The organism is Arthrobacter sp. B055-34 (assembly GCF_059090425.1).
This window is the reverse complement of record NZ_JBNHFQ010000003.1, coordinates 56,138-109,975: the sequence shown is the minus strand read 5'-3', so window position 1 is coordinate 109,975 and position 53,838 is coordinate 56,138. Positions and strand designations below refer to the sequence as shown.

Here is a 53,838-nt window from a genome sequence, read left to right as displayed (position 1 = left end):
GGCGAGGGGCACGTTCCAATGAACCATTCGCCGTTCTTTGCCCCGGTCATGGAGCCCACACTCTCCACGGGCGTCAAGGCCGCTGTGGCAGCTTTGCAGTCGCGGCTGGGCCGCTAATGCCGGATTCTAAATAACGACGACGAGGGGCAGGCTTCTGCGGAAGCCCGCCCCTCCGGCGGCTCCAGGCCATCAGCAGCGCGGTCAGCACGGCGGCAGCCAGATGGAAGTGGAGCATCAGCATGACGTATTCGCCGTGAGGTCCCGCATGCTCGGTCGCGTCTCTGGCCATGGCCGCCAGCTGAGCAGCATCCACTTCTGCGTGGTGGGAGTGGGACACGCCTGCCGAAGAGCCTGCGGACTCGCCTGCCGCTGCCGGCCGTGCGGCAAAGGCCTCGAAGGCCAGATGCAGCACCTGCTGTGCGACGCCGGCGGCAAGGATCAGCGTCCAGGCCGGGGCGTTGACGTTGGACAGCACCGTGGCGGCGAGGGTGGTCAGGGCGGTGATGGCGATGAGGACCGGAAAGCCCGGCATAGTCCCGCCAGAAGCGAGATGGGCGACCAGCGCCAGCACCATCGTCAGCCCCGCCGCCGCCAGGACGGGTACCAGCCGCACCTGGTCGTTCCGCATTTCGGAAGGTCTCGTGGAAGCCCTGGCCATCTATGCCCTCCGTGCCGTTGCTCGTGTTTCGCGTGGAGGTAGTTCGGAGCTACCGGCACAACGGATTGTATTCTCAGCAGGAAAAATCCGTGAACGGGCTACTTCTCACCGAAGCCGGTGCGGGCGTCGCTTGGGATCAGCGGCTTTGCGGCCCGGACTTTCAGCTCCTGCACAGCCCACGTGTTGCCGTCCGGGTCGCTGAACCCGAAGAAGGTCCCGCCGTCGCGTTTGTCGAAAACGGTGATTTCGCTGGCCTCCACACCACGGGAGAGGAGCTCCTCGCGGGCGGCTTTGGCATCGGAAACCACCAACTGGAGGCCGCGCAGGGAACCGGGCTCCATTTCGCTTTGGGCAGGCAGGTTGCCGACGACGATCGAGCAGCCCGACCCCCGCGGCGTCAGTTGGGCCACATTCATGTGCTCATTGACGGTGTGGTGGTCCAGGGCAAAGCCGACCTTGTCACGGTAGAACTCAATGGCGCGGTCAATGTCGGCGACCGGCAACAGCACTACTTCCAGCGTCCAATCCATGGCGTATCTCCTTGTTGGCGAGTACTTCCTCGAGCCGATCGTAACCTTCGGAGATCCCCCTTTCCATGCCATCGGTCAGATAGCGGTCGCGCGAAGCCAGATCGGGGAAGACGGAGCGCCCGGTCAAGCGGGACCGTCCGCCGGGCAGATCCTCGAACGTTGTGTATTCCAAGGTCACGACGTCGGGATAACCTTCGTACTCGAAAGTATTCAGGATGAACTCGTTGTCGCGGAGACTGTGGAAGATGCCGCGGAAGGCGTGTTCAATGCCGTCGCCGCGGTGCTGGACGAAGCGGAAAGATCCGCCGCTGCGGTAGTCGTGCTCCTCGATCCGGGTGGTCAGGCCGCGCGGGCCGATCCACTGCCGGTACAGCTCCGGATCGGCATGGGCACAGAAGACCTCGGCCGCCGGGTAATCGAATTCGCGCTCGTACTCGCTGTAGGGCAGGCCTTCCGGATTGTTGAGCTTCAGTACGTTAGCCATCATGTACTCCCAGCATCTGGTGAGGTGCCCGCTCAAGGCGGGCACCGCCGTCGTACTTTGTTTGTGTAGGTGGAATCCGCGGTGGAGCTATGCGGTCCGCGCGCCGGTGAGCAGTTCGTCCAGCCGCTCGTAGCCCTCGGTCATGCCGCCTTCCATGCCGGATTGGGCCATGCCATCGCGGGCCTCCTGGCTCGGGTAGACGGAGTGGCCGATGAGCTTGCAGCGGCCGCCGCCGAGGTCCTCGAAGGTCATGAACTCAATACTGACGACGTCCGGGTAGCCGCCGAACTCGAAGGTCTGGACGGCGAACTCGTTCTCGCGGACCGTGTGGAAGACGCCGGAGAAGGAGTAGGCGACGCCGTCCGGGCCGGTGTGCAGGTAGCTGTAGCTGCCGCCGGTGCGGAAATCGTAGTGGTCGATGTCCATTTTCAGGCCGCGCGGGCCGAGCCACTGCTTGATCAACTCGGGGTCCTTGTGGGCGCGGAAGACGTCCGCTACGGGGAAGTCGAATTCGCGCTCGTAATCGATGAACGGCACGCCTTCGGGGACGGAAAGTTTCAGTGCGTTGCTCATGATGGTTCCTTGGTGATGTTGGTTTTTGCCTGGGATTGGAGCACGGCGTCGAGGCTGCGGAACTGCCCTTCGCGGACCAGCCGGTACTGGTCGATCCACGCGGTGAGCGCTTCCAGCCGTGCGGGATTCAGATGGACGGGCCTGCGTTGGGCATCGCGGGTGCGCGTGACCAGTTGCGCCTGCTCGAGGACCTGGATGTGCTTCGAAACCGCCTGCTTGGTGATTTCGAAGGGTTCCGCCAGTTCGTTGACGGTAGCCGGACCGCGGCTGAGCCGGGCGATGATGCGGCGGCGGGCCGGGTCGGCGAGGGCCAGAAAGGCCTTGTCGAGTAGGCTGTCGTCGCTGCGGTCCATGGCGTAATCAACTTCTTTGTTTATCAACCTGTTGGTTGTAAACAACCTACGCCCGCGTTGGGGGCCGGTCAAGAGGTTCGGGGCGTGTAATTTACCTGAGGCATGGTGATAGACAGCCTGCTTATTACCTGTCTACTGTTGCAAGCAGCAGGTGCACGATTTGTTCTTGCAAGGAGGCATGGCGATGTCCAGTTCCAATCCGGATCCGGCCGAAGATCACATCACGGGGCTTGAACCCGGGGGCGGCGTCCCGCCCGGGGAAACACCGCCGGCAGAGGCGCAGACAAACCTGACCCAAGGGCACGCAGAAGGCGGGCCGAAGAGATGGGTGCCGTGGCTTTGGCTCGGCATTATTGGCCTATCGGCCCTCATGATGGCCCTGCTGTTTTTGGTCTATGCGGGCGTGCTGGCCTTCTCCTAACAGGTGAACCTTGAAGCACGACCGCGGACCCCGGTCGTTGATCTACTCGCTGCCGTCCACGGCCGATTCGGGGAGAACCGGAACGTCGGGGATCGCGGCGGGATCGGTTTTCTCCGGGGCCGGTGGCTTCGGCTCCGCCGGCAGGGGCAGTTTGTCTTCGCCGGGCTGGTCGCCGAGGTTCTTCGGCAGGACCTTGTCGCCGGACAGCTCGGGAACCGGCAGATCCGGCTGGGCGCCGTCCTGGTTCGGCCTGCCGTCAAGCGACGGAATACCTTCGCTGCGAGTGGCGCCGTCCTGCTTTCCTGAAGGGGCCGGATCGGGCCGGGAGGTGCCGGGAGCACCAGTTCCGGATTTGCCGGACTCGGGTGACTCACCGGAGTTGGAGTCGGCGGAACCGGTGTCGCGGTCCTCGGCGGGCGTCCGCCGTTCTTTGCCGGTGTCCTCGTTCGTGCCCTTGCTATCGTCCTGGCCCTGGTCAACAACGGTGGTTTGCTGCACGGCCGAGCCGCCGTCGTCATTGTTGAAGAAGGAGGCGACCTGCTGCACCGTCTGGTCCGCGGCGCTGCGGAACTCTGGGCTTGCGGCCGCGACGCCGGTAACGCCGAGTCCGGTGGCGGCGGCAACGGCGACGCCGATCATGGCACCCTTGGCACCACGGGCTGCCCGGCGCCGCGGACGCAGGGGAGTGACCTTCGGCGACAGAAAGGCGGCCAGCTCGGCGGACGGAGGGGCGGCCTGGGCCGAGCCGGCGGCGCGCAGTTCCAGCAGCGAGTCGTGCAGCGTGTCCGAGGAGGGCACATCCGATTCGTCGAGCAGCTGCCGGAGGAATTCTTCGTCGGTGGACGCATCGGTCTTCATACCAGTGCCTCCTTCCTTTCAACCAGTGTCTTGAGTTTCAGCAGGCCGCGGCGTTGCAGCTGCTTGATGGAGCCGGTGGATTTGCCCATGATTTCGGCGACCTGCTCGAGGGAGAGGTCAGCCACGATCCGCAGGAGCAGGACTTCGCGCTGGTCCGGGGGCAATTCCCGCAGCTTGTCCTCGACGGTGCTGCCGCCCAGAGCTTCCAGTGCCGCGGTTTCGGCCGAGTCCGAGGTGCGGGCGTCGGTTTCCGGGTCGTATTCGGAAACATAGGGCTGGCGGGCGCGCTTACGGACTTCGTCGACGTAACGCGCGTGCGCTACTGAAAAGGCAAAGGTGCGCAGGCCCTGGTAGCCGCCGCGCACCGTGCCGATGCGGGAGAAAACGGTGAGGAAGACCTCCTGCGCCGATCCTTCCGCATCCTCCATGCCCCGGGCTTTCAGATAGCCGGATACGCCGGGTGCAAGCGTGTAATAGATCTGGCTGAAGGCTTCCGCGTCGCCGGACTGTGCAGCTGACAGAACGTCATCTGGGAGCGCTTGGGGCAAGGGGTGTCCTTCGATCCTGGGCAGGGGTGCGGCGCCACCAGTGTAGCCGCCGCACCCCTGACGCCCGGAATCTACTTTCCGGTGTCAGCCTGGCCGGAGACAGCGATGCCGGCTTCAGCACCTGCATCAACGCCCTTTTCGGACGCATCGGCGGAAGCCTCGCCGCGGGCATCGATGTGAGCCTGCGCCTGGCCGTTGGTGGCCGGGACCTCCGGCGTGGCCGGAACAGCGGGCACGGCGGGAACATCTACGCCATCGACGCCGGGAACCGCGGGAGTTGCAGGAGTTGCGGGGCTAACGACGGCGCCGTTGTCGGCTTCCGCGTTCACGTTCGCCTTTGCGTCGGCCTCCACATCGGCGTCAATGTCGGCGTCGAAGTTTGCGTCCGCCCGGCCTTCATCGTTGATGCCGGCGTCGGCGTCAACAGCGGCGTCAGCGTCTGCTTCAACATTGGCTTCGGCCTCTGCCTCGACGTCACCGGTGGCGGGCACAGCGGGAGTTGCCGGAACAGCCGGAACAGCACCTTCGACGTCGTCCGTCGGAACTGCGGGAGTGGCGGGCACAGCCGGAGTGGTGACTGCAGTTGTGTCGGCAGCAGCGGTCAGGGCCGGAGCTGCAACGGCTGCACCCGCACCGCCGACGGCGATGATGGCGGCCAGTGCGGCGCCCTTGGCGGGAAGGCTCAGGGTGCGGAAGCGGTTGGTCATGAATCTCCTCATACTCGTCTAGAAGGCGCCGGCGCTGCGGAAAGAAATGCTGCGGCGGTGCCCGTACACCCAACTAATCGAATGCCTGGGCCGAAAGGTTACGCCTGCCCTGAAATTCTTTCGGCCGGTCTAACAATGCGCGGCAAAGAGCGGCTGACCAAGGCCCGCGGACAAGCCAAGGGGACGCCCGCGTCCGGACATCCCCTTGGTGAGGCCTCAATTAGCTTTTAGTTATCTCGGGAAGCTGGCGTTCAGGACCGCCGGCCTGCCGCTAGTCGTAGCGACCAGTAGCCGCGCCTGGCTAGCACCTGACCTGCAACGTCCTGCTCGAGTTCCAGTCGTCCTTGTAACTGTAGGAGTGCGCCTGATATGTCTTGCCGCACGGCAGCTTCTTGCCGGACCACTCGAAGTTGCCGTTGTGGGTGGGCAAGTGCTTATGCGCGACTACGTAGTTCTTACCGTTGTTATTGATCCTGACGACCTTCACGTAGACCTTCTTGGCCTTGTAACCCTCGCCCTTGACTACGAACTTTCCGTTGTACCTGAGGTCCAGATCCGCCGCGTACCTGGCGTTCGAAGCGGCAGAGACCGAACTCGGTGCTGCAGCGGTTGCCGGGGCCGAGAGACCTAGACCGGCGAGCAAGCCGAGAAGGGTTCCGGCGACTAGGACAAGCAGTTGCCAAGTGCGTGGTTTTTTCATGATGACTTCGTTCTTTCGCGAATACCGGTAGTACTGCGAGTTGGACTCCAGCCTTCTTTGGCTGAACCTCCGCCGAGGGTAAGGCAAACAATAAGCTGCCTTATGGGGCGGGGACAGCCCAGAATTGGGGGTTGCGAGATTCCAAAATTTGGGTCTTGCCCGCGGGTACGACTTTGGCAGGCAGAGTGTGGCGGCCGGGTGGCGGACGCCGAGATGCGGATTATGCGGCCAATGCCAGGCTCGACGGCGTTTGTTCCGGAGCTGCCGAAGCGCTGACACTCAGCCGGCATTCCGACTGGCCGGGGTCAATTCTGGTAGGCAATTGGCGCGCCTCGGCATACTGCAAGAGCTGGTCCATGACTTCCGGCAGGACGGTTGCCCGCTTCAGGTCGAGGACAATGTCCAGACCGGGCATGATGGCGTTGGTTCGTTTGGCCACGACGTAAAGTGCCTGGACGTTTCGGGCGTCCACCGAGCCTCTGATTTCGATGCGCGCATGCGAGCATTCCAGGTCCATCTGGACGAGGGCCTTCAATCTGCCGCTCACCGGGCACCTGCCTCTGCCATCTCGCGCTGCGTCGAAGGCCGAACAAGCAGCTGTTCTTCCACTGGCTTGCGGAAGCTCTCGCGGTCAGCCTCGGGCACCAAATTGAAGTAGACGGGATGGGCGAAAATTTGCTTGCGGACTTCATGGCAGAACGGCAGGACCTCAAGCCGGCGGCGGTGCGCATCGGCCAGGGCCTTCCGGATCAGGCCGGTTCCCAGGCCCTGGCCACGGTGGGTATCGTCCACGGCGGTATGGAGGAGCCACAGCTGATCACCCTGCATCTGATAGTGCAACGATCCCGCTACCGCTCCGTCAATGTAGGCATCGAACTGGGACGCTCCAAAGTTATTGTGAATCACGTGCATGCTTCTCTCCTCACTTTTCACTCCGGACAACGGTGGGGCGAGCTGTGCCGCTTGTAGTGCTGCACTGGCTTCGCCCGGTCCGGATGTGGCAGCCTCAAGGCTGACGCCCATAGACTGCAATCGGATTGGCTTACGACGTAAGCTAAGCATGCTTAGTTATTTCCGGCAAAACGGCGTCGGCCGGACGACTTGCATCGGGGACTATTTCTGGAGGGCCTCGAGCCGATCGAGCAGGCTCTCCAGGGCCTCCTCGAATTCCTGTTCTGAACGATCTTCCGAGAGCAGTTCCTGCAGGCTCTGCAAGAGGGGATGGTCGTTCAGGTCCGTGCTCTTCGGCGGCCGGGGCTCGGCTTCATCCACCGGTCCCACGTCGGCACCCATGGCAGCGACTTCCAGGAGCAGGTGGCCCAGCAGGAAACTGCTGAAGGCGCGGTAGGCATCAACGGCGGCCTGATCGGAAAAACCGGCTGACGTCAGCGCCTTGAGGAAGGATTCGACCCAGCGGAGGCTGCGAAGGGGCGGGCGCACCCAGGGCGCCTCCGTTGGCCGTGTGGCTATCAGGGGGAACACTTGGGGGTGCGCCAAAGCCAGTCGGCGCAGCCCGTGGGCCAACCGCAGGAGGTAATCCTGCCAGCCGTGACGCGGCTCGGGGTAGACCTCCGGGTCCTTATAGAGTTCGTCGATGACGACCTCGACGATGCCGTCAAGCAGGTTTTCCCGGGACGGAATGTAGCGGTAAAGGGACATCGCTTCGACGCCCAGTTCGGTTCCGAGCCGACGCATCGTTAAGTGGCGCGGACCGAACTGTTCAATAAATTCAGCGCCGGCCTCGAGAATGCGCTGGCGGTCCAGCCGAGGTTTCTCTGCCGTGGCTTTCCCCTTGCCCCCGCTATCGCGCCTTTCGGGTTCGGACATCGATCGCTCCCTCCATGCGTTGTCCCCACCCTACGCCGCGGGAAACAGCTTCGTCACGTGGTGAATGTACCGAGGGGTCTTCGTGCGGGAGTTCCGCGCGCACCGGGAGAGTTCGCGTGCGGCTGAAAGGGTTACCCTCCGAAAGGGCTTACATTGTAAGCTGGGCGGAGGCGGCGTCCGCCGGCGGTCGTCCGGCATGCCTGGACGGATCCCTAGCCGACGCCTGCCCGGACCGACTGATTGGATGAGTAAATGATGGACGATGAGTTGAAGCAGGTATGGGCCGCCTCTGCGGCGCTGGAAACACTTCAGGTTGAAATGGACCAGGCTCAGGTTTCCCTGGAGGAAGCCATCGACGAGGCAGCCAAGGCCGGAGCAGATCCCGAAGCGATTGACGAGGCTGCGCAGTTGACCTCGGTGGAGCTCATCGAGCCCGTGGAGCTGGCCGAGTCCGCTGAGCTGACGAAGCCTGCGGAGCCGAGCCACACCGAGCTGGAACTCAACTAGCTCTTTGGTTCTCATCGCCTGTTAAGCGCGGCACGGCCGTTGCAACTCCCAACGCATTGAGTGTTGCAACGACCGTCTGGGCCGAAGCCCCTAAGGTGAGCCCCGCCGTCGTGCTTTAGTTGACCGGTTTATGGCCGGAGCGCGCCCTACTTGGCGGCGAGCTGCTCGTCGTCCTGAGTGAGCGCTGTCAGCGCGCCGGTGTCCACGTCCTGGGACGGGCCGTTGAGGTAGCGCTGCAAGCTGTCGTCCATGGCGTTGATCCAGCGGGTATGGTGACGGGCAGCCATGGTGCCGGTGATAACCGAGCGGTGGATGTTGTCGCGGTAGCCGAGGATGTCGTCTTCCTTGTCCTTCATCCACTGCTTGAACAGGGCGGAGACGGTGTCCAGATCGAATGCCGGGTAGTCCGTCAGCGCGATCAGTTCGCGCAGGTAGTCCGTCTGGTAGTCGGCCTCGGCGTCGTGGTCGGGCAGCGCGTCCTGGCGCTCCAGCCACGCCTGGATATCGGCGTTGCGTTCCGCGGCGGCGGGCAGCTCGATCCGGCCGAGCATCACGTCGCGGGCGAACCAGGCCTGCGCGTCGAACATGTTGAACGTGTAGTACTGATCCTGGGCGCCGAGGTAGAACAGGTTGGTGTTGTCCTGCCAAACCACGCCCTTGTAGAGGTTGCCCGGGTAGAGCACGTTCTTGGATCTCAGCGACAGTTCGGCCGGCAGGAACGGATACTTGTGCTGGTAGCCGGTGCAAAGCACGACGGCGTCAAACTCGCCGGTGGTGCCGTCGCTGAAGTGCGCAGTGCGGCCTTCGAAGCGTGCGACCAGAGGGCGCTCGACGGCGGATTCCGGCCAGTCGAAGCCCATGGGGCCGCTGCGGTAGCTGAACGTGACGGACTTGGCGCCCATCTTGTGCGACTGCATGCCGATGTCCTCGGCGGAGTAGCTGCTGCCGATCAGCAGGAGATCCTTCCCCGCGAAACGCTCGGCGCCGCGGAAGTCATGGGCGTGCAGGACTTCGCCGGGGAAGCTGTTGATGCCGTCGAACTGCGGCACGTGGGGGACCGAGAAGTGGCCCACGGAAATGACCAGCTTGTCGAAGACGTGGGTTTCGGTCTTCTGGGCGGCCAGGTCCTCGACCGTGACCGTGAATTCCTGCGTCTGCTCGTTGTAGGAGACCCAGCGGGCGGTGGTGTTGAAGCGGACGTACTTGCGCACATCGGACTTCTCCACGCGGCCCTTGATGTAGTCGAAGAGGACCTCTCGCGGCGGGTAGGAAGAGATCGGGCGGCCGAAGTGCTCGTCGAAGGTGTAGTCCGCGAACTCAAGGCATTCCTTGGGACCGTTGGACCACAGGTGGCGGTACATGCTGCTGTGCACGGGCTCGCCCGAGGCGTCCAGGCCGGTGCGCCAGCTGCTGTTCCACTGACCGCCCCAGTCGGACTGCTTTTCAAAGCAGACGATTTCCGGTATTTCGGCGCCAAGCTGCCGCGCCGATTCGAACGCCCGCAGCTGTGCCATTCCGCTGGGGCCTGCACCAATGATTCCGACTCGCAATTTCATGCATCTCCTCATCCATTGGATCTTGTTTCGTCAGATGCGACGCCCGGAAATGCCGCGGAACCAGGCGGCCAGGCTGCGCAGAGACGCTTATGCCCGGCGCAACGTAGGTTGCGGCGGCAATAACAGTAACAGCGCACTACGCGCTTGGCCCGGTTCATCAATCCCGGTGACGGGAGACGGTCAATCAATCCCGGTGACGGGAGATCGGGGCACTGCAGGTCGGAGATCCAAGCGGTCAGGCCTGAACCAACGATTCCGAGCGGTTCACTGAAGATCCAATAACCACAGCAAACCTACTCCCCAGTACAACATTGCAGGAATCCTAAGTCAAAAGGAGCCGAGGATAAGCGCTGCTTGAGCTTGGCTCTTCCTGCTGGAAATTACTTGGCCAAGACCCGGCCGTTGTCGACTTCCCAACGGGTATCCAGCCGGACGTTTTCGAGCAACCGGCGGTCGTGGGAAACCAGCAGCAGAGCGCCGTCGTAACTTTCGAGTGCTTCCTCAAGTTGTTCGATGGCAGGCAGGTCCAGATGGTTCGTGGGTTCGTCGAGCACCAGCAGGTTAACCCCGCGTGCCTGCAGCAAAGCGAGGGCGGCACGCGTGCGTTCGCCGGGGGAGAGGGCGCCGACCGGACTGCTCACTTGATCGGCCTTCAAGCCAAACTTAGCCAGCAGGGTGCGGACTTCGGCCTGGTTCAGCTGGGGCACCAGCGACTCGAAGGCTTCGCCCAGCGGCTTCGTGTCCGCCAGCTGGCCGCGGGCCTGGTCGATCTCGCCGACGGCAACGCTGGAACCCAGACTCGCGGCGCCGTCGTCGGGGGCAAGATGGCCGAGCAGCAGCTTCAACAAGGTGGACTTGCCTGCACCGTTGGGACCGGTAATGCCGATCCGTTCACCCGCGTTGACCTGCAGGGAAACGGGGCCGAGGGTAAAGCTGTCGCGACGCACGGTGGCCTGGTTCAGGGTGGCCACCACGGAGCTGGAACGCGGAGCTGCGCCGATGCTGAACTGCAGCTGCCACTCCTTGCGTGGCTCTTCGACCTCGTCAAGGCGCGCGATGCGCGATTCCATCTGCCGGACCTTCTGTGCCTGCTTCTCCGAGGATTCCATGCTGGCGCGGCGGCGGATCTTGTCATTGTCAGGGCTCTTCTTCATCGCGTTGCGCACGCCCTGTGAACTCCACTCGCGCTGCGTCCGTGCCCGCGAGACCAGGTCCGCCTTCTTATCGGCAAACTCCTCGTACGCCTCGCGCGCATGGCGCTTGGCCACGGCCCGCTCCTCCAGGAAGGCGTCGTAGCCGCCGTCGTACACCGCTACTTTGTTCTGCGCGAGATCGAGCTCAACTACCTTGGTGATGCAGCGGGCCAGGAATTCACGGTCATGCGAAACAAGAACGACGCCGCCGCGCAGCCCGCGGACAAAGTTTTCCAGCCGTGCCAGTCCGGCAAGGTCCAGATCGTTGGTGGGCTCGTCGAGGAGTACGACGTCGAAGCGGCTCAGCAAAAGGGCGGCGAGGGCCACGCGCGCGGCCTGCCCACCGGACAGGCCGGTCATGTGGGCCTCGGGCCCGGCTTCCAGGTCAAGCTCGGCCAGCACAGCCGGAATGCGGTCCTCCAGATCTGCCGCGCCGGAGGCCATCCAGCGGTCCAGTGCGACGGCGTAGGCATCTTCGGCCTGCTTGGTTCCCGATCCGAGGGCCTCGGCAGCGGCTTCCATTTCAGCGGTTGCGGCGGCGGAGCCGGTGCGGCGGTTGATGTAATCGGCGATGGTCTCGCCGGGAATGCGCTCGTGCTCCTGCGGCAGCCAGCCGATAAACGCGTCCGGGGGAGCGGCGCTAACCGTGCCGACCATCGGCGCGTCCACCCCTGCCAGGAGGCGCAGCAGCGTTGATTTTCCTGCTCCGTTGGCACCAACGACGCCGACAACGTCTCCCGGGGCGACGGTCAGGTTCAGATTGGCAAACAGGGTGCGGTGGCCGTGGCCGCCCGAAAGGTCTTTCGCCACGAGAGTTGCAGTCATTAGTCCATCTTAGAGACGGAACCGCAGACCCACGGCCCCCGGTCCTGCCCGAAGCAGAAGGCGGCAGGCCACGTAGGTGACCTGCCGCCGTCGTTCCAGAAAAAGCCAAAGAGTTGGCCGTTTCCTCCACTGTGGGCTGATTCACGTTCAGAGCTTCCGCTGGTAGGCCCGCCGGTCCAAACTGTGGAAGAAACGATCAGCATTACGTATAGGAGCAGATAGAGCATGACCGAGATATTGGATCTGAGTGCGGCGAAGCTGGTGGAGGGTATCCGCCGCCGTGACTTTTCCGCCCGTGAGGCCGTGGCCGCCCATCTGGCGCGGATCGACGAAGTGAATCCGGCGATTAACGCCGTCGTCACCCTGGATCCTGAGACTGCGATCGCCGCCGCCGACGCAGCCGACCGATTGACCATCAGCAGGGCGGAGCTACCACCGCTGCACGGGCTGCCGATGACGCACAAGGACACACATCAGACCAAGGGGATGCGCACCACACAGGGTTCACTCGTCTTCAAAGAAAACGTTCCCGCCGAGGACGATCTGATCGTGGCTCGGCTGCGAGCGGCGGGTGTGGTGGCTACGGGGAAGACGAACGTCCCGGAGTTCGGCGCCGGATCACACACCTTTAACGAGGTCTTCGGCACCACCACCAACCCCTATGCTCCCTCATTAAGTGCAGGCGGTTCGTCAGGAGGCGTCGCTGCGGCGATTGCGGCGGGAATCCAGCCCCTGGGTGAAGGCTCGGATATGGGCGGTTCGCTGAGGATTCCGGCCTCCTTCTGCAATGTAGTGGGATTCCGGCCCTCGTACGGCGTCATCCCGATGCCCGCGCCGAACAATGCCTGGGCCTGGCTGTGCCGGACCGGTCCCATGGCCAGGGAGATTTCGGATATCGCGCTGTTTATGTCCGCAGTGGCCGGACCGTCGCCGAAACTGCCGACGCCGGCACCGCTGGACGGCAGTGCCTTCGCGGGTGTTTTCGACGGCGACCTCCGCGGTGTCCGCATCGGCTGGAGCCCGGATTTCGGCATCGGCATCCCGGTGGAACCGGCAGTACTGGAGGTGCTTCAGCGCCAACTGCGGGTTTTCGAAGAGTCCGGTGCGATCGTGGAAGAGGCTGCACCGGACTTTTCCGAAGCGGACCAGGTTTTCCAAGCCACCAGGGCGACGGACTTTGCTGCCGGACTGGGACCGCTGGTTCGCAGACACCGGGATCTGATCAAGCCGGAAGTGATCTGGAATGTTGAGCTCGGCTGGTCACTCAGCGCTGAGGACCTGATTGAAGCAACAGCGGCGCGGACGCGACTTGAGGCCTCTGTACAAGACTTCTTCGGGCGGTACGACTACTTCCTGAGCCCTGCGGCCCAGGTTCTGCCGTTTGACGCGGAATTGCGTTACCCGGGTGAAGTTGCCGGTGTGAAGTCACGGACCTATCTGGATTGGATGCGCTCGGCATGCGTCCTATCGGCTACCGGCCTGCCCGTGCTGGCCGTACCAGCCGGCTTCACGAATGGAGGTCTCCCCGTCGGGTTCCAGTTGGCCGCCAACCACTACCAGGACATGGCACTGCTGCGCCATGCCAAGGTATTTGAGGACCGGACACGCTGCGTGGACCGGCGGCCGGAGCAGCCTCACGCGGTGGCTTCCCCGGTAGCGGGATAACCACGGCCAAGGCTGTGGCCGGCTCCCGACCTTCCCCGAGTCAGGGGGAGGGCAGGAGCCGGCCGCCTCGTTTACGGGCCTGTAGGAGCATGGTCGTCTCGATTCTGTCCGCCTCGGCGGCCCAGGCCGAATCCGTAATGAAACGGTACAAGGCCTCCTGATCGGTCACCGTGACATCCGCCACCAGTTGGCGGTCACCGGCGACGGCGGCCGCATACCGGACTGCAGATTCCTTGCCCAGCGCGCGACCGATCGCATCGACTTTGCCGGGCGCAGCTTTGATCCAGAGAAATGCTTCGAGGGGCAATCCCAGGGAAGCGGGCTCCACGATGGCACGGATGCTGACGAAGTTGTTGCGCAGCAGCCACTCGCTGCGGCGCCGTGCAGTCGTTTCCGAGACGCCGGTGCGGCGAGCCAGGGACTCCAAGCTGGAGCGGCCGTCTTCGACCAGCGCGTCCAGCAGCCGCAGATCCTGCGCAGAGAGCGGACCGGCCGCCGCCGACTGCAACGGTCCCAGGGCGAAGTTGGCCGTGAAGTCTGCGGTGAGGTCGGATCGCAGCGCCGCGGCCTCGGCGTCGGTCAGCAGGCCGGAGTTCCACCCTCGGATGGACCGAAAATAGCGCAGCACAGGGTAGCTTGCTGCCCGTAGCAAGCCCACGGTGGACGGGACCTCGGTGGCCAGAATGCTGCTGACTTCCTGCGGATCCATCAAGAGTTCGGCCACACAGTCCGCACCGCCAGTCATGAGATAACTGAAGGTGGAGTCACGGCGCTGTGCTAGAGCCTCTGCCGCAGCCCTGCTGGTGCCGGGCACGCATTCAAGCCGCAGCAAAGCCGCCGACTGCCGGGTCCGCAGCCCAACGACGGCGACCTCACCGGCAGCGAGCAGATCGGTTCCGCGGCGCGCGACGGAGCGTTCCGGTTCGCGCAACACGGCAGCGATCTTCCGCCAAGGCGCGCGGCCGTCAACCATAAGGGCGGCGGCAATGCGCTGCTCAAGTTCATCTAGTACGCGCGGCATCAGACCGGAATCTCCTTGCTGCTGGGGGATGCTGCCCCGATCCTATGTGGGGAAACGGGCATCGGCGTTGTGGCAAGTTGCTAGCGCCCGAGCTGCCGGAACTTATCCCAGCGACGCTCCACGCGCTCAGCCGCGGGAATGCTTGCGGCGGCAGACAACTCGTATTCAATCGCGCGGGCCATTCGGCGGCAAAATTCCTTCGGTTCGACGGCAGCATCGGGACGTTCGTCCACGATATGGTCCACCAGGCCATTGCCGTACAGGGAAGTGACATTAACGCCTTGCTGGATGGAGATCGACGGCGCGAACGCGGTGGTGCGGTGCAGGATGGCGCTGGCTCCTTCGGGCGGTAGCGGTGACAGCCAGGCATGCTGGGCGGCAATGATCCGGTCCGCGGGCAACAATGCGAGAGCGCCGCCGCCGGCACCCTGGCCGAGCAGCACGGACACGCTGGGGGATTGCAGCCCGACCAGATCCTGCAGCGAGCGGGCGATTTCTCCTGCCAGTCCGCCTTCCTCTGCTTCCTTGGACAGTGCGGCGCCTGCGGTATCGATCACGGTCAGCAGGGGCAGGCCGAGCTCTTCGGCCAGCTTCATTCCCCGGCGTGCCTCGCGCAGCGATCCCGGTCCCATGGCCGGAGCGTCCGGATCCCGCGGTCGTTCGTGGCCGAGCACGACGCATGACTGTCCGCCAAAGCGCGCCAGTGCGAGCAACAGTCCGGGGTCGTTCTCGCCCTGTCCCGTCCCATTGAGAGGTAATGCATCGTCAGCACCTGCGGCCAACAACCAGCGCAGGTCCGGGCGGCGGGAGTTCCGGGAGATCTGGATCGATGTCCAGGCGTCTGCCCCGGCGGGCCTGGTTTCCACGGTTTCCGGTTCCGGAACCGGATCGGCCGCTCCTGGCAGCAGGATGTTCAGCGCCCGGTCCAGAATCTCCGCCAGTTCCTGCGGCGGAGCGACCGCGTCGATGAGTCCCTTGTGGAAGAGGTTTTCGGAAACCTGCACGCCTGCCGGGAACGGTTCGCCGTTCAGCGCCTCGAATACCCGGGGGCCGAGGAACCCGAGCAGCGCACCCGGCTCGGCGACAGTCACATGGCCCAGTGAGCCCCAGGACGCCATCACCCCTCCAGTGGTGGGGTGGCGGAGATAGACCAGGTAGGGCAAGCCTTCCTGCCGGTGGCGGTGCACTGCCGCAGTGATCTTGACCATTGCTAGGAAAGCGAGTGTTCCTTCCTGCATGCGCGTTCCTCCGGAGGCAGGGCCGGCGAGCAGCGGGAGTCGTTCAGCTGTGGCCCGCTCCACAGCGGCGGCAATCCGCTCCGCGGCGGCTTGCCCGATCGACCCGGCCAGGAAGGTGAACTCCGAGACGATCACGGCGACCCGCCGTCCGCGGATCAGCCCCTCCCCGGTCAGGATGGATTCGTCCTTTCCACTCTTGCGGGCGGCGGCATCCAGTTCCTGTCGGTATTTCCTGTCCGCAACGGGCTGTGCCGGCGGTGTGTCCCAGGAACTGAAGGAGCCCGGATCCAAAACGGCGTCGATGAGTTCGACGGCGTTCAGATGGCGTGCCTTCTGCAAAGTGTCCATCTCAATCTGCCTCTTCTGCGCCGGCGAGCCAAGCCCGGATGGTTTTACCGTCTGCATCCAGCATCGGTGGGGCCTGATGGGTTCTGCGGGTGGTTTCCTCGGCGCTGGCCGGGCTGAAGAACCGCAGCGGCGGTCCCGGAAGCGTCACCTTGCCCAGGACCTGGTGCTCGACGTCGACGAGCAGGCCCTGGGACTTGACCTGGTCCCAGGCATAGACCTCGTCCAGGCTGCGCACCTTGCCCGCCGGAATGCCGGCATCGTCCAGTTTCTTCAGCAACGTTTCCGCGCCATAGGTGGCGAAAGCCCGTTCCACCTCCTGGATGAGGAGGGACCTGTTGTTGACCCGGTCCGCGTTCGTGGCGAATTCCGGGCGCGAGCCGTCGATACCGAAGGCATTGCTGAAAGCGGCCCACAGTTTTTCGCTGCCGACACTGATCTGGACCTTGCCGCCGCGGCAGCTGAACAATCCGTAGGGTGCGATGGAGGGGTGGTGGTTGCCCTGTGCTTGGGGCACTTCTCCGGCCACTGTGGCCCGGGTGCCCTGGAAAGCGTGGACTCCAACCATGGCCGCGAGCAAGGAAGTGCGGACCACCTGTCCGCGCCCGGTACGTTCGCGTTCCATCAGAGCGGCCAGCGCGCCATAGGCACCATACATACCGGAGAGCAGATCCGCGATCGGTACGCCCACGCGCTGCGGGTCGTTGGGTCCGGAGCCGGTCAGGGACATCAGGCCAGCTTCGCCCTGCAGGATCTGGTCGTAGCCGCTGCGGTGCGATTCGGGGCCGTCGTGCCCGAACCCGGTAATCGAGAGGATCACCAGCCCGGGGTTGAGTTCGTGCAGCCGGGCGGCGTCGAAACCCAGCCGGTCGAGTACGCCTGGGCGGAAGTTTTCGATCAGCACGTCCGCGCGCCGGATGAGTCCTGTGAGGACCTCTTTGCCGTCGTCGCTCTTCAGATCCAGTGCAATGGATTCCTTGTTCCGGTTACAGGACAGAAAGTACGTGGCCTGTGGATTATCCTCCGGGCCCACGAAGGGCGGGCCCCAGCCGCGGGTGTCATCCCCGTGGCCCGGGTTCTCCACTTTGATGACACGGGCGCCCAGATCGGCCATCATCATGCCGGCATGCGGGCCGGCCAGCGCACGGCTGAGGTCAACGACGGTAAATCCAGTCAACGGCCCCGCCGCTTCGGTTGTGTCCGAAGATGTTTCGGTGTGGTGGTCGGTTGTAATGGTCATATCGACTCCTTGGTGTGGGTCAGCAATTGGAGGAACGGCCGGTCACAGCCAGCCGGGCAGCACGAGGGTCAGCCAGGCCAGGACGGGCCCGGCCACCACGACGATGCCGCCGTAGCCCAGGATCTGCTTGTAGAAGCGGTCTTTGTCGGTGCCCTCCGGTGCGTTCGCCAGCACCAGGGCTCCGTTGGTTGAGAACGGTGAGACATCCACAATCGTGGAGGCGACTGCCAGGGCGCAGACAACGCCGACGGCGCTGATCTCGCCGGAATCAAGGAACGGGATCGCCAGCGGGATCAGTGCGGCCAGAATGGCAGTGGAGGAGGCGAAAGCGGAGACGACGGCGCCGATGTAGCAGATCAGCAATGCGGCCAGCAACGGGACACCCAGGTTGGCGACGCCATCCGACACGTAGTCGATCGTGCCGGCCTCTTGCAGCACGCCGACGAAGGTCAGCATGCCGCAGATCAGCAGTACGGTTGACCAACTGATCTTGTTGACAGCGCCTTTTTGGGCCTTCGGCGACACGAGCGCGAGGACCACGGCGATGGTGATGGAGACGAATCCGACGTCGACTTTGAAGCCCAGGGCAACGACGGCGAGTACGATCAGGCCGGCGATGGTCAGCAGCTGCGGCAGGCGCTCGCCGGACGGCTTGGAAGAGCCGTCTCCTGCTGGATCCCGTGGCCCATAAGTGCCGCTGCCGGCTCCCTTGAACGTGACGTCGCTGGCCCTGCTGCCGACACTCAAGGACATCCGTGCCTCAGCTACCTGCTCGACGAACTGCCCCACTCTTGTCATGGACAGGCTGCGGCCACCGAGTACCAGGAAGAGCACCAAAGCGATTGCCAAGTTGAAGGCGAAGCTTGTCAGGAACAGGGCTGCGGGGCTAAAGGCGAAGCCGGCGTCGGTAATCAGGCCATTGACGATGACCCCGTAGACGGCAATGGGCGAGAAGCCTCCGGCCTGTGCGCCGTGGACTACCAGCATGCCCATCATGAGCGGGTTGATCTTGTATTTGGCGGCGAAGCCGAGTGCGATCGGCGCCATGATGGCAACTGCTGCCGGACCCAGTGCGCCGACCGCGGTGATCGCGGCGGTGATAACGAACATGACCCACGGGATGAGGGCAATTCTGTTGTCGACGAGCTTCACTGCCCGACTGATCAACAAGTCGATGGTGCCGTTGTTCTGTGCAATAGCGAACAAGTAGGTGACGCCTACCAGCGTCAGGAAAAGACCGCCAGGGAAGTTGGCCAAAATGGCATCGGTGTCCATTCCCAGGAAGACGGCTCCGAGCAGAAAAGCGCCGACAAAGGCGAGTGCTCCCATGTTGATGGGCAGGACTGTAGCGATCAGGAACATCGCCGCCAGAACGATGATTGATAAGACAGGAGCGGACATCGGCGTTCCTCCAGAAGGTTTATTGGTGAAGTAGGTCACTGGCTCACTGGCCTAGCCTCCTAGACACTGAGTCTCTTGTCAATAGGTGTACTGTGGAGGCAATTCCGATGTGGGGAGGAACGCTATGCCTGACAAGCCTGTTTCACTCTTGGGCCGGGTGGCTCGGCCAAGGCTCTATGAGCAGTTGATGAAGCAAATCCTGAGTTACGTTGAGGCCGAGCAGCTGGGGCCGGGTGATCACCTTCCGGCTGAGCGTGACTTGGCGGAGCAGCTCGGAGTTTCACGAGCCACGCTGGCGCAGGCACTTGTAGCTTTGGAGGTACTCGGCGTTATCAGCGTCCAGCACGGCACTGGCGCGGTGCTGGTCTACCGGCCCAGCATTGCCACCGTGCTTCGGGACTTGCGCGAGCATCAGAACAGGCTGCCGGAGATCGTTGAAGCGCGCAGCACTCTGGAGGTGAAGCTGGCCGCGTTGGCTGCAACGAGACGGACGGACGAGGATCTGGCCGGCATTGAGAAAGCCTTGGGCGTGATGGAAGACGAAGTCGGCAAGGGCGACCGGGGCGCCCACGGGGATGAGCTTTTCCACCAAGCCGTAACGGAGGCCGCGCACTCGCCGGTGCTTGCGCAGCTGATGACTTTCATCGCCGAAATGGTTCTCGAAACGCGTCTTGAATCATTAGGACAGCCTGGTCGCCCTGAACAGTCTTTGGCATCCCACCACAGGATCGCCGATGCCATCCGAGCCCAGGACCCGGACCTGGCTGCTGCAGCGATGTTGTCCCACATCGAACTGGTCTCGGATGTAGCGCTGCTCAAGTAAGCAAGCTGGGATGTGGATTTTTCAGGGCAGGTCGAGTACCGGGGGTTCGAAGATCCACGGCTCGGTGGTCAGTTGTCCGGGTGAGAACGCGTCGAGCGACTGCTCCAGCGGCCCGGCCGGGAGACCTACCGAGCGCAGGACCATGTCCCGCACCGTGTCCGGACCAATCCCGGCCAGCGCGAGGGTGCGCAGTGAAATGGCGCCGTCGCGTTTGGCGATCCGGCGGCGATGGGTATTCAACACCAGCGGCACATGCGCGTACTCGACCGGCGCCACGCCGAGCAAGGATGCCAGATAGGCCTGCCGGGGCGTGGAACTGAGCAGGTCATCGCCGCGGACCACCTGGTCGATACCCTGCTCCGCGTCATCAACAACGACGGCGAGATTGTAAGCCGGCACGCCGTCGTTGCGCAGCAGCACCAGATCGTCGACGACGCCGGTGTACTTGCCGTGCAGCCGGTCGGTCACAGTGTATTCAGTGACCCCGGCGCACAGCCGGAGTGCAGCGGGCCGCTCCTGCCGCCGTCGTTCGCGTTCTGAATTGCTGAGGTTCCGGCAGGTTCCGGGGTAGGCGCCGGGCGGGGCATGGGGAGCGCTGGGGGCTTCGGCGATCTCGCGGCGGGTGCAGAAGCATTCGTAGACCAGGCCCGCGTCGGCCAGGGCGGTGATGGCCGTGCGGTAGAGGGGGAAGCGGTCCCTCTGGCTGAGCACGTTGCCGTCCCACGTCAGCCCGACGGCGGCCAGATCCTCGAGTACCTTGGCCTCCGCTCCGGCACGGGCGCGGTCCAGATCCTCGATCCGCAGCAGGAAATCGCGGCCGGTGCTGCGGGCGAAAAGCCAGGCGAGGATGGCGGTGCGCAGGTTTCCCACATGCAGTTCACCCGAGGGGCTGGGGGCGAAGCGGCCGGCTCCGGCGTCGATAGGAGGCACTGGTCCAGTCTATAAAGCGGAGCAGGCGGTTTCTGCCCTTACTCCAGCCGCGGCAGCCCGACGCTCCAGCCCCAGATGCTCGCGCAGCGTGCTGCCGGTATAGGAGGTGCGGAACAGCCCCCTGCGCTGCAGCACCGGGACGACGCGGTCCACGAACTCCTCCAGGGAATCCGGCAGCAGCGGCGGCATCAGGTTGAATCCGTCCGCGCCGCCGGAGGCGAACCAAAGCTCGATCTGGTCCGCCACCTGTTCGGGTGTGCCGGTCATGGTGCAGTGTCCGCCACCGGCAGCCAGCCTTCCGAGCAGCTGGCGCACCGTGGGCTTTTCGGCGTCGATGATCCGCAGGATGGTGGTGTAGCGGCCCTGCGGGCCGGTGAATTCCGACGCCGGCGGGAGGCTTGGCACGGGCGCGTCCAGCTCCCAGCCGCTGCAGTCCTGCTGGATGAAGGTGCCCAGCTGGGCCAGGGAGTGTTCCGTTGGCAGCAGCGCATCGGTTTCGGCCTGCTTGGCCTTTGCCTCCGCCGTCGTTGTCCCGAGGTAGGTCACCAGGCCCGGCATGACGGCAACCTTGTCCGTGTTCCGTCCGGCTGCGGCGATACGGCGCTTCACATCCGCGTAGTAGGCCTGCGCGCTGACCAGATCGTAGGCGACGGCGTAGATGCCTTCGGCATAACGGGCGGCGAGGTCGCGTCCCTGCTCCGAGGCACCGGCCTGGAACAGCACCGGCCGACCCTGCGGGGAGCGCGGGACGGTGAGCGGGCCGTCCACCAGAAAGTGCCGTCCGGAATGGTGGAGCGGCTGGACTTCGGCCGGATCCGCGTAGCAGCCGTGGCGGTCGAGGACGAGCGCGTCGTCGGACCAGGAATCCCACAACCGCATGGCGACGTCGATGAATTCGGCGGCGCGTTCATAGCGTTCCTGATGCCCGGGCATGGCCGCCATACCGTGGTTGCGTGCTTCGGCGTCGAACATCGACGTGACGACATTCCAGCCGATGCGCCCGGCGCTGATGTGGTCCAGCGAGGCCAGCATGCGGGCGGCATGGAACGGCGTGTAGAAGGTGGCCGAAACCGTGCTGACCAGGCCGATCCTGCTGGTGGCTCGGGCCATGGCCGACAGGGCGGTTAGCGGTTCCAGGTGCCAGAGCGGCCCTGCGCCGACGTTGCCCGCCGAGTGTCCGTCCGCGAAGAAGACGGCGTCGAACAGGCCGCGCTCGGCGGTTTGGGCCAGCCGCTCGTAGAAGGCGATGTCGCCGAGCTGCTCGATGGGCGACTGCGGCCGGCGCCAGGCGGCGTTGTGGTGGCCGCAGCCGAACAGGAACGCGTTGAAGTGCAGTTGACGCGCCGCCACTAGTTCATCACCAGTCCGCCGTCGACCATCAGGTTCTGCCCGGTCACCGAGCGGGCCCAGGGCGACGCGAAGAACAGTACCGCGTCGGCCAGTTCTTCCGGCGTCGTTACTCTGCGCAGCGGAGTGGAGGCGGCGATCAGGTCGAAGACCTCATCCGGTGTGGCAGCGCTGGCGTCGGTGGTGCGGAGCAATCCGCCGGAGACCATGTTGACGGTGACGTTGTGCTGGCCCAGATCCGCCGCCAGCGTCCGGGTCAGCGAGAGCAGGGCCGCCTTGGCGGCGGTGTAGTCGTGATAGGGAACTACCGGATTTTGGAAGAGGTTGGTGCCGATGTTGATGATCCGGCCAAATCGGTGGCCGCGCATACCGGGAAGTGCCTGCTGCGCGGTGTTCAGCGCGCCACGCACGGTGCCGGAGAACTGGGCCTCGAACTCGGACCAGGAAATATCGGAGGCGCTGGAGCGGGCAGCCCCGTTGAACGAAAAATCCGCCAGCGCGTTGTTGACCACCGTGGTCACAGCGCCACCGAAATGGGCTTCGGCGCGGCTGAACAGCTCCGCCACCTGCCCGGCATCGGTGACGTCCGACTGCAGAGCCACGGCCTGCTCCGGCCCGAACTTGGCGGCCAGCTCCTCCGCGGCCGAACCGCTGTTGCGGTAATTGATGACCACCCGGGCGCCGGCTTCCGCGAAGGCTGCGACGATCCGCGCGCCGAGGCCACGGCCGCCGCCGGTTACCAGTACGGTCTGTGCTGCGAGCTGCATTGAGGTTCTCCACCTTGAATAAGGCGAAAAGATGGGTGCAACGAACCGCACGGCAGCCGCTGCATGACATCCCTTCGCTAGTACGAACTAGATCAGGTTCAACGGGTTTGCTCTCAGCCCCTCAAGGGGGGCACCCCGTGTCACTGCCTGCGAGTCTACCTGCCGGAGCCGGCTACTGCAGCAACGCCGCCTCCAGACGTCCATGAAGCTCCGCGCCGTTACGCCCGGTAGTCCATCACCACCTGAGAAGGCGGTCCCTGAGCCAGCATCTCCTTGGTGACCCCATGGAGCTCCAGAATCTTGTCCTTGAACCAGACGTCGAAGGGGTCTTCGGAGGCAGCCAGCTTACTGAACCCCGCGGAGACGCTCTCGCCCTCGTGGAACAAAGCGGCAAAGTCTCCTTCGGGACTCTGGACCAGGCCGATCACTTCACGGCTGGCCCCGAGGCGCTGCCGGGACTGGGCGAAATCGTCCTTCCGCGGACCGTTGATCTCCTCCACGAAAGCCCTCCACGCCTCAAGCTTCCCGGGCAGGATAGGCACAAACCAGGTAATACATTCCATGACAGATCCTTCTTTTGCTGCTGCGGGGAGCTCATGGTGCGAGCCGGGTGTAGGGCTCATCGTAGGCGCGGCCCGGGAGCGCCGACAGCCTCAATCTGAGGGATGCGACGGTGCTAGGCAGCCGGGCATCGTTCCCGGTCGCCGCGGTCCCCGTTTGGAAGGCTAATCTGGAGCGGTGATCATCGTCCTTGGGGCATTGATGGTTTTCCTGGGCCTGCTCTGGTGGGTCCTCTCCCTCCTGCTGCCGGATGGGATCGCGCTGGTTGGAACCGTAGTCTTCGGTGGAGCGGTGGTTGCGGTGCTCGTGTTTGTGTACCTGAAGTCAGAGCGTTTCGGCCGGCCGGAGGAACGGGAGTACAGCCGCCGGTTCCGGACCGTGCTGCGGGAAGCCGGGCGTGCCGGTCGGTATGAGGAGATCTGGGCCGTCACCCGCAGTGATACAGCCGATCAGGATATGGCACTGTTTATTGCCGCCGAAGAGCAAGGGAACCTCGGCGAATTGATCGCCGAATGGGACCAGGCGCTGCGGCACGGCCGGGAGGACGATTTTTTCCGGGAGCGTCGGCAAGGCTAAACGCGCCATCTCAACGGGCTGACCTGTGTGGCTGTCGTCCCCGGTGGCTCAATCCTCCAGATAAGCCGGGGTGAAGAGCAGATTCAGTCCTTCGGCAATGGTCGGATGGGTGATGACGGCGTCCCGTACCGCGGTGAAGTCCAGCCCCGCCAGCATGGCCATCTGGACCACGGCGATGGCTTCGCTGGCCTCGGTGCCCAGTAGCGCCACGCCCAGGATCCTGCCGGTCTTCCGGTCCAGCACGGCCTTCCACACGCCTTCGGTCTGGCCGAGTGTACGGGCGCGCGGAATGGCGGCAACTGGCATCTTGGCGATGCGGACATCGTGGCCGGCGTCGCGGGCCTGCTGCTCAGTCAGGCCGACCCGGCCCAGTTCGGGCGTGATGAAGACCGTGTAGGGAATGAGCCTTCCCTCGGTGGTGCGGGCCTCGCCGTCGCCATGCCGGGCGGCCAGATTGGCCTTGAGGATGCGGTAGTCGTCGTAGGAAGCGTGCGTGAACTGCGGGGTCCCGGCAGCATCGCCGGCAGCCCAGACGCCGTCGGCCGCCCGCAACTGTTCGTCGACCTCGATGAAGCCGCGGTCGTCCAGGATCACGCCGGTGGCTTCCAGATTGGCGCCGTCGGTCATGGGTTTCCTACCGAGCGCCACCAGGACGTCCTCCGCGCTGAGCGTTTCGCCGTCGTCAAGGGTAATGGTGACCGTGCCGTCCGCAGCGCGCTGTATTTTCTCGGCTGCGGCACCGAGGCGGACGGTGATGCCGGCGTCGATAAAGGCTTTCTTGACCGCGGCGGACACGTCTGCATCCTCGCGGCCCAGCAACTGGTTCCCGCGCTGGACGATCGTCACTTTGACGCCGATGGTGTTGAGCAGGTCCGCGAATTCACAGCCGATGTAACCGCCGCCGAGGATGACAATGCTCTCCGGCAACGACTCAAGCTCGAGCAGTGTATTGCTAGTCTCCACCCGGGCCTCCGCCAGCCCGGCAATCGGAGGCAGCGCCGGCTCGGTGCCGAGATTGATCACGACGTCGGCGCCGCGCAAAACGCGGGTGCCGCCGTCGTTAAGGTCCACGTGCACGGTTCTGGGCCCGGTAAATTGCGCTTCACCCAGGATGAAGTCCATCCCGGAATCGGTGAAACTGCCGAGCTGTCCCTTGACCATGGTGCCGACGACGTCGTCCTTGCGGTGCCGCAGCAGAGCCAGATCCATCCGCGGATCTTCGACGCCGGAAATACCGAACTCGGCAGCACGCCGGACGGTCTCCAGCACCCGGCCGCTGTTGATCAGGGTCTTCGTAGGAATGCAGGCCACATTAATGCAGGTGCCGCCGATCATGCCGCGCTCAACCATGGCTACTTTTTGCCCGGCCTTGGCCCGGTCCATGGCCAGGGATTTGCCCGCCTTGCCGCCGCCGATGACCAGCAGGTCGACTTCTTCAATGTCCAAGATGGTCCTCCTGAAGTGTGCCGCCGGGCGGTGCCGCCCTCGGGTCGATCCTACGCGGGTCGCCTTCCAGGAGGGGTATGGACAGGTTGCTTAGCATCTACCTACGCTGGGAATCCGTCGTCCGGCAACCACGCGGGACGGAGCAACGGCCAGGAGCCCCACGATGACCAGCGAAGCGAACGAAAACAGCGATCAGCCCGAGGACTCGGAGCTGCATCCACACGAACCCCAGCCGGCTGCCGAATCCGGTAGCGGCCAGGAGGAGCCGCTGGAAGCGGCGGCCGGCCCGGATTCGGAAAATGTTGACGGTTCAGCCGAGGCCGACAATGCCAAGGAAGGCGGTTACGGGTACTGACGCTTTGCGCGAGGAGCAGGCGGACGCCTTCATAACGCGGTGCCCGGGCTACCGCGTCAATGTGATCCAGGCTACACTTTTGGATCCATGAGCCAGCACCACCTCGATGCCGCACGGCGGACTGCCGATGAGCACGGCACAACCGTAGGACCGGTTCCCGTGCTGCGCGGGTCCAGGCCGGCGAAGCTTCTGAAGTTCAACACCGACGGCATCCCCGCGACCAATCGGGTCCAGCTTTGGGAGCACCATAACTCCAGGGCGCTGATTCCGCTGGACATCCGCACCATGGACGATGCCCCGCTGCAGGCCAGTGAGGTGAACCTGCATTTCCCCTCGCTGAAGTTTGCCCAGGTCAAGGGCAGTGCGCAGGTGGTGGAACGAAACGAACGGTTCATCCGGCAGAACCCCATGGACGCCATTGCCGTCTTCTTCGCATTGGAAGGCGAAGCATTTTTCTACTATGGCGACGGACAGGAATCGCTCAAACCCGGCCAAGCGGTCATCTACGATGCCGACCGGCCGTTTCTGCGGGGCTTTTGCAAGGGTCTGCGTGAACTGGTGCTCACCATCCCGCGCGATGACTATCTGGAACTGTCCGGCGGGAAACCGCTGCTAAAGCCCCGGGTCTTCAACTTCAATCAGGGCGAGGCGGCGAACAGGCACATGCTCGCCTTGGCCAAGTTGGTCAGCGGTACGACCGCCGGGCAGGCCCAGCACGGCCAGCCCGCAAATCTGGAGCGCGCGGAGGACTCTGCCCTGGAACTGCTCAGCCTCATGATCAGAGGGGAGCGCAGCGGCACCGGTGCCGGTTACCTTGCCACCGCCCGCAGTTACATCGAGGACCGGCTGGGCGATCCGCAACTCAGCGCCGCCGAAGTTGCCGCGGCGGTCGGCATCAGCGAACGCCATCTGACGCGGATCTTTGCCGAGGCCGGGGAACCGCCCAGCCTTTACGTCCTGGGCCTGCGGCTGGAGCTGGCTCGGACCATCCTCTCCGATCCAACCCAAAGAACGACGCCGGTGGGCCGGATCTCCGCGCAGGCCGGCTTCGCGTCGCAAAGCTATTTCACCCGTGCATTCAAGGCCCGTTTCGGCCTCACTCCGCTCCAGCTGCGCAAAGACGCCCTCCTCGGCGTCGCACTTTAGGTTCCGCACCGCCGTCGTAGCCGTCCGCGGCCGAAGACAGAGGTGCGTCGTGCCGGATTAGCACCCACCGGACCTGTTTTGTCACTGTTCGGCCGGATCCTCGTGAACAGCCCCCGCCAACCGGGGTGATCCAGAACACTCTTGTGTAACGGCGATATCGCCGAAGACCACAGGAGGGACAGTAATGACTACGGAAACACAGGCAACGGCGGCTGCTTCCGGCGCCAATGCGACGGACCGCTTCCGGGAGAACAAGAAGTTCGCGGCCGGTACCAGCCAGGAGCGGGTGGATCTGCTGGCCTCGCGGGTCATCGGAGCCATCAACCAAACAATCCTGGAAGAAAAGGTCACCTACGACGAGTACAACGCTTTGAAGGCGTGGCTGATCCAGGTCGGCGAGGACGGGGAATGGCCTTTATTCCTGGACGTATGGGTGGAGCACGCGGTGGAGCAGGTGGTCAACGAGAAGCGTGGGGGCACAAAGGGCTCCATCGAGGGACCGTACTACATTCCGGACGCCCCAAAGCTTGAGTCCCCAGCGACCCTGCCGATGCGCGACGGCGAGCAGGGCACGCCGCTGCTCTTCGAAGGCCGCGTCACTGATCTGGCCGGAAAGCCGCTGCCCGGGGCCACGTTGGAGATCTGGCACGCGGACGATCTGGGTTTTTACTCCCAGTTCGCCCCGGGTCTGCCGGAATGGAACCTGCGCGCGACCGTCATCGCGAATCAGAACGGCGACTACCGGATCCATACGATGCAGCCGGCCCCGTACCAGATTCCCACGGACGGTTCCTGCGGCAAGTTGATCGCGGCGGCCGGCTGGCATGCCTGGAGGCCGGCGCACCTGCACCTGAAGATCTCCGCGCCCGGGCACCAGCTGATCACCTCGCAGCTCTACTTCAAAGGGGATGAACATGTGGGCGACGACATCGCCTCCGCCGTCAAGCCCGAACTCATCCTCGATCCCACGCCCAGGGCGGATGGGAACGGCCGCGAAGTCACCTACAACTTCGTACTGGACCCGGCGTAACCGCAAGCTGTGCGGCCGGCGGGCGACCCCACCCCGCCGGCCGTGCCCCAACAGCAGGAGGACAAGATGTCTGAAACAACCCCCGTTGCCGCCGCCGCAACGGCCATCGATCCGCGCGAGCTGCGGAACACGTTCGGCCAGTTCGCGACCGGCGTGACCGTGGTGACCTGCCGCTCCGCGGACGGCACCCCGCACGGTGCGACGGTGAACGCGTTTACCGCGGTGTCGCTGGATCCGCCGCTGGCCCAGGTCACCCTGACCCGCAGCTCCAAGGCGGCCCAGTACCTGGAGGGCGCGCCGTTCGCGATCAACATCCTCTCCCAGGACCAGCTGGACGTCGCCTGGCATTTCGCCGGCAAGCCGCTACCGGAAGAACCGGCCTGGACCGTGGACGGGGACGTCCCGGTCCTGCTGGAGAACAAGGCAACCCTGGAATGCCGGCCCTGGCAGGTGTACGACGGCGGCGACCACGTGATCGTGATCGGCGAAGTCCACAAACTCGAGACCACCGGCCGGGAGCCGTTGCTCTTCTTTGGCGGCAAGTTCCGCGAGATCGGCCCGCTGTCCGGCTCCAGCCACTGGCACCACTGCGGAGACTCGCTGGAGGCCGGCTGGTTCTCCGGCGCCGACTCCTTCAAACCCCTCATCCAGGCCTGACGGCCACTGAACTGATAAGGACAAGACGATGACTGAAACTATCGACACCACGACCACGGCCGGCGCCGACGCACCCGACATGAGCGCCCGGACCACGCAGGCGGATCAGCTCAAACCCCAGACCGGTGATGAATACATCGAGTCGCTCCGGGACGACCGCGAGGTCTGGATCTACGGCGAACGGGTCAAGGACGTCACCACCCACCCGGCGTTCCGCAACTCCGTGCGCATGGCCGCCCGCCTCTACGACGGCTTCCACAAACCGGAAACAGCAGATAAGCTCCTGGTCCCCACCGACACCGGCTCCGGCGGCCTGACGCACCCCTTCTTCAAGGCCGCGCGTTCCATCGACGACCTGAAGGCCTCGCGAACCGCGATCGAAACCTGGGCGCGGATGTCCTACGGCTGGATGGGCCGATCCCCGGATTACAAGGGCGCTTTCCTGGGCACCCTTGGCGGGATGCCAGACTTCTACGAGCCGTTCCAGGACAACGCCAAGCGCTGGTATGCCGAGTCTCAGGAGAAGGTCCTGTATTGGAACCACGCCATCATCAACCCGCCGGTGGACCGGCACCTGCCCCCGGACCAAGTCGGCGACGTGTTCATGAAGGTCGAAAAGGAGACCGACGCCGGGCTCGTTGTCTCCGGAGCGAAGGTCGTTGCCACCGGCTCGGCCATCACCCAGTACAACTTCATCGCGCACTACGGGCTGCCGATCAAGAAGAAGGAGTTCGCGCTGATCTGCACCGTTCCCATGGACGCACCCGGGGTAAAGCTGATCTCCCGTGCCTCCTACTCGCACCAGGCGGCCGTGATGGGCACCCCGTTCGATTACCCGCTCTCCTCCCGACTGGATGAGAACGATTCGGTGTTCGTCTTCGACAAGGTCCTCATCCCGTGGGCGAACGTGTTCGCGTACGGGGACATTGAGAAGATCAACAACTTCTTCCCGCAGACCGGGTTCCTGAACCGGTTCACATTCCAGGGCGTGATCCGCCTGGCCGTAAAGCTGGATTTCATCGCCGGCCTGCTGCTCAAGGCGCTGGAAATCGCCGGAACGAAGGACTTCCGCGGTGTCCAGGCCCGCGCCGGCGAGGTCATCGGCTGGCGAAACATGTTCTACGCCCTCGCCGACGCGATGGCGCTGAACCCGGATGCCGGCCCCGACGGGACCGTGCTGCCCAAGCTCGACTACGGTCTGGCGTACCGGATGTTCATGTCCACCGGCTACCCGCGGATCAAGGAAATCATCGAACAGGACGTCGCTTCCGGCCTGATCTACTTGAATTCCTCCGCCCTGGACTTCAAGACCCCGGAGATCCGCCCTTACCTGGACAAGTACGTCCGAGGTTCGGATGGCATCCAGGCCGTGGACCGGGTGAAGCTGATGAAGCTGCTCTGGGACGCGATCGGCACCGAGTTCGGTGGCCGCCACGAACTCTACGAACGCAACTACTCCGGCAACCACGAAAACGTGAAGGCTGAAATCCTCTTCGCCGCCCAGGCCCAGGGCCACACCGACATGATGACCGGCTTCGCCGACCAATGCATGTCCGAGTACGACCTGGACGGCTGGACAGTACCCGACCTGATCAACAACGACGACGTCAGCATCTTCCTCAAAAAGAACTAGCCGCAGTCCTGCCCCACCCCGCCGGTGCGAACAACGACGGCGGCCGGCCACCATCCGTGACCGGCCGCCGTCGGACGTGGTTTGCCGGACCTACAGTCGCCACTCATCCCGGTACGCGGGATGCCCGGCGTAAGGCACGGCCATGATCAGCAGCATCGGCCGGCGGTCGCCGGTGTCAAGGCGCTGCAGCTGATCGATCATCCGGCGCTTGGCCTCGCACTCGGCCAGGGCCCGGTCCAGCACCGGGACGGATGCAGTGTTCCACCAGGAGTGCAGGTTGGACTCGTCCTCGGCGATCCTCGCCAGCAGGAATTCAACGATGTCCTCCATACCCACACCGTACGCCGCCGTGGCCCGCGACGGCTGGTGCAGCCGAAAATCCGTCCTGTCCGCGGTCAGCTGCGCGGGATGTTGCGCAGGTTGCTCCGTGCCATGCTGACCGCTTCGCCCGCGCCCTTGTTCAGCACAATCTTGGACATCGCCGTGGCGAAGCCGAAGACCTGGGTCCCGGTGATCTTCGGCGGCAGGGATAGCGCTTTCGGATCGGTAATGAGTTCCACCAGCGACGGGCCCGGGTGGGCGAAGGCGTCCCGGTAGGCCTTCTCGATGCCGGCCGGATCGGCGACGCGGACGGCGTGGAAGCCCATGGCCTGGGCGATGGCCGCGTAGTTGGTGTCCGGAACGTCGACGCCGAAGTCCGGCAGCCCGTCCACGAGCATCTCCAGCTTCACCATGCCGAGGGTGGAATTGTTGAAGACGACGACGTTCAGCGGCAACCGGTAAGCCGCCGCGGTGACCAGTTCGCCCAGCAGCATGGACAAGCCGCCGTCGCCGGACACGGAGATGACCTGGCGTTCGGGGTAGGCCAGTTGCGCGCCGATGGCGTGGGGGAGGGCGTTGGCCATGGAGCCGTGCAGGTAGGAGCCGATCAGCCGCCGGGTGCCGCGCGGCGTGATGTAGCGGGCGGTCCAGACATTGCACATCCCCGTGTCCGCGGTGAAGATAGCGTCCTCGGCGGCGACCTGGTCCAGCAGGGAGGCGGCATACTCGGGGTGGATGGGTTTGATCTTGTCGGCGCGCCGGGTATAGGCGCCGACGGCCTTGTTCATCAGCTTGTCGTGCTTCTTGAGCATCTGGTCCAGGAAGCGGCGGCTCTTCTTGCGTTTGAGCAGCGGCAACAGGGCCGCCAGCGTCGGCAGCACGTCGCCGTGGATCGCGATGTCCACATCCGTCCTCCGGCCCAGATGCTCCGGTACCCGGTCCACCTGGGCGGTGCGGGTGTCCGGCAGGAACTGGTCGTACGGGAAGTCGGTGCCCAGCAGGATCAGCAGGTCCGCATCCTCGATGCCCTCGGCCGCGGCACCGTAGCCCAGCAGGCCGGTCATGCCGATGTCGTACGGATTGTCGTACTGGATGAAGTCCTTGCCGCGCAGCGAATGCCCGATCGGCGCGCCGATCAGCTCGGCCAGGGCCACCACTTCATCATGCGCGCCTTCCACGCCGGCACCGGCGAAAATGGCGACCTTGCCGGCGTCGTTAATCGCGTCCGCGAGCTGCTTGACGCTTTCCTCAGCCGGCACCACCGTGGCGGGCAGGAACGGGGTGCACAGCGGCGTCTGTGCCACCGCCTCCAGGCTGGCGATGTCGCCGGGCAAGGTCACGACGGCGACGCCCCGCCTGCCGAGGGCATGCCGGATGGCGCTCTGCGTGACCCGCGGGGCCTGCTCGGCCGTGCTGACCATTTCCGAGTAGACCGAGCATTCGTTGAAGAGCCGGTCGGGATGGGTTTCCTGGAAATAGCCGGTGCCGATCTGCTTGCTGGGAATATGCGAGGCGATCGCCAGCACCGGCGCGCCGGAGCGGTTGGCGTCGTACAGCCCGTTAATGAGGTGGAGGTTGCCCGGCCCGCAGGAGCCGGCGCACACCGCCAGTTGCCCGGTCAGCTGGGCTTCGGCCGCCGCGGCGAAAGCCGCCGCTTCCTCGTGGCGGACGTGGATCCAGTCGATGCCGCCCTTGGCCGCCCCGCCGGTCTGCCGGACGGCGTCCACAATCGGGTTGAGGCTGTCGCCGACAATCCCGTAGATCCGGCGGACTCCCGCGGCGCGGAGTTGGTCGATGAGCTGGGCTGCGACTTCCTGGGCCATGGCGGAACGCTCCTGAAGGTTGGAGGGTGTTACCTGTTCCGGCCAATATAGCCGAGTTGCCGCTGCCGGGGACGCCGGGTTGGACCTGCGTTGGCCTGCCGGACTCCAGGCGTTCACCATCGCGTAAACGGGTGCGTGTTTGATCGTGGTTGCAGGATTCAAACGAGGCAGACCGGGGGAGTGCGTGGAACAACCCGCTTGGCGTGAGCTGCCGGCCGCGCAAAGCAGCTTCACCCTGGTGCAGCTCACGGACACCCACCTGCGGCCGGATCCGGAGCTGCTGTTCGGCCGGATCGACACCTGGGCGCTGACCCTGGCGGCGCTCAAGGACGCCGAGCTGTTCCGGCCGGACGCCGTCGTGGTGACCGGTGACCTTGCGGATTGCTGCAGCGATATTTACGACGACGCCGCGCGCCTGCTGGACCACGCCGCCGCGCAACTGGGCTGCCCTGTGATCACGCTGCCGGGCAACCATGACGTGCCGGTGCGCCAGGCCGGGCTGTTCAACCGCGGCCGGGCTGCGAACGGGCCGGGGCCGGGCGAGACGGTGCATTTTCTGGGCGGGCTGCGGATCATCACGCTGGATTCGGACGATCCGGGCCGGCCCGCGGGCATCCTGTCGGCGGAGCAGCTGGACTGGCTGCGGGATGAGCTGGCCACGCCGGCAACGCAGGGAACGGTGGTGGCGCTGCACCACCCGCCGGTCGAATCGACGCTGCCGCTGCTGGCCGGCCGCGGGCTCGCTGCTCCCGAGCTGCTGCGCTCGGTCATCGCGGGGACCGATGTCCGCGGGATCCTCTGCGGCCACTACCACCACGCCCAATCCGGCCTGCTCGGCTCGGTTCCCGTGTGGATCGGCCCTGCCGTCGCCTACAACCCGCCGCCGCCCGGATCCGCGGACACCGGTGATTCGAGCTGGATCTCGGTGATCCGGCTGCGCCCCGATTCTTTCAGCGCAGCCCCCGTGTTGGTGGGCGCTGGAATGCCGGCCGGAATGGCCGGCAACCCGTCAGCGCAGGCGCTCGGCCTGCCGTCCGTTCAAGGAGAACCCATTGCGTCACCGCTCTAAGTACCTCGCCCTGGCCCTTGCGCCGCTGGCCCTGCTGACCGCGTGCGGCGGCTCCGCCGAAGACCAGTCCGGCCAGTCCGGCCAGACCGGCAACGCCGCGGCCGGCGGGCCGTCCGGCACGCTGACCGTCTATACCTCGGAGCCGCAAGCCAAGATTGACGGAATCATCGCCGCCTACAACGAGGTGAACCCTAACGTTGAGGTAGAGGTTTTCCGAGCCGGGACCGGCGAGCTGAAGACCCGCATCGCCACCGAGAAGCAGACCGGTGAAATTCGGGCGGACGTCATCCTGGCCGCGGACGTGCCGACGTTCGAGGGCTACGTGGCCGAAGGCGATCTGCAGGAACTGGACCTCGAGAATGCCGGTGAGCTGAACCAGGACGTGGTCGACGCCGAGGGCTTCTACGTGGGGACCCGCATCATTCCCACCGTCATCGCCTATAACACCGGACTCTTTGATGCCGCGCCGGAAAGCTGGGCGGAGCTGGCCGATCCCGAGTTCAAGGGCAAGATCGCCATGCCCAATCCGGATGTCTCCGGGGCCGCGGCCTTCAACACTGCGGTCTGGCTCGAAGAAGAGGCCCTGGGCGAGAAGTGGCTGACCAAGCTGATGGCCAACCAACCGACAGTGCTCGAATCCAACGGCCCGGTCGGCCAGGCCGTGGCCAGCGGAACGGCATCCATCGGCGTCGTCGTTGATTATGTGGCGCGCGAACTGGCCGAGAAGGGTTCGCCCGTCGCACTGAACTATCCCACCGACGGCGTTCCCTACGTCTCCCAGCCGGCCGGTATTTTCACCGACGCCGGAAATCCCACGGCGGCAAATGATTTCATCGACTTCCTGATCTCGCAGGAAGGCCAGAAGCTCGCCGTCGAGCAGTCCTACGTCCCGGTGCGCGGGGACGTGGGCGTGCCCGCGGGCGCGCCGGAACTGTCCGAGCTGAAGCTGATCAACCCGGACCTGAAAAAGATCGCCGCCGGCCAGGACGCCGCGGTGGAGAAGTTCAACTCACTGCTGGACTGAGCTAGTCCTGGGGGCCGTGGTGAACGTGCCCCCGGAACCAGTCCGTTCCTGAGACCAGCAGCCCGCCCGCGAACGCGATGACACCCACCATCGCCAGCAGCAGGGAGTTGCCGGCAATGCCGGCCAGCAGCAACAGCGCTCCGGCCAACGCCATCAATGCCCCGGTGCCGATTCGGTGCCCGAAGACGAGGACCCCCTTGCCGGAGAGGGATTTGGCCAGGCGTGGATCATCTTCTTCCAGCTGATGCCCAAGCTTGTCCAGCCGTTGTTGTTCCTCATCGGATAATGACATTTCGCGCCTCCTCGAGACCGTGCCGACGTACTACAAATTTACCGCTGTTGGGCGGAAAGAGGCAGGACTTCTGCCTCGAGGATCCGGATCGGACGCAATCGTTATCACGCCGGAGCCGGTGCGGGAATAACGACGGCGTGACGTTGCCGAACCGTGACAGGCCGGTCTGCTTCAAAGCCCATGCGGAGGACGATGCTTGCGCGTAATTGGTTCGGATGCAGGCCGCCGTTCACCTTCCCGACAACTGGCTCCGCTTAGATTGATAGCCAGTGATCCGGCAGCCGCGGGATCGGGAAGGTCCGCACCGTCTTTGAGCAACCATCTGTCCGAACAAACCCTGAACGCTCCGCCCGAGTCTTTGGCCGTGCCCGCTCCGCATTCCACGCACGACGGCGGCACTCAGCCCGCGCCGTCGGCTCACCAACCTGCGCCGTCGGCTCGTCCGGCTGCCCTCCCGACCTATCCGGCTGCAACGGCGTCCCGCCCGGCAGTGGGCCAGCGGCACCATCACGACGGTGCCGGCCGGCGCGGACCGAAGCGGCCAGACGGTCTGGGCGCGCTCCGGCTCGTGGTGTGGAGCGCACTGACCTTGCTGGTGCTGCTGCCGCTGGCCGCCGTCACCGTGATGGGGCTGCGTGCGGAGAACCTGGCCGTCCTGGGCGACGCGGACGTCCTCGAGGCGGCGGTGAATTCGGTGGCCTCCGCCGCCGGCTCCGCGGCGCTGGCCACGGCGTTCGGCGCCCTGCTCGCAATTGTGCTGGAGCGCAGCAATGTGCCCGGCCGGACCGCGCTGCGCTGGGTGTTCCTGCTGCCGTTCCTGATTCCGCCGTTCATCGGGGCGATGGCGTGGATGGCGCTGCTGGCTCCCGGCGGCCCCGTCAACCTGTTCCTCCAGGGCGCCACCGGCAGCGGCGGGCCGGTGGTCAGCGTTTTCGGCGGCTGGGGTGTGGTGCTGCTGCTGGCCGTCCATTCCTACCCGATGGCCTACCTGGTCATCGCCGCGGCGCTCAAACGGGTGCCCGGCAGCCTGGAGGAAGCCGCGCGGATCGGCGGCGCCTCCCAGAGGCGGACGCTGCTGCACGTGACGCTGCCGCTGCTGCGACCGGGCCTGCTGGCCGCTTTCGTACTGACGTTCGTGGCAAACCTATCCGACTTCGGCATCCCCGCGCTGATCGGCCTGCCCGAGCGCTACACCACCTTGACCACGCTGGTCTACCGCTACCTGGCCTCCGGCACCATCGGCAACCCGCTGCCTGCGGTGGCGGCCATCGGCGTCGTGCTGTTGCTGCTGGCACTGGTGACGGTGCTGCTCCAGCGCCGGCTGCCCTCCGGTTCCGAACTCGAAACCGGCTCCCCGGCGACGCTGCCGCTGGAGCTCGGCCGGTTCCGCGACGCGGCCGCCGCCGGGCTGTGGCTGGCGGCGCTGGCCATGTGCGTGCTGCCGCTGCTCGCGTTGGCGTCCCAGGCGCTGCTGCCCGCCCCGGGCGTTCCGCTGACCTGGGCGAACATCACGCTGGCGAACATCGCCAACGCGGTCACCTCGCGCGGTGCCGCCGCCGGGATCGCCAATTCAGTGCTGCTGGCCGGCGGGGCCGCGCTGGTCTGCGGCGTGCTCGGTTTGGCTATCGGCGCGCTGCTGGCGCGGACCAGGCACCGCAACAACACGGCGCTGGATCTGACCGCGATGCTGCCGCAGGCACTGCCAGGGCTGGTCATTGCCGTGGCCTGGCTGCTCATCGCCCCGGCGCTGGGGATTTTCAACACGCCGTGGGTCATTCTCGGCGCCTACGTGATGGCGTTCCTGGCCATCGTGGTCCAGTCCGTGCGCGCGCCGTTGCAGTCCGTGCCCGCCGCGCTGGAGGAGGCGGCTCGCATCTCGGGGGCCTCCCCGGTGCGGGCGCTGGCCGATGTGGCCGGCAGGCTGGCCGCCCCCGCTGCGCTGACCGGCGCCGTCGTCGTTCTCCTGACCGCCGTGCGCGAGCTGACCATCTCGATCCTGCTGGTGGCCCCGGGCACGCAGACCCTGGGCGTGGTGATCTTCAACCTGCAGCAGGCCGGCGACTACAACTCGGCCTCCGCGCTGGCGCTGCTCGTGACCCTGGTCGGCGTGGCCGGCCTGTCCCTGGCCGCCGGCCTCACCGGCGCGCGCCGGCTGCCCGACACAACCGCAACAAGCAAGAGGACCTAAATGCCAGCGATCGAGATTTCCGGCCTGCGCCACGTCTACGCCAACGGCCACGTGGCCCTGGCCGACATCAACCTCCACGCGAACGACGGCGAGTTCCTGGCGCTGCTGGGTCCGTCCGGTTCCGGGAAAACCACCTTGCTGCGCAGCATCGCCGGCTTCCTGCGGCCCGAGGCGGGATCGCTGCGGATCGGCGGGGAAACCGTGGCGGGCGGCGGCGCGTGGCTGCCGCCGGAGCGGCGGAAGCTGGGCATGGTGTTCCAGAACCATGCCATCTGGCCGCACTGGTCCGTGGCCCGCAACGTAGGGTATCCGTTGAAGCTGGCCGGCGTGCCGCGGGCCGAGGCCGCCCGACGGGTGCAGGCCGTGCTGGACCAGGTGGGGCTGGGGGAGCTGGGCGCGCGAAATCCCGCCGCCCTCTCCGGCGGGCAGCGCCAGCGGGTGGCCCTGGCCCGCGCCATCGTCGCGGCACCGCGGGCGCTGCTGCTGGACGAGGCGCTGTCCTCGCTCGATGAGCCGCTGCGCGCCCGGCTCCGGCTGGAGCTGAAATCGCTGACCCGCGAGCAGTCGCTGACCGCCATCCACGTCACGCATGACCGGGCCGAGGCTCTGGCGCTCGCGGACAAGGTGGCGGTGCTCAACGCCGGGCGGATCGAGCAGGTGGACACGCCGGCCCAGCTGCTGCGGCGGCCCAGCACGGCCTTCGTCGCCTCCTTCGTCTCGGACGCCACCGTCTTCGAGTCGACCCTGGGCAGCCGCTTCCTGGTGCTGCAGGCCGTGGGGGCGGCGATCCCGGCGGACAGGCTCCGGCTGGTCGGATTCTCCGCGGCCCACGCGCTGTCCGCGGTCAACCGGCGGGCCGAAGCTGCGGTCTGTCCGTCCGACGTGCGGCTGGAGAAGCTGTCCTCAGCAACTAACGACGGCGCCGTGGTCACCTCGGCGCTGTACGGGCAGCACGGCTTCGACGTGCTGGCCGACTGGAACGGCGTGCCCCTGCGCGCCCACGTGTCCGACTGGGTGCCGCGTGCCGGGGACATGGTCAGGCCCGTGATCAGGCGCGTGCACGTCTATCCGCCGGCCGAATCGGGCGCGGCCGGCAGGACAACCGGTGTCCTACGGCAGCGCGCAGCTGCCTGAGAAAAACCGGCCGCGTCGCATCCATCCTGCCGGCGGGCCGGCCGGGCTGGCCCTGCTTAGGGCTCGCGCGGTGGGATGACCGGTCCGGGTTCCGGAATCGGCAGCGGGCCGGGGCCCGGTGGCGGCGGTTCCGGCGGGTTGTCCGGCTCGGGGCCGGGCAATGGATTCGGGAACGGATCCGGCGTCATCGGATCCGGCTCGGGCTCGTTCGGCCTGCCGGGCTCTGACGGGTGCGGCGAGGTGGGATCCGGATCCGGTTCCGGCGGTGGCTGTGGAATGGTCATGACGATGCCCCTTCTGCGCGGCGTGCTGCCAGCGTACAACCGGGATCCTGACGCCACAATGGCTCTTGCCCTAGCGGCGCTGCCTGGCACTGGCCCCGCCCTGCGGCGGACCGTTAGATCGCGGCGAGAAGCTCGCGCTCGTCCTGGACGGTCAGCCCGGCCTTACGTGGGCGGTCCGGGCCAGCCGCCTGCTCCCAGTCCAGCACGTCCGCCAGTGTTTTCGACAGCGGCCGCAGCTTCAGCCCGGCTGCCACGGCGGCGCGGTTGTCCCGGGACGCGAAACCTGCGTACTCGGGCATCGGCAGCCACAACGGCAGGGAGCGCTCGCCGGACCAGTAGTTGACCCCCGCATCGGCCAGCCAGTGCGGCGCGACGGAAACCACCGGACCGGTGTGGCCCGCGGCCCGGCGGGCAAGCTCCAGATGCGCCGGCAGCATCATCGGGTCCCCGACAGCGTTGAACGTACCGCTGACCTTGTGCTCCGCCGCCCGGACGAGCCAGGCCGCCAGGTCCCGGACATCGATCACCTGCGTTGCCAGCTCCGGTGAATCGGGCACTAGCACGCTGCCGTCAGGGGCCGCCGGACGGGCGAAGCGCAGCGGCCAGTAGCCGGTGCGGTCGGAGACATCACCGGGACCGGCGATCAGACCGGCCCGGGCGATGAGTGTCCGGCAGGGGCCGAAGGCCTCCAGCACGTGCTGCTCGCAGGCAGCCTTGGCCTCCCCATAGGTCTCCATCGACTCCATGACGTCCGCCTCGAGGGCCGGAAGCAGCTGGACAGATTCATCGGCGCCCGGGACAGCGTGGTCCGCATAAACGCTGCAGGAGGAGACGAAGATGTACCGGTCCGCGCAGTTGGCGAGGGCTTCCGCCGCCCGCCGCACCTGGCCGGGCTGGCGCGACACGTCGACGACGGCGTCCCAGGACTGCCGCCTGACGGCACCGTAGGCGTCCGGCCAGTCCCGGTCGGTTTGGAGGAAGGCCGCGCCGTCCGGCACCGGCCCAGACTTGCCCCGCGCCAAAGTGGTGACGTCGTGGCCGCGCCGCAGCGCCGCCGTCGTTATCTGTCCGCCGAGCCATGCCGTACCGCCGAGCACCAGGATCCTCATGGTTTTATGCAACCCCCGATCACCGCCGTAAGGTGCCGGATTCACTGACGGTGAACTCCGGGCTGCCTACCATTGAGGGATGGACGGACATTCCGGGCAGGAGCCGGTGGTGCGGCCCTTCGGCGAAGCGGACCTGGAACCGGTTGTCGCCCTGTCCTTGCGTGCGTGGGCGCCGGTCTTCGCCTCCCTGGAAAGAGTTCTGGGCAACTCGGGCATCTTCGCCCTGATGCACACCGATTGGCGCGAAGACCAGCGGCGGGCCGTTGAGCAGGCCTGCAGTTCCGCCGATATGGAGGTCTGGGTTTCCGAGGCCGACGGGCAGGTCGCGGGTTTCGTTGCCGTGCAGCTCCACCGCGAAGACAGTATGGGTGAGATCTACATGATTGCTGTCGATCCTGCCCACCAGCGCCGCGGGATCGGGACGGCGCTGACCGGTTTCGCGCTCTCTTGGATGAAGCAGAACGGCATGGTCCTGGCCATGGTGGAAACCGGGGGCGACCCGGGACACGCGCCCGCACGCCGCTCCTATGAACGGTCCGGGTTCGTGCAGCTGCCGATCGCAAGGTACTTCAAGAAACTTTGACCGCTGCGCAGGCGGCCAAGGAAGGCTCGGTCCTTAAACCCGTCCTGCACTTCCGCGACGAAAGCTGAACCGGCGCGCCGTGTTCCGAATCCGGGTAGGACACAGGTAACATCATTGCGGATTGGGGAGAGCGGTGTCACAAACCGTTAAGTCATGAGGAATTAACCTTTAACTTATCCTTTCGGCATCACCGTCATGCCAAACTGCAAGTAAGCGATCGACGATGGGGAAAAACCATAATGAGCACACATCCTGCCGACCGTACTAACCTGCGGCTGAAAATTGTCCTGGACACACTGGCGGAGGCGGCTGCCTCCGGCGAGGCCGCCATGGGCGGCAGCGCGGTCCTGGCGCAGGCCATTAAGCAGTTGCCCTTGAACGATGCCGAAAGCGAGCTGCTCGCGGGGGGAGTCCCGCGCGGGCACAAGTCCCTGACAACAGCCACCAGCAAGCTGGTCAAGGCCGGCTGGCTGGTCAAGAAGCGCGGCGGCTGGGTGCTGACGGACGAGGGGCTGCGCGCCGCGGCCGCTTTCCCGGATGCTGAATCCCTGACTGAGGCACTGCAGAACGGCTCGCCGGTTCCGGCTGTCGCAGCGGCGGCCGCGAAGACCTCCGGATCGAAGTCTGCGGTGGCGCAGGTCGAGGAATCCAAGTCGGCTGGGGGCCGTAAGCCTCGCGCGAAGAAGGCTGCTGCCGCAGCCGCTGAGCCTGCAGCGCCGGCCGCAACCGAACCCGCAGCTCCCGCCGAACCTGCCGCTCCTTCCGGGCCCGCAGTGCCGGCCGCCGACGTGGATACCATTGGGCAGCCTGCAGCCGTGGCCATCGCCGGCGACTTCAGCACCAAGCTCGGTGCACCGGAAAACTGGCAGCCGCATTTTGACGAGGTCCAGATGGAACTGGATCAGACAGATTCGCTCTGGAAGCTGAGCGCCGAACTGCCTGCCGGCTACTACACCTACAAGGTCGCGCTGGACCGGTCCTGGGAAGAGAACTACGGCGCGTTCGGCGTCCGCGACGGAGCCAACCACGAGTTCCAGCACGACGGCGGCGCCCTGACCTTCCACTATGACCACAAGACCCGGGACGTCAGCCGCGTCTAGCGGTATCAGGGCCGGCGGGTCATCAGGCCCGGCGGGTCCAACTCCATTGCCGTCCGCTGGGACTGCGGTGCGTTTCAGTCCCTGAAGCGCACCGCAGTCCCACGCAGGTACTGGTCTTCCCGGACATAGGCATCACGCGTGAGCGCCTTCCACAGCTCGGCGGCTAGCCGCGGGTCCTCGGCCTGGAGATCACGCAGTGAGCCGGGGCTGAGCAGCATCAGCTGCACGGGACCTTCGGCTCGAATGGTCGTCTCCTGCCGGTTGCCGCTGCCCAGGGCCAGTTCGCCGAAGGTCATGCCGGCGGAGAGCGTTGTCAGCGTCATCCGCCGGCCATCAGGACCCGGCACGCTGGTGCTTACCCTGCCCGAGACAATGAAGTAGATTCCCCCGAAGGGCTGATTACGACGCCGGATCAGGTCGCCGTCGTCGTAATTTTTAGGCTCCATCCATGCATGCACCGCGTTGGCGTCCTCTTCGCTGAGCGGAGACAGCGCGGGGCTGTCCGTCGCGGCCACCTTGTCGGGCAGGCTCAGCTCGTCGCCGTACTTGCTGATGAGCTGGTTTTCGGACCACTCGACGGCGGCTGTCCGGGTGGCGAAGGAGGGCACCTCGCGGTCCGCCTCCTGGAAGGCCTGCGTCAAAGTTCCGTGGGTATCGATCAACGCCAGCTCGCGTCCCTCCCGGGCAAAGCCGGCGCGTACTTCCGAAAGCAGCCGCAGGGCGACCCCGGCCGCTTCGTCTACCCGGCGGACGTCCAGAACGACCAGTTCAACGTCCTGTTCCAAAGTGGTCAGTTCGCGGACCATGGACTCGCTCCCGGCGAAGAGCAGATCCCCATTGAGCTCGGTGACGCGCGCACGGTGGCCGTGCTTCCGGAGGATTTCAGCCGCCTCATCGTTGCGGCGGATCGCGGAGGGAGCGGCGGAGATGTCATAGCTGGAGTGGATGGCGGATCGGCCGGTGCGGGCAGCGCGGACGAAATGCAATTCCATATCCTGCGAAATCCGTCTGGCGGCCGCGGTGCCGCGAACGCTGGTGCCATGCCCGTCCAGCGGCGGCGAAAATACGGCCAGCCCGATTTGGCCGGGCAGCACCGCGAGGACACCGCCGGAGACGCCGGATTTCGCGGGCATGCCCACAGTGCTGATCCACGATCCGGTGTCGTCATACATGCCGCAGGTGGTCATGACCGAGAGGACGCGTTCGACGCTGCGGATGTCCAGCACCTGCTCTCCGCTGATCGGATTGCACCCGTTGTTGGCCAATGTGGTTGCCATGACCGCAAGGTCGCGGCAGTTGACCTTGACCGCGCAGGCGCGGAAATGATCCTCCAGCGCGAGTTCCGGGTCGCCTCCGATAATGTCGAACGAGCGCAGCAGGTGGGCCAGGGCGCGGTTGCGGTGACCGTGCTTCAATTCGTTGGCGAAGATGCGGTCGTCGAAGCCCAGTTTCCTGCCGGCGAAGGCGGAGAAGGTCTTGTGGATCCGCTGGAACCGGGTCTGGCCCCCGCGGCCCTTCACGAGGGAGGCCGACGTGATCGCTCCGGCATTGATCATGGCGTTGGCAGGCCGGCCGCTGCCTTCGGCCAGCGAGATCTCGTTGTAGGCCTCTCCGGAAGGCTCGACGTCGATCTTTTCATCCACGGATTCCAGTCCGAGATCCGCCAGGGCCAGACCATAGGTGAACGGTTTCGAGATGGACTGGATGGTGAACTCCTGACGCGTATCACCGGCTTCGTAGGTGTGGCCATCCGCAGTGGCCAGGCAGATGCCGAAGCTGTCCGGATCCGTTCCGGAGAGGGAGCTAAGGACGCTGTCGGCCGTGCCGTCCTTGAGCCCGGACAGTTCGTCGTGGATGCGCTGCAGGTAGATCTGGATGGGAGACTCCATGGGGCTACCCTACTAGCGGTTCAGTTCCGACGGATCCAGTCCGTGGCCATCCGGAACATCCCCGCGAGCAGCATGACCAGGCCGATCACGGACAGCACCGAGATGTTCGTTGAAATGCTGAACAGCAGGAGCACGGCTCCGACCAGCATGAGCTTGGCGCCGAAGCTCATTTTCCAGCCGCCTCCCGGCTGGCGGCCCTTGCCCGACAGCGAGGCCGCGAGCCTGGGATCTTCGGATTCCAGCTGCTGTTCCAGTTCGGCCAGCCGCTTTCTCTCCTCATCGGACAGGGGCATGGACGGCTCCTCAAACTGGATGATGTCAGCGGGACGGCCTCCGCTCTTCGGCGGCGGACCATCAGTATACGTACCGGTTGCCGTTTAGCGGCAGGTGCGGCCGGATTTACCGCAGGGCAGCGGCATGTTCGCCCTGCCACCACCGCACGGTTTCTTCCGCTGCCGTGGCGAGCGGAGTAGGAGTCAGCCCCAGCAGCGCCTGTGTGCAGGACGAGTCCATGACGAACGGCTCCTCGAACTGGTAGAGCATCTCCGCCAGTTCGCGGGCATCCGCCGACAGCAGACCCGCGGCGCGCACCACCCAGCCCGGAATCGAACCTACCTTCGGCGCTGCTACTCCGGCGGCGCGGGCAAAGGCCGCCGCCATGCTCCGCTGCGTCACCGCCGGTCCGGTGGGCGCATGCAGCACCGAGTTCCAGGCCGCCAGGCTATATGCGGCCGCGATCATTGCCGCGGCGAGGTCGGGCACGTAGGTGAAGGAATGCGGTGTGTCCGGGTTCCCCATCACCCGAATGGTCCTGCCCGCCAGGACTGCAGGCACCAAGCGCTCGCCGGCGTGGGCATTGAGCGCCCGCGGGCCGAAGTAATCCGAGGCCACCATGCTCACGGTCGGCGTCTCCGACGCCGCCCGCGCCTGAATCAGTTGCGCGCGGATGCCGCGCTTGCCGGACGCTGCCTCCCGTGAACTCCGCTCCGTCATCACGTCCTGCGGCCGGTCATAGGCGTAAAGGCTTTCAGGGAAAACAACGACGGCGCCGGCTCGCCCGGCTGCCTTAAGGACCGTTTGTTCAGTGGCCGGGAGCTCGCGGGCCCACGTCTTGGCGCTGTAGGCGCTGGCATGGACGCAATGGAAGACCGCTACGGCGCCTTCGATGGCGGCTTCGAATCCGGCCGGCTGCGAGACATCGACTTTCCGCCGTTCCACCAGCGGGTGCTCGGGCCCACTGCCGGAGCGGGTCAGCAAGCGGACCCGGTGGCCCTGTCCGGCGAGTTGCTTGGCCACGGTCCAGCCAATCGGCCCGGCGCCGGTGACGATGTGTAGGTCTGACATTTGTTTATCCCATCTCTGAAGCCTTCAAGAATCCGAGAGCAGTGCTCTCTCAATCCAGCATGCGCCGCCATGCCAAGTCCTGTCAAGAGCTGTGCTCTCTTAAGTTGACAGTGCTCTCTTGCGGCGGCAAGGTGGAGGGCATGGCTGGTACCCCGCGGGAGCGCGCACGAGAACAAACCATCACTGAAATTATCCGGATCGGCCGGGAGCACCTGGCCAGCGCGGGTGCCGCAGCGCTGTCCCTGCGGGCTGTGGCGCGCGATCTTGGCGTGGTCTCCAGTGCGGTCTACCGGTACGTCAAAAACCGCGACGAGCTGCTGACCCTGCTGGTCGTGGATGCCTACAACGAGCTGGGCAACGAGGTGGATAAGGCGGTCGTGTCAGCCGGTGCGGACTACATTGCGCAGTACAAGGCTCTGGCCAGGGGGGTACGCGCATGGGGAAGCCGCGAACCGTCCCGCTACGCGCTGCTGTTCGGCAGCCCTGTTCCGGGCTACCGTGCCCCTGCAGAACGGACCACCGGCCCTGGAACGCGGGTGGTCCGGTCGCTGGTGGACATCATCGAAGCGGCCCATCGTTCGGGCAAGATCGCGCCGGGGGAGCCAGGGGAGCAGAGAGCGCTGCAGCCGGTTCTCGCCGATGATCTGGCCCGGATCCGTGCTGAGCTGGATTTGTCCGCTCCGGAGCCGGTGGTCATCCGCGGCGTGATGGTCTGGTCCGCGCTTTTCGGTGCCGTCAGCTTCGAGGTCTTCGGGCAGTACGGGGAGAACACTTTCACCGACCCGGCCGGACTGTTCGAGCAGCATCTGGAGGTCCACATAAGGTTGCTCGGACTCAAATAGCAGGGCGCCGCCGTCGATGTTTTACGGGTTTTGGCCTGGTTCTACCGGTTGGCCTGCAGTCGCAGCACCCACGGCAAGCCGGCCCAGGGCGCTGGCCTCGAAGCCCGCCAGCAAGGCCGCCGGATCCGTGTGGATTTCGATGGCGCCGGCGTCCCGGAGTTCGGCCTCGCCGGTGCCGCCGCACGTCAGGCCGATGGTGGGGATGCCCAGTTCGCTAGCGGCCATCACATCCCAGACGGCGTCACCGACGAAGAGCGCGTCCGCCGCCTGCAGTCCGCCCGCTTTGAGGGCCGCAGCCAAGATATCCGGCGCCGGCTTACTCTCCTGGGCATCCGAGGAACTGGTAGTGCCAGCCACCGCCTGGTTGGCCCCGACGGCCGCTGTGAGCACGTCCAGTTCGCGCCGTTTGGACGAGGACGCCAGCACGACGGTAAGGCCGGCTCCGGAGCAGCGCTCCAGCAGGTCCTTGGCGCCGTCGAACGCCCGCAGCGCCGGCCAGTAGGTGGAGAAAACAGCGCCGTGGGCGTCTTCGGCCTGGCTGTCCTGATCCTTGTCCCGGTCCTCGCCCAGCACGTGCGCAATCAGCTTATCCGCGCCCATGCCTACCGCGCGGTGGATGGTGGCCATGGGAACATTCCGGCCCAGCTGGCGGAAAGCGTGCCACCACGAGATGGTGTGAAGGTAGTTCGAATCAACCAGGGTGCCGTCCACATCGAACAGGACGCCGAGCCTGCGGTCGGTCTGCGGCATAATCTCCTCCTGGCTGTTGATGCGTGGATGTGACCGAGTCTAGTGGCAAGTCTGCCACGCCACGGCGGGTAATAGTGGTAAAGGGTTTGATCGATCAACCTTCAACTACCCAGTTTCGGAGAGTATCCTTGGTAGTTCATCGACAGCAGTAGGGGCCCGCCGGTCGGCGCAGCACCCCCAGGACCTGCCCCTCAAAACTTACCGGATCGAGGTACGGCTGTGTACCAGCTCAAGGACGGATCGCCGCGTTATGGCATCCGCACCGACCATCATGACCAGGCACTGCAGCAGGACGCGCTCCCGCGGGGCGGCAGCCCGGAGACGATTGCCCGTGAGGCGTCGCAACTGGGAATGCACCATCTGGCTGCGGGTGCGGAACACCGGCTGAACCAGTCCTGGGCAGACGAGGATGATGCGCTGCTGGTGTCGCTTCGGAACGAGAATCCGCTGGAACTGGCCGTGGCAGAGAAGATCGTCAACGAGAAGTTGGGCAGCACGAAGCAGTGGCTGCACAAGGCCCGCACCATCTATAGCCGGCGCCTCGCCCCGGTGGCCGCCCGCCGGCAGACCGCCGGCATGCTGGCGAAAGCTTTGTTCCTGCGGCTGTTCCTGATTGTGCTGCTGATCGGCCCGGCCGTGCTCGCAGTCAGCTTCGATGTTCCGCTGCTGGTCCTGGTGCTCATCGGCGTGGCCTCGATCCTGGCGGCGATGTACCTCGGCGGCGTGGTAACGGAGTGGCTGCGGCTGCCGGTCCATCCTCCCGTCCGTGGCGGCTGGGTCAAGGAACTGCGGCAGGACGTGGTTGATGCCACCCTGCTGGCCGTGCTGCAGAATAAGCGGGTTGCCGTGGACCGCCAGACCGCTACCGCTGCCGTGCGGGGCTGGAAACACCTCAGCTTCGTCGCGGGGCAGCTGGACCGGATGGACCAGGGCCCTGCACTCTGAGTAGTCCACGGCCAAGGGGAGATTTGTGACGGAGCCGGTCTCCCGTCGTCGTACTTTGGAATAACATCGGAAGTATGCCCAGCGCTTTGGAATCCATCGGTCTGATCACCGAAATTTTGACCTGGGTAGGGCTGGTGCCGGGACTGCTGCTCCTGCTAGCCGGCTGGATTGTGCGGCACTCGGGTGTGAAGTGGCGCAGCGCGGACGGCGTGGTCTTCATGGACGGCGAGGGGACCGGTTTCCGCTGGTTCGACAAGCACCATGGTTTCCTGCAGGCCAGGCTGCCGGTCGAACAGGAGCGCAGCGTGGTGCCCGGATCCGACGTGCTGATCTATTACGACGCGCACCGGCCGATGACCTACCGGACCACGCCGCCGCCGGAACGCGGCACGATACTGCTGCTGTTGGGCAAGATCCTCACCGCCGTCGGCGTCGCGGCCTTCGTAGCCGGGCTCATCGTCATGCTGATGCTCTGACTGGTCCCGGCGACGCGGCAGTGGGTGCGCTGCCGAGCGGCTCGTGTCCCCCGCTCGGCAGCGCTGAGGCAGATGCTAGAGAGCTGCGAGAAGGTTGTTCATCGTCTCGATTTCCGCTTTCTGGTCCGCCACAATGGTTTCCGCCAAGGCGACGGCGTCCGGGTCTTGCCCGTTGGCGGCCTCCTCTTCGGCCATGGCAATGGCGCCCTCGTGGTGTTCGATCATCTGGGTCAGGAACAGCCGGGATGCCTCGGCGCTTTGGGCTGCCTCCAGCTCCGCCAGGTCATCGGGACTCAGCATGCCTTCCATGGCGTGGTCGCCGGACATCTCCATCGGTTCGTCCCAGCTCTGTAGCCAGCCGGTCATTTTCTCGATTTCCGGGCCTTGTGCGGCCTTGATGTCTTCGGCCAATTGGGTGATCTGCGGATCGAGATCCTCCTTGGCGAGCATGATGTCGCTCATCTGCACGGCCTGTTGGTGGTGGGGGATCATCATCTGCGCGAACATCGCGTCGGCGCTGTTGTGGGTGCCGCCAGCGTCAGACGAAGCAGGGGCGGGGGAGTGGGACATGGTGCTGTGGTCCATTCCCGTGGATTCTCCGGGGGTGTTCGAGCCGGTGTCCGAGCCGCAGCCGGCCAAGAAGAGGGCAGCGGCGACGGCGGTTGCCGAAATGGCGGTAAAGCGTTTCATGATGGGGTTCCTTCGAAAGTGGTCTCAAACTGCTGACTAGCATTTGCGCCCGCCCGGCAGAAGTTGCGGGGGTGGCGCCGCCTTCCCCGGTATGCGGGAAAGCGCAGGCATTCTAGGTGCGGCTGATCGAGAGCTGGACGAGTGAAGGAGGACGAAGCGCAGGGGCGCCGGAGCCTGCTGCTGTGGGTGGCGCGCGGAGGCCGGGCCTGTTTCTGGCCCGGAACCATGTGGGGACGAACAGCAGGACGAATCCGGTCACGATCGTCATCAGCACGCAAACAGCAGCCATCAGATGGTGGTCTCCGGCGCAAGGGCCGCCGGCGCAGCCACCGGCGGGAAGCATGTCTGCGGGCGTGTCAGCCGAGGGGATGGCCTTCTCCGCGGCGGGCGCATGATGCGCGGCATGGACGGGAGCTGCCGGAGCCGACGTGGAGTGGCCGGAGGTGGCCGGTACGGAAGCGTGGTGCGAGAAATTCAGGATGTGCATGCCGATGATGCCGAAGATGATCGAGGTCAGTCCCAGAAACAATGCCAGGGTGGGGCGAAGGTGCAGACCGCGACGGGGTGCCGCGCCGTAGCTCATGGTTCCCTGCCTCTCCTTCCGGCCGCAACTGCTGGCCGCCATCAAACGGTATCGAAGGGTACGGGTCCGGGCGAAACCGCCAAGACCCGTACCCGCGGCCGACCGGTCATTGAACCGCGGCCGGGTCGAGCTTGATGCGGCGCAGCAGTTGGGCGTTCAGAGCTACAACGATGGTGGACACCGACATCAGTATCGCTGCTACTGCCGGGGAGATTGCGACGCCGGCAAAAGCCAGCACGCCCGCGGCCAGGGGAACGGCGATGACGTTGTAGCCGGTGGCCCAGATGAGGTTCTGGATCATCTTGCGGTAGCTGGCCCGGGACAGATCGACCATGGACAATACGGCCCGTGGGTCGTTGCCGGCCAGGACCACGCCGGCCGATTCCATTGCCACGTCGGTTCCCGCTCCAATGGCGATGCCGACTTCGGCGCGGGCGAGTGCGGGGGAGTCGTTCACGCCGTCGCCGACCATGGCCACCTTCAGGCCGCGGGACTGCAGTTCGCCGACTTTCTTGTCCTTGTCCTGCGGCAGAACCTGGGCGAAGACTTCGTCGATATTCAGCTCGGCAGCCACGGTGTCGGCGACCTGCTGTGCGTCCCCAGTGATCATGGCGACCCGGATGCCCCGCCTTTGCAGGGCGGTGATCGCCTGGCGGGATTCCTCGCGGACCTCGTCCTCCAGACTGACGGCCCCGATAACCTGTCCGCCGCGGACCACATGAAGCACGGAAGCGCCGCGTTCGACCCAGGGACGGGTCTGTTCCCGCAATTCCGCTGGGACCTGCAGGCCTTCGGCCGCGATCAGGTTGGGTCCGCCGACCATGACGGCGGAGTCGTCGACGTCGGCTTTGACCCCGCGGCCGGTCAGCGATGCGAACCCGCTGGCGGCCGGTACGCGGAGACCGCGGTTCCGGGCTGCGGTGACGATCGCCCGGGCGGAGGGATGCTCGCTGTCAGCCTCCACAGCTGCGGCCAGCGCCAGAACGTCGTCGTCGTTCGTTCCTTCGATTGCTGCAATGCCTGTCAGCCCGGGCTGTCCCTTGGTCAGGGTTCCGGTCTTGTCGAAGAGTACGACGTCGATGGTGCGCATCCGCTCGAGCGCGATGCGGTTCTTGATCAGGACTCCGGCGCGGGCGGCCTGTTCCGTGGAGATCGCGATGACCAGCGGGATCGCCAGGCCGAGGGCGTGCGGGCAGGCGATGACCAGGACGGTAACGGTACGGATCACGGCCTCGTCGGGGCTGCCCAGCAGTACCCAGGCGATGAAGGTGATGATGCCGGCGCCGAGGGCGAAGTAGAACAGGAACGCCGCAGCCTTGTCCGCCAGAGCCTGCGCCTTGGAGGAGGACGCCTGCGCTTCGGCGACCAGCCGTTGGATGCCGGCCAGCGCCGTGTCGGTGCCGACCGCGCCCACTCTGATGCGCACTGCACTGTCTGTTGCCACCGTTCCGGCCACCACGGTATCGCCGGGGCCACGCGGTACGGTCTTGGACTCACCCGTGATCATTGATTCGTCGAGTTCGGCCCGGCCTTCGATGATTTCGCCGTCGGCGGGCAGCCGCGCGCCGGAGCGGACCAGGACGACGTCGTTGACGGAGAGCTCGCTGATGCTGACCGTTTCGGTGCCGTGTTCGGTGATGCGTTCGGCTTCATCGGGCAGCAGTTCGGCGAGTGCGTCCAAGGCGCCGCGGGCCGAGCCGAGGGCGCGCATTTCGATCCAGTGGCCCAGCAGCATGATGACTACGAGCAGGGCCAGCTCCCACCAGAAGTCCAGATTGAAGTTGCCGATGCCCAGCGTGGTGATCCAGGACGCGACGAACGCGACGGTGATCGCCATCGCGATGAGCAGCATCATGCCCGGCTGCCGGCTGCGCAGTTCCGTCCAGCCGCCCTTGAGGAACGGTGTACCGCCATAGACGTAGATCAGCGATCCTAGGACCGGCGGGATCCAGGTTGAGCCCGGGAATTCCGGGATGTGGTAGCCGAGCAGGTGGGCAAACATCGGGCTGAAATAGACCACCGGAACGGACAGCGCCAGGCTGAGCCAGAACTTGTTCTTGAACATGGCCGTGCTGTGCCCGGCATGCTGGCCGTGCTGGTGGACGGCGTGATCCTCGTCTACGGCGGAGTGGGCATGGCCTTCAGGCATCGCCTGCCCATGGGTGTTGTGGTCCATGTGCTCAGCTTCGGAAACTGGCGCACCGGCGGCATAGTCTCCGGATGTGTGCCGTCGGTGGTCTTCGTGGTTCATGGTCTTACTCCCCTCCAAATCCGGCCGATCAAACCGTGCCGGCGAATTCGTATCCTGCTTCAGAGACGGCAGCGCGCACAGCGTCAGGGCTGATGCTTCCGGAGCCGTAAACCGTGACGGTGGAAACGCCGTCCGGCACAAGGTCGACTGCCACGTCGGCGATGCCCTCGAGCCTGCCCAGCTTCTCGGAGACGCCGGCAACGCAATGTCCGCAGGTCATGCCGGTGACTTTGAACTGCGTCGACAAGTGTCCTGCGTCTGCCGCGACCGCTGGCTCTGCTGCGCTGTTTCCTTGCGAGGAACAGCAGGCGCAGCCTGATGAAGCCTGAATAAGTGGCAGGTTATGGCTGGATGTGCCACACATAATGATCTCCTCCATAAGGTTTCGAGATTGGCCTCCGCCAGAACCTTCCATCAGAAAGGCATGCGCTTGAGCCATTGTGTGGACCGTTGGGGGCGTAGGGACCGCGAGGATCCGACGCTGTTTCCGGTACCGACCAAGGTATACCCCCTAGGGGTATAAGTCAAGTGTATTTCATGGCGCGTTGCTGGGTCAGCGGTAGTCGCCTGGACCGACCCGAGGTTGCCCTGCGTTGGCGCGCAGCAGGGTTTCCCCATCCGAATAGTAAGGCTACTGTGGTTTTGTGAGGCGGCGGACTGCGGGGTTCGTTCCCTGGCCAATCGCAGAAGGAGCAGAACAATGAGTCACATCAACTCCATGTTGGAGACTTACCCGAAGGATTTGGGTGGAATCGACAGGCAGAAGCTGGCGGACTGTATCGCGGCATGTTTCGAATGTGCCCAGACTTGCACGGCCTGCGGGGATGCGTGCCTCAGCGAAGATATGGTGGCTGAGCTGACGAAGTGCATCCGGACAAATCTCGACTGTGCGGACATCTGTGCCGCGACCGGCAAGATCCTCTCCCGTCACACGGGTTATGACGCAAACGTTACTCGCGCTGTACTGGAGGCCTGCCGGGTCACATGCAAAGCCTGTGCAGACGAATGCGAAAGCCATGCGCAGATGCACGAGCACTGCCGCGTCTGCGCTGAAGCCTGCCGGCGATGCGAGCAGGCCTGTGCTGAATTGTTGGGAGCGCTCGGCTAGTCGGCCGCAAGGGGCGTCTTGCGATCCACCTCTTCATGGATAACGACCTATAACCCCGCGGCCTATTCCCATGGGCACTGCTGTTTCGCTGCGAGAGCTTGAGGCGATAGGGTGGATTCTGGTGAGCCGGGAAGTCTGGTCGGCATGAGATTTCGTCGACCCTTCCCCTAGGAGCCCCGCATGTCCCAAAGTTCCCCCGACCGTCCCCGAAAGCCGCGCGTTCTCGGCAGGGGCAGTTACGCCGAAGCCCTGCGGATCGGTGAAATCCTCCGGAAAGAGACCGTTGGCGGCGCATTGCTCGTCGCGACGGCGCTGATCGCCCTGATTTGGGCCAATTCGCCAGCGTCCGAGAGCTACTTCGCCCTGCGGGACTTCAAGATCGGCTACGAGCCGTGGCATCTCGATCTGAGTCTCGGTGCTTGGGCGGCCGATGGTCTGCTCGCGGTTTTCTTCTTCCTGGTAGGCCTGGAACTTAAGCGTGAGTTTGTTGCCGGAGACCTGCGCGACGCCCGCAAGGCCGCGGTGCCGGTGGCGGCGGCCGTCGGCGGCGTCGTTGTGCCGGCGGTCATCTATGCAGCTGTGAACTGGGGTAGCCCGGATACCATCCGCGGATGGGCCATTCCGACAGCCACGGACATTGCCTTCGCCGTCGCGGTTCTTGCCGTCATTGGTTCCCATCTGCCAACTGCCTTACGGATTTTCCTGCTGACACTGGCGGTGGTCGACGATCTGATCGCCATCGCCATCATCGCGTTCTTCTACACCAGCGATATTCACGTTGCCCCGCTACTGCTGACACTTATCCCGCTTGCCATTTACGCTCTTCTGGCGCAGAAATACCGGCGGTTCTTCGGCCTCAAACCAGCGGCCGCGTGGCTGATCCTGCTGCCGATCGGCATCGTGGCGTGGGCGCTGCTCCACGCCTCCGGCATCCACGCGACAGTTGCAGGCGTCCTGCTCGGTTTCGCCATCCCGGTGCTGCGCAGCAAGGCCAGCGGTGGACCGACGGCGGGGCCGGGGCTCTCGGAGATTTTCGAACACCGCTTCCGCCCCGTCTCTGCCGGCTTCGCAGTTCCCGTCTTCGCGTTCTTCTCGGCCGGAGTGGAGATCGGCGGCTTCGAAGGCCTGACCGCCTCGCTCACCGACACCGTGGCCATCGGCATCATCGCCGGCCTGGTCCTCGGCAAACCGATCGGCATAGTGGCGACCACCTGGTTGATGGGTAAGTTCACCCGGGCAGAGCTGGATCCATCGCTAAAATGGGTCGACCTGCTTGGCATCAGCCTGCTGGCCGGCATCGGGTTTACCGTCTCGCTGCTGGTTGCCGAACTCAGTTTCGGGCTCGGCACTGCGGCGAACGACCATGCCAAGGTCGCCATCCTCATCGCCTCGCTGCTTGCGGCGCTGCTGGCTGCGGTCATCCTGCGTGCACGCAACCGGCACTACCGCAGGATCGAAGCAGAGGAAAAGATCGACGCCGACCACGACGGCGTTCCTGATGTCTACCAACAGGATCAGGATGTTTCGTAGTCTCTGAACCCATAGATCCCGAACTCCTCGAGTTTCGTTTCCGGTGTCGGTCGTGCAACGGAAAGATATCCACCCTCACTCCACTCTGGTTGTGTGCTTCATCACACCACGGTAGAGTCGAATGTATGTTCGAGTCAATCGTTCCAGCAGAGATGGACCCGGTGAAGCCGGTCCCCGGCGATCCGGGTGCCGCCTTGGTCCGTGCCGCGATCCTGGCATTGGCGGACTGGGATCAGGATGTTTCGGAGGGGGTGCGGATCGACCGGATCACCGCCATGGAGGAACTCAAGGGCGCCCTCGCTGCCGCGCAGGCCCGCGAGACGGAAGCGTTTGTGGCTTCCCGTAGGGAGGCCCGGGCCGCGGCCGGGGTTCCTGCGGAGAGGCGGGGCCGGGGCCTGGCGAAGGAGATCGGCCTGGCCCGCAAGGACTCCCCGAACCGGGGCGGGAAGCACCTGGGCCTGGCCACCGCGCTGATCAGGGAAATGCCGCACACCTATACGGCGCTGGCAGAGGGCCGGCTGAACGAATGGCGGGCGACCATCCTGGTCCGCGAAACCGCCTGCCTGAGCGTGGAAGACCGCG

59 protein-coding genes and 1 riboswitch (2 of these 60 only partly in view) are annotated in these 53,838 nt (G+C 65.3%); of the genes, 23 read left to right on the top strand and 36 right to left on the bottom strand.

The features are described 5' to 3' along the window. Positions 1-117, top strand: the end of a protein-coding gene (locus tag AC5RWO_RS06440; protein WP_498730901.1) for an amidohydrolase. The gene continues 1,131 nt to the left of window position 1, outside the view; only the last 117 of its 1,248 coding nucleotides appear in the window; the start codon falls outside the window, past its left edge; it ends in the stop codon at positions 115-117. On the opposite strand, the gene AC5RWO_RS06435 is transcribed toward AC5RWO_RS06440, so the two are convergent. From AC5RWO_RS06435 to AC5RWO_RS06415, 5 genes are all read right to left on the bottom strand, one after another. Beyond that, positions 74-628 carry a hypothetical protein gene (locus tag AC5RWO_RS06435; protein WP_498730272.1) on the bottom strand — a complete coding sequence of 185 codons (555 nt, stop codon included), beginning with the start codon at positions 626-628 and terminating at the stop codon, positions 74-76. The two genes, AC5RWO_RS06440 and AC5RWO_RS06435, sit on opposite strands and share 44 nt — an antisense overlap. Before the next feature lie 128 nt (positions 629-756). Continuing rightward, the gene (locus AC5RWO_RS06430; protein WP_498730270.1) at positions 757-1,188 is read right to left on the bottom strand and encodes a VOC family protein; all 432 of its coding nucleotides are present in this window, start codon (positions 1,186-1,188) and stop codon (positions 757-759) included. Beyond that, positions 1,142-1,672 carry an SRPBCC family protein gene (locus AC5RWO_RS06425; protein WP_498730269.1) on the bottom strand — a complete coding sequence of 177 codons (531 nt, stop codon included), beginning with the start codon at positions 1,670-1,672 and terminating at the stop codon, positions 1,142-1,144. Before AC5RWO_RS06425 ends, AC5RWO_RS06430 begins: the two co-directional genes overlap by 47 nt. An 87-nt stretch (positions 1,673-1,759) precedes the next feature. Further along, on the bottom strand, positions 1,760-2,245 hold the full coding sequence (locus AC5RWO_RS06420) for an SRPBCC family protein (protein WP_498730268.1): 486 nt from the start codon (positions 2,243-2,245) through the stop codon (positions 1,760-1,762). Then, positions 2,242-2,598, bottom strand: a complete 357-nt coding sequence (locus tag AC5RWO_RS06415; protein WP_208575898.1) for an ArsR/SmtB family transcription factor — start codon at positions 2,596-2,598, stop codon at positions 2,242-2,244. The genes AC5RWO_RS06420 and AC5RWO_RS06415 overlap by 4 nt, the downstream gene beginning before the upstream one ends. Before the next feature lie 184 nt (positions 2,599-2,782). On the opposite strand from AC5RWO_RS06415, the gene AC5RWO_RS06410 reads away from it, so the two are divergent. After that, complete coding sequence (locus tag AC5RWO_RS06410) at positions 2,783-3,019, top strand: DUF6480 family protein (RefSeq protein WP_498730899.1); 237 nt, start codon at positions 2,783-2,785, stop codon at positions 3,017-3,019. A gap of 42 nt (positions 3,020-3,061) precedes the next feature. On the opposite strand, the gene AC5RWO_RS06405 is transcribed toward AC5RWO_RS06410, so the two are convergent. From AC5RWO_RS06405 to AC5RWO_RS06375, 7 genes are all read right to left on the bottom strand, one after another. After that, entirely contained in the window at positions 3,062-3,877 is an 816-nt protein-coding gene (locus AC5RWO_RS06405; protein WP_498730266.1) for a hypothetical protein, read from the bottom strand. After that, entirely contained in the window at positions 3,874-4,425 is a 552-nt protein-coding gene (locus AC5RWO_RS06400; RefSeq protein WP_498730264.1) for an RNA polymerase sigma factor, read from the bottom strand. The genes AC5RWO_RS06405 and AC5RWO_RS06400 overlap by 4 nt, the downstream gene beginning before the upstream one ends. A gap of 71 nt (positions 4,426-4,496) precedes the next feature. After that, positions 4,497-5,132, bottom strand: a complete 636-nt coding sequence (locus AC5RWO_RS06395; RefSeq protein WP_498730262.1) for a hypothetical protein — start codon at positions 5,130-5,132, stop codon at positions 4,497-4,499. Positions 5,133-5,433: 301 nt separating this feature from the next. Further along, on the bottom strand, positions 5,434-5,832 hold the full coding sequence (locus AC5RWO_RS06390) for a hypothetical protein (RefSeq protein ID WP_498730261.1): 399 nt from the start codon (positions 5,830-5,832) through the stop codon (positions 5,434-5,436). Positions 5,833-6,052: 220 nt separating this feature from the next. Continuing rightward, entirely contained in the window at positions 6,053-6,379 is a 327-nt protein-coding gene (locus AC5RWO_RS06385; RefSeq protein WP_498730259.1) for a hypothetical protein, read from the bottom strand. Then, complete coding sequence (locus tag AC5RWO_RS06380) at positions 6,376-6,744, bottom strand: GNAT family N-acetyltransferase (protein WP_498730258.1); 369 nt, start codon at positions 6,742-6,744, stop codon at positions 6,376-6,378. The genes AC5RWO_RS06385 and AC5RWO_RS06380 overlap by 4 nt, the downstream gene beginning before the upstream one ends. A gap of 201 nt (positions 6,745-6,945) precedes the next feature. Beyond that, entirely contained in the window at positions 6,946-7,659 is a 714-nt protein-coding gene (locus AC5RWO_RS06375; protein WP_498730256.1) for a TetR/AcrR family transcriptional regulator C-terminal domain-containing protein, read from the bottom strand. 252 nt (positions 7,660-7,911) lie between these two features. On the opposite strand from AC5RWO_RS06375, the gene AC5RWO_RS06370 reads away from it, so the two are divergent. Beyond that, positions 7,912-8,166 carry a hypothetical protein gene (locus tag AC5RWO_RS06370; RefSeq protein WP_498730255.1) on the top strand — a complete coding sequence of 85 codons (255 nt, stop codon included), beginning with the start codon at positions 7,912-7,914 and terminating at the stop codon, positions 8,164-8,166. Between the two features lie 146 nt (positions 8,167-8,312). Here the strand turns inward: AC5RWO_RS06370 and AC5RWO_RS06365 are convergent, their stop codons facing one another. Further along, entirely contained in the window at positions 8,313-9,722 is a 1,410-nt protein-coding gene (locus tag AC5RWO_RS06365) for a trimethylamine monooxygenase (protein WP_498730254.1), read from the bottom strand. Between the two features lie 380 nt (positions 9,723-10,102). Then, a complete protein-coding gene (locus tag AC5RWO_RS06360; RefSeq protein ID WP_498730252.1) occupies positions 10,103-11,740 on the bottom strand; it encodes an ABC-F family ATP-binding cassette domain-containing protein in 1,638 nt (545 codons plus the stop codon). A 225-nt stretch (positions 11,741-11,965) separates the two neighbouring features. On the opposite strand from AC5RWO_RS06360, the gene AC5RWO_RS06355 reads away from it, so the two are divergent. Next, positions 11,966-13,405, top strand: a complete 1,440-nt coding sequence (locus AC5RWO_RS06355) for an amidase (protein ID WP_498730250.1) — start codon at positions 11,966-11,968, stop codon at positions 13,403-13,405. Positions 13,406-13,445: 40 nt separating this feature from the next. Here the strand turns inward: AC5RWO_RS06355 and AC5RWO_RS06350 are convergent, their stop codons facing one another. From AC5RWO_RS06350 to AC5RWO_RS06335, 4 genes are all read right to left on the bottom strand, one after another. Next, positions 13,446-14,426: an Lrp/AsnC family transcriptional regulator gene (locus AC5RWO_RS06350; protein ID WP_498730249.1), complete on the bottom strand. Its 981-nt coding sequence runs from the start codon at positions 14,424-14,426 to the stop codon at positions 13,446-13,448. A gap of 80 nt (positions 14,427-14,506) precedes the next feature. Then, positions 14,507-16,012: a carboxyl transferase domain-containing protein gene (locus AC5RWO_RS06345; RefSeq protein WP_498730247.1), complete on the bottom strand. Its 1,506-nt coding sequence runs from the start codon at positions 16,010-16,012 to the stop codon at positions 14,507-14,509. A gap of 1 nt (position 16,013) precedes the next feature. After that, a complete protein-coding gene (locus AC5RWO_RS06340; protein ID WP_498730245.1) occupies positions 16,014-17,249 on the bottom strand; it encodes a CaiB/BaiF CoA transferase family protein in 1,236 nt (411 codons plus the stop codon). Positions 17,250-17,291: 42 nt separating this feature from the next. After that, on the bottom strand, positions 17,292-18,650 hold the full coding sequence (locus AC5RWO_RS06335) for an SLC13 family permease (protein ID WP_498730243.1): 1,359 nt from the start codon (positions 18,648-18,650) through the stop codon (positions 17,292-17,294). Positions 18,651-18,774: 124 nt separating this feature from the next. Here AC5RWO_RS06335 and AC5RWO_RS06330 point away from each other — a divergent pair, with 124 nt between their 5' ends. Next, the gene (locus tag AC5RWO_RS06330; RefSeq protein ID WP_498730242.1) at positions 18,775-19,473 is read left to right on the top strand and encodes a FadR/GntR family transcriptional regulator; all 699 of its coding nucleotides are present in this window, start codon (positions 18,775-18,777) and stop codon (positions 19,471-19,473) included. 21 nt (positions 19,474-19,494) lie between these two features. Here the strand turns inward: AC5RWO_RS06330 and gluQRS are convergent, their stop codons facing one another. The 4 genes from gluQRS to AC5RWO_RS06310 all read right to left on the bottom strand — a co-directional run bounded on the left by gluQRS (position 19,495) and on the right by AC5RWO_RS06310 (position 23,080). Beyond that, positions 19,495-20,403 carry a tRNA glutamyl-Q(34) synthetase GluQRS gene (gluQRS, locus tag AC5RWO_RS06325; protein ID WP_498730241.1) on the bottom strand — a complete coding sequence of 303 codons (909 nt, stop codon included), beginning with the start codon at positions 20,401-20,403 and terminating at the stop codon, positions 19,495-19,497. Between the two features lie 9 nt (positions 20,404-20,412). Next, positions 20,413-21,753 carry an LLM class flavin-dependent oxidoreductase gene (locus tag AC5RWO_RS06320; protein WP_498730239.1) on the bottom strand — a complete coding sequence of 447 codons (1,341 nt, stop codon included), beginning with the start codon at positions 21,751-21,753 and terminating at the stop codon, positions 20,413-20,415. Continuing rightward, complete coding sequence (locus AC5RWO_RS06315) at positions 21,753-22,517, bottom strand: 3-oxoacyl-ACP reductase (protein ID WP_498730238.1); 765 nt, start codon at positions 22,515-22,517, stop codon at positions 21,753-21,755. Before AC5RWO_RS06315 ends, AC5RWO_RS06320 begins: the two co-directional genes overlap by 1 nt. A gap of 52 nt (positions 22,518-22,569) precedes the next feature. Next, a riboswitch (TPP riboswitch) is annotated at positions 22,570-22,665 on the bottom strand. Between the two features lie 70 nt (positions 22,666-22,735). After that, the gene (locus AC5RWO_RS06310; protein ID WP_498730237.1) at positions 22,736-23,080 is read right to left on the bottom strand and encodes a hypothetical protein; all 345 of its coding nucleotides are present in this window, start codon (positions 23,078-23,080) and stop codon (positions 22,736-22,738) included. Between the two features lie 175 nt (positions 23,081-23,255). Here AC5RWO_RS06310 and AC5RWO_RS06305 point away from each other — a divergent pair, with 175 nt between their 5' ends. Then, on the top strand, positions 23,256-23,654 hold the full coding sequence (locus AC5RWO_RS06305) for a hypothetical protein (protein ID WP_498730236.1): 399 nt from the start codon (positions 23,256-23,258) through the stop codon (positions 23,652-23,654). Positions 23,655-23,702: 48 nt separating this feature from the next. Here AC5RWO_RS06305 and AC5RWO_RS06300 read toward each other — a convergent pair whose 3' ends face one another. Continuing rightward, complete coding sequence (locus AC5RWO_RS06300; RefSeq protein WP_498730234.1) at positions 23,703-25,100, bottom strand: dihydrolipoyl dehydrogenase family protein; 1,398 nt, start codon at positions 25,098-25,100, stop codon at positions 23,703-23,705. A gap of 163 nt (positions 25,101-25,263) precedes the next feature. On the opposite strand from AC5RWO_RS06300, the gene AC5RWO_RS06295 reads away from it, so the two are divergent. From AC5RWO_RS06295 to AC5RWO_RS06275, 5 genes are all read left to right on the top strand, one after another. Further along, on the top strand, positions 25,264-25,455 hold the full coding sequence (locus tag AC5RWO_RS06295) for a hypothetical protein (RefSeq protein ID WP_498730233.1): 192 nt from the start codon (positions 25,264-25,266) through the stop codon (positions 25,453-25,455). 87 nt (positions 25,456-25,542) lie between these two features. Then, complete coding sequence (locus tag AC5RWO_RS06290; RefSeq protein ID WP_498730232.1) at positions 25,543-26,601, top strand: AraC family transcriptional regulator; 1,059 nt, start codon at positions 25,543-25,545, stop codon at positions 26,599-26,601. Between the two features lie 184 nt (positions 26,602-26,785). After that, positions 26,786-27,631 (top strand): catechol 1,2-dioxygenase, encoded by an 846-nt coding sequence (gene catA, locus AC5RWO_RS06285; RefSeq protein WP_498730231.1) that lies wholly within the window; start codon positions 26,786-26,788, stop codon positions 27,629-27,631. A gap of 66 nt (positions 27,632-27,697) precedes the next feature. Next, positions 27,698-28,288, top strand: a complete 591-nt coding sequence (locus AC5RWO_RS06280) for a flavin reductase family protein (RefSeq protein WP_498730229.1) — start codon at positions 27,698-27,700, stop codon at positions 28,286-28,288. A gap of 28 nt (positions 28,289-28,316) precedes the next feature. Beyond that, positions 28,317-29,921 carry a 4-hydroxyphenylacetate 3-hydroxylase family protein gene (locus tag AC5RWO_RS06275; protein ID WP_498730227.1) on the top strand — a complete coding sequence of 535 codons (1,605 nt, stop codon included), beginning with the start codon at positions 28,317-28,319 and terminating at the stop codon, positions 29,919-29,921. Positions 29,922-30,011: 90 nt separating this feature from the next. Here the strand turns inward: AC5RWO_RS06275 and AC5RWO_RS06270 are convergent, their stop codons facing one another. Together AC5RWO_RS06270 and AC5RWO_RS06265 are read right to left on the bottom strand one after the other, a co-directional pair. Next, positions 30,012-30,251, bottom strand: a complete 240-nt coding sequence (locus AC5RWO_RS06270; RefSeq protein ID WP_498730226.1) for a DUF6221 family protein — start codon at positions 30,249-30,251, stop codon at positions 30,012-30,014. Between the two features lie 65 nt (positions 30,252-30,316). Beyond that, positions 30,317-32,065 (bottom strand): pyruvate dehydrogenase, encoded by a 1,749-nt coding sequence (locus tag AC5RWO_RS06265; protein WP_498730224.1) that lies wholly within the window; start codon positions 32,063-32,065, stop codon positions 30,317-30,319. A gap of 184 nt (positions 32,066-32,249) precedes the next feature. Between AC5RWO_RS06265 and AC5RWO_RS06260 the strand changes: the two genes are divergently transcribed. Together AC5RWO_RS06260 and AC5RWO_RS06255 are read left to right on the top strand one after the other, a co-directional pair. Beyond that, the gene (locus tag AC5RWO_RS06260) at positions 32,250-33,134 is read left to right on the top strand and encodes a metallophosphoesterase family protein (RefSeq protein ID WP_498730222.1); all 885 of its coding nucleotides are present in this window, start codon (positions 32,250-32,252) and stop codon (positions 33,132-33,134) included. Further along, positions 33,118-34,158, top strand: a complete 1,041-nt coding sequence (locus AC5RWO_RS06255) for an ABC transporter substrate-binding protein (RefSeq protein ID WP_498730220.1) — start codon at positions 33,118-33,120, stop codon at positions 34,156-34,158. The genes AC5RWO_RS06260 and AC5RWO_RS06255 overlap by 17 nt, the downstream gene beginning before the upstream one ends. A gap of 1 nt (position 34,159) precedes the next feature. Here the strand turns inward: AC5RWO_RS06255 and AC5RWO_RS06250 are convergent, their stop codons facing one another. Next, entirely contained in the window at positions 34,160-34,450 is a 291-nt protein-coding gene (locus AC5RWO_RS06250; RefSeq protein WP_498730218.1) for a DUF3040 domain-containing protein, read from the bottom strand. Positions 34,451-34,760: 310 nt separating this feature from the next. On the opposite strand from AC5RWO_RS06250, the gene AC5RWO_RS06245 reads away from it, so the two are divergent. After that, entirely contained in the window at positions 34,761-36,638 is a 1,878-nt protein-coding gene (locus AC5RWO_RS06245; protein WP_498730216.1) for an ABC transporter permease, read from the top strand. Continuing rightward, positions 36,639-37,772, top strand: coding sequence for an ABC transporter ATP-binding protein (locus tag AC5RWO_RS06240; protein ID WP_498730215.1), 1,134 nt, complete (start codon positions 36,639-36,641; stop codon positions 37,770-37,772). A 56-nt stretch (positions 37,773-37,828) separates the two neighbouring features. Here AC5RWO_RS06240 and AC5RWO_RS06235 read toward each other — a convergent pair whose 3' ends face one another. Both AC5RWO_RS06235 and AC5RWO_RS06230 read right to left on the bottom strand, forming a co-directional pair. Next, the gene (locus AC5RWO_RS06235; protein ID WP_498730214.1) at positions 37,829-38,056 is read right to left on the bottom strand and encodes a hypothetical protein; all 228 of its coding nucleotides are present in this window, start codon (positions 38,054-38,056) and stop codon (positions 37,829-37,831) included. Positions 38,057-38,169: 113 nt separating this feature from the next. After that, positions 38,170-39,165 carry an NAD-dependent epimerase/dehydratase family protein gene (locus AC5RWO_RS06230; protein ID WP_498730212.1) on the bottom strand — a complete coding sequence of 332 codons (996 nt, stop codon included), beginning with the start codon at positions 39,163-39,165 and terminating at the stop codon, positions 38,170-38,172. 79 nt (positions 39,166-39,244) lie between these two features. On the opposite strand from AC5RWO_RS06230, the gene AC5RWO_RS06225 reads away from it, so the two are divergent. Both AC5RWO_RS06225 and AC5RWO_RS06220 read left to right on the top strand, forming a co-directional pair. Further along, positions 39,245-39,748, top strand: a complete 504-nt coding sequence (locus tag AC5RWO_RS06225) for a GNAT family N-acetyltransferase (protein WP_498730210.1) — start codon at positions 39,245-39,247, stop codon at positions 39,746-39,748. A 239-nt stretch (positions 39,749-39,987) separates the two neighbouring features. After that, a complete protein-coding gene (locus AC5RWO_RS06220; protein ID WP_498730209.1) occupies positions 39,988-40,848 on the top strand; it encodes a pullulanase X25 domain-containing protein in 861 nt (286 codons plus the stop codon). A gap of 74 nt (positions 40,849-40,922) precedes the next feature. On the opposite strand, the gene glsA is transcribed toward AC5RWO_RS06220, so the two are convergent. The 3 genes from glsA to AC5RWO_RS06205 form a co-directional block, all read right to left on the bottom strand. Then, positions 40,923-42,737 carry a glutaminase A gene (gene glsA / locus AC5RWO_RS06215; protein ID WP_498730207.1) on the bottom strand — a complete coding sequence of 605 codons (1,815 nt, stop codon included), beginning with the start codon at positions 42,735-42,737 and terminating at the stop codon, positions 40,923-40,925. A 20-nt stretch (positions 42,738-42,757) separates the two neighbouring features. Beyond that, positions 42,758-43,030, bottom strand: coding sequence for a DUF3040 domain-containing protein (locus AC5RWO_RS06210; protein WP_498730205.1), 273 nt, complete (start codon positions 43,028-43,030; stop codon positions 42,758-42,760). 106 nt (positions 43,031-43,136) lie between these two features. Continuing rightward, positions 43,137-44,081, bottom strand: a complete 945-nt coding sequence (locus AC5RWO_RS06205; protein ID WP_498730203.1) for an NAD-dependent epimerase/dehydratase family protein — start codon at positions 44,079-44,081, stop codon at positions 43,137-43,139. Between the two features lie 140 nt (positions 44,082-44,221). On the opposite strand from AC5RWO_RS06205, the gene AC5RWO_RS06200 reads away from it, so the two are divergent. After that, positions 44,222-44,923 (top strand): TetR/AcrR family transcriptional regulator, encoded by a 702-nt coding sequence (locus AC5RWO_RS06200; RefSeq protein ID WP_498730201.1) that lies wholly within the window; start codon positions 44,222-44,224, stop codon positions 44,921-44,923. A gap of 21 nt (positions 44,924-44,944) precedes the next feature. Here AC5RWO_RS06200 and AC5RWO_RS06195 read toward each other — a convergent pair whose 3' ends face one another. Then, a complete protein-coding gene (locus AC5RWO_RS06195; protein WP_498730199.1) occupies positions 44,945-45,673 on the bottom strand; it encodes an HAD family hydrolase in 729 nt (242 codons plus the stop codon). Between the two features lie 219 nt (positions 45,674-45,892). Here AC5RWO_RS06195 and AC5RWO_RS06190 point away from each other — a divergent pair, with 219 nt between their 5' ends. Next, the gene (locus tag AC5RWO_RS06190) at positions 45,893-46,618 is read left to right on the top strand and encodes a hypothetical protein (RefSeq protein ID WP_498730197.1); all 726 of its coding nucleotides are present in this window, start codon (positions 45,893-45,895) and stop codon (positions 46,616-46,618) included. A gap of 74 nt (positions 46,619-46,692) precedes the next feature. Then, positions 46,693-47,094, top strand: a complete 402-nt coding sequence (locus AC5RWO_RS06185; protein ID WP_139005126.1) for a hypothetical protein — start codon at positions 46,693-46,695, stop codon at positions 47,092-47,094. 75 nt (positions 47,095-47,169) lie between these two features. Here the strand turns inward: AC5RWO_RS06185 and AC5RWO_RS06180 are convergent, their stop codons facing one another. The 4 genes from AC5RWO_RS06180 to AC5RWO_RS06165 form a co-directional block, all read right to left on the bottom strand. After that, positions 47,170-47,784, bottom strand: a complete 615-nt coding sequence (locus AC5RWO_RS06180) for a DUF305 domain-containing protein (protein WP_498730195.1) — start codon at positions 47,782-47,784, stop codon at positions 47,170-47,172. A 112-nt stretch (positions 47,785-47,896) separates the two neighbouring features. Next, positions 47,897-48,367 carry a DUF6153 family protein gene (locus AC5RWO_RS06175; RefSeq protein ID WP_498730193.1) on the bottom strand — a complete coding sequence of 157 codons (471 nt, stop codon included), beginning with the start codon at positions 48,365-48,367 and terminating at the stop codon, positions 47,897-47,899. 106 nt (positions 48,368-48,473) lie between these two features. Continuing rightward, a complete protein-coding gene (locus tag AC5RWO_RS06170) occupies positions 48,474-50,618 on the bottom strand; it encodes a copper-translocating P-type ATPase (RefSeq protein WP_498730192.1) in 2,145 nt (714 codons plus the stop codon). A gap of 28 nt (positions 50,619-50,646) precedes the next feature. Continuing rightward, a complete protein-coding gene (locus tag AC5RWO_RS06165) occupies positions 50,647-50,865 on the bottom strand; it encodes a heavy-metal-associated domain-containing protein (protein WP_498730190.1) in 219 nt (72 codons plus the stop codon). Positions 50,866-51,318: 453 nt separating this feature from the next. Here AC5RWO_RS06165 and AC5RWO_RS06160 point away from each other — a divergent pair, with 453 nt between their 5' ends. From AC5RWO_RS06160 to AC5RWO_RS06150, 3 genes are all read left to right on the top strand, one after another. Next, the gene (locus tag AC5RWO_RS06160; RefSeq protein WP_498730189.1) at positions 51,319-51,726 is read left to right on the top strand and encodes a four-helix bundle copper-binding protein; all 408 of its coding nucleotides are present in this window, start codon (positions 51,319-51,321) and stop codon (positions 51,724-51,726) included. 180 nt (positions 51,727-51,906) lie between these two features. After that, a complete protein-coding gene (gene nhaA, locus AC5RWO_RS06155) occupies positions 51,907-53,256 on the top strand; it encodes a Na+/H+ antiporter NhaA (protein ID WP_498730188.1) in 1,350 nt (449 codons plus the stop codon). A gap of 125 nt (positions 53,257-53,381) precedes the next feature. After that, on the top strand, positions 53,382-53,838 hold the beginning of the coding sequence (locus AC5RWO_RS06150; RefSeq protein ID WP_498730185.1) for an HNH endonuclease. 1,172 nt of this gene lie beyond the right edge of the window; 457 of the gene's 1,629 nt are visible here — the first part of the coding sequence; its start codon is at positions 53,382-53,384; its stop codon lies off the right edge, out of view.

What these genes read in the sequence shown, in the direction of transcription:
- AC5RWO_RS06210 (WP_498730205.1), bottom strand. Translation starts at nt 43,030, where the DNA reads ATGCCCCTGTCCGATGAGGAGAGAAAGCGGCTGGCCGAACTGGAACAG.
- AC5RWO_RS06180 (WP_498730195.1), bottom strand. Translation starts at nt 47,784, where the DNA reads ATGAAACGCTTTACCGCCATTTCGGCAACCGCCGTCGCCGCTGCCCTC.
- AC5RWO_RS06205 (WP_498730203.1), bottom strand. Translation starts at nt 44,081, where the DNA reads ATGTCAGACCTACACATCGTCACCGGCGCCGGGCCGATTGGCTGGACC.
- AC5RWO_RS06410 (WP_498730899.1), top strand. Translation starts at nt 2,783, where the DNA reads ATGTCCAGTTCCAATCCGGATCCGGCCGAAGATCACATCACGGGGCTT.
- AC5RWO_RS06315 (WP_498730238.1), bottom strand. Translation starts at nt 22,517, where the DNA reads ATGCAGCTCGCAGCACAGACCGTACTGGTAACCGGCGGCGGCCGTGGC.
- AC5RWO_RS06340 (WP_498730245.1), bottom strand. Translation starts at nt 17,249, where the DNA reads ATGACCATTACAACCGACCACCACACCGAAACATCTTCGGACACAACC.
- AC5RWO_RS06345 (WP_498730247.1), bottom strand. Translation starts at nt 16,012, where the DNA reads ATGGACACTTTGCAGAAGGCACGCCATCTGAACGCCGTCGAACTCATC.
- AC5RWO_RS06275 (WP_498730227.1), top strand. Translation starts at nt 28,317, where the DNA reads ATGACTGAAACTATCGACACCACGACCACGGCCGGCGCCGACGCACCC.
- AC5RWO_RS06395 (WP_498730262.1), bottom strand. Translation starts at nt 5,132, where the DNA reads ATGACCAACCGCTTCCGCACCCTGAGCCTTCCCGCCAAGGGCGCCGCA.
- AC5RWO_RS06225 (WP_498730210.1), top strand. Translation starts at nt 39,245, where the DNA reads ATGGACGGACATTCCGGGCAGGAGCCGGTGGTGCGGCCCTTCGGCGAA.
- AC5RWO_RS06265 (WP_498730224.1), bottom strand. Translation starts at nt 32,065, where the DNA reads ATGGCCCAGGAAGTCGCAGCCCAGCTCATCGACCAACTCCGCGCCGCG.
- AC5RWO_RS06335 (WP_498730243.1), bottom strand. Translation starts at nt 18,650, where the DNA reads ATGTCCGCTCCTGTCTTATCAATCATCGTTCTGGCGGCGATGTTCCTG.
- nhaA (WP_498730188.1), top strand. Translation starts at nt 51,907, where the DNA reads ATGTCCCAAAGTTCCCCCGACCGTCCCCGAAAGCCGCGCGTTCTCGGC.
- AC5RWO_RS06170 (WP_498730192.1), bottom strand. Translation starts at nt 50,618, where the DNA reads ATGAACCACGAAGACCACCGACGGCACACATCCGGAGACTATGCCGCC.
- AC5RWO_RS06355 (WP_498730250.1), top strand. Translation starts at nt 11,966, where the DNA reads ATGACCGAGATATTGGATCTGAGTGCGGCGAAGCTGGTGGAGGGTATC.
- AC5RWO_RS06200 (WP_498730201.1), top strand. Translation starts at nt 44,222, where the DNA reads ATGGCTGGTACCCCGCGGGAGCGCGCACGAGAACAAACCATCACTGAA.
- AC5RWO_RS06160 (WP_498730189.1), top strand. Translation starts at nt 51,319, where the DNA reads ATGAGTCACATCAACTCCATGTTGGAGACTTACCCGAAGGATTTGGGT.
- AC5RWO_RS06250 (WP_498730218.1), bottom strand. Translation starts at nt 34,450, where the DNA reads ATGTCATTATCCGATGAGGAACAACAACGGCTGGACAAGCTTGGGCAT.
- AC5RWO_RS06415 (WP_208575898.1), bottom strand. Translation starts at nt 2,598, where the DNA reads ATGGACCGCAGCGACGACAGCCTACTCGACAAGGCCTTTCTGGCCCTC.
- AC5RWO_RS06350 (WP_498730249.1), bottom strand. Translation starts at nt 14,426, where the DNA reads ATGCCGCGCGTACTAGATGAACTTGAGCAGCGCATTGCCGCCGCCCTT.
- glsA (WP_498730207.1), bottom strand. Translation starts at nt 42,737, where the DNA reads ATGGAGTCTCCCATCCAGATCTACCTGCAGCGCATCCACGACGAACTG.
- catA (WP_498730231.1), top strand. Translation starts at nt 26,786, where the DNA reads ATGACTACGGAAACACAGGCAACGGCGGCTGCTTCCGGCGCCAATGCG.
- AC5RWO_RS06330 (WP_498730242.1), top strand. Translation starts at nt 18,775, where the DNA reads ATGCCTGACAAGCCTGTTTCACTCTTGGGCCGGGTGGCTCGGCCAAGG.
- AC5RWO_RS06310 (WP_498730237.1), bottom strand. Translation starts at nt 23,080, where the DNA reads ATGGAATGTATTACCTGGTTTGTGCCTATCCTGCCCGGGAAGCTTGAG.
- AC5RWO_RS06420 (WP_498730268.1), bottom strand. Translation starts at nt 2,245, where the DNA reads ATGAGCAACGCACTGAAACTTTCCGTCCCCGAAGGCGTGCCGTTCATC.
- AC5RWO_RS06185 (WP_139005126.1), top strand. Translation starts at nt 46,693, where the DNA reads ATGCCCAGCGCTTTGGAATCCATCGGTCTGATCACCGAAATTTTGACC.
- AC5RWO_RS06230 (WP_498730212.1), bottom strand. Translation starts at nt 39,165, where the DNA reads ATGAGGATCCTGGTGCTCGGCGGTACGGCATGGCTCGGCGGACAGATA.
- AC5RWO_RS06360 (WP_498730252.1), bottom strand. Translation starts at nt 11,740, where the DNA reads ATGACTGCAACTCTCGTGGCGAAAGACCTTTCGGGCGGCCACGGCCAC.
- AC5RWO_RS06220 (WP_498730209.1), top strand. Translation starts at nt 39,988, where the DNA reads ATGAGCACACATCCTGCCGACCGTACTAACCTGCGGCTGAAAATTGTC.
- AC5RWO_RS06435 (WP_498730272.1), bottom strand. Translation starts at nt 628, where the DNA reads ATGCGGAACGACCAGGTGCGGCTGGTACCCGTCCTGGCGGCGGCGGGG.
- AC5RWO_RS06235 (WP_498730214.1), bottom strand. Translation starts at nt 38,056, where the DNA reads ATGACCATTCCACAGCCACCGCCGGAACCGGATCCGGATCCCACCTCG.
- AC5RWO_RS06375 (WP_498730256.1), bottom strand. Translation starts at nt 7,659, where the DNA reads ATGTCCGAACCCGAAAGGCGCGATAGCGGGGGCAAGGGGAAAGCCACG.
- AC5RWO_RS06280 (WP_498730229.1), top strand. Translation starts at nt 27,698, where the DNA reads ATGTCTGAAACAACCCCCGTTGCCGCCGCCGCAACGGCCATCGATCCG.
- AC5RWO_RS06370 (WP_498730255.1), top strand. Translation starts at nt 7,912, where the DNA reads ATGATGGACGATGAGTTGAAGCAGGTATGGGCCGCCTCTGCGGCGCTG.
- AC5RWO_RS06405 (WP_498730266.1), bottom strand. Translation starts at nt 3,877, where the DNA reads ATGAAGACCGATGCGTCCACCGACGAAGAATTCCTCCGGCAGCTGCTC.
- AC5RWO_RS06430 (WP_498730270.1), bottom strand. Translation starts at nt 1,188, where the DNA reads ATGGATTGGACGCTGGAAGTAGTGCTGTTGCCGGTCGCCGACATTGAC.
- AC5RWO_RS06380 (WP_498730258.1), bottom strand. Translation starts at nt 6,744, where the DNA reads ATGCACGTGATTCACAATAACTTTGGAGCGTCCCAGTTCGATGCCTAC.
- AC5RWO_RS06195 (WP_498730199.1), bottom strand. Translation starts at nt 45,673, where the DNA reads ATGCCGCAGACCGACCGCAGGCTCGGCGTCCTGTTCGATGTGGACGGC.
- AC5RWO_RS06365 (WP_498730254.1), bottom strand. Translation starts at nt 9,722, where the DNA reads ATGAAATTGCGAGTCGGAATCATTGGTGCAGGCCCCAGCGGAATGGCA.
- AC5RWO_RS06240 (WP_498730215.1), top strand. Translation starts at nt 36,639, where the DNA reads ATGCCAGCGATCGAGATTTCCGGCCTGCGCCACGTCTACGCCAACGGC.
- AC5RWO_RS06390 (WP_498730261.1), bottom strand. Translation starts at nt 5,832, where the DNA reads ATGAAAAAACCACGCACTTGGCAACTGCTTGTCCTAGTCGCCGGAACC.
- AC5RWO_RS06295 (WP_498730233.1), top strand. Translation starts at nt 25,264, where the DNA reads ATGACCAGCGAAGCGAACGAAAACAGCGATCAGCCCGAGGACTCGGAG.
- AC5RWO_RS06175 (WP_498730193.1), bottom strand. Translation starts at nt 48,367, where the DNA reads ATGAGCTACGGCGCGGCACCCCGTCGCGGTCTGCACCTTCGCCCCACC.
- AC5RWO_RS06290 (WP_498730232.1), top strand. Translation starts at nt 25,543, where the DNA reads ATGAGCCAGCACCACCTCGATGCCGCACGGCGGACTGCCGATGAGCAC.
- AC5RWO_RS06425 (WP_498730269.1), bottom strand. Translation starts at nt 1,672, where the DNA reads ATGGCTAACGTACTGAAGCTCAACAATCCGGAAGGCCTGCCCTACAGC.
- AC5RWO_RS06270 (WP_498730226.1), bottom strand. Translation starts at nt 30,251, where the DNA reads ATGGAGGACATCGTTGAATTCCTGCTGGCGAGGATCGCCGAGGACGAG.